Raw genomic sequence first — 57,671 nt, 5'->3', positions numbered from 1 at the left:
TTTTTCATATAATCTAGTTACCTCGACTCAATTCCCGTAAAAATAACGTTCGTATATTGTGAGGGTATCCTATGAAACTACTGACCGACCCACCTATTCTGAAAATGAAAATAAGCCCTCCCGGGCTGAAAAAGCATCTGATCCATCGGGATCGGCTGCTGCGAATGTTGACGGCAGGGCAAGGAGGACAGCTGACCACCATTATCGCCCCTGCCGGATACGGCAAATCGACGCTGCTTGCCCAGTGGGCTTATGAAGCCGGCAAACGATGCGCCTGGGTGTCCCTGGATGAACGGGATAACGACCCCGTCCGCTTTTGGCGATACGTCACCGCTGCTCTCGGCTCGGCGCTTCCCAAGCAGCTGGGAGATCGCCTTCTGGACCATACGCATCTGCTGCCGGGCTCCTCGGTCGAAAGCTTTCTGGATACGCTGATCAGTGAATTATACGAGCATCATGAACCGCTCCATCTCATTCTCGAGGACCTGCACAGCATTCACAATGCGGCCATCCATGAGGGGATTTCCTACTTGATCGACTACCTTCCAGAGCATCTCCATCTCCTCATCTCCTCCCGAACCGAGCTTCCGTTCCCTACGATCAAGGGCGTGATTAACCATGAGATCCGTCATATCGGAATAAAGCAGCTGGAGTTTACATTGGATGAGACGGAGCGTTTTTTTCATCACGCAGATGACACTGGGCAGCCTCTTCTGACTCCAATGCAGCTGGATACCGTCTGGAGCCAATCGGAAGGCTGGATTGCCGGTCTCCAGCTGGCTGCCATTTCCCTGCAGAACGGCATGGGACCGGAACCCTTTATGGATGATATGACGGGGAATCCGTCTCTGCTATCAAAATACTTGTTTCAGGAGGCCGTGAGTAAGCAATCCTCCAAGGTGTTTTCCTTTCTGCTCCAGACGGCCGTCCTTTCAGAGCTCCATCCGCAGATTTGCAATGCCGTAACGGATTTCAGGGACAGCCGCCCGATGCTGGAGGAGCTGCAGAAGCTGAACCTGTTCCTGGTACCGCTGGATGAACAGCATGCCTGGTTCCGCTACCATCATCTGTTTTCGCAATTTCTGCTGGACCTCCTGCAGCGTGAGTATGACGGTGAGCATGCGAAGCGTCACCGGCTTGCCGGGCAATATTACGCCGCCATCGGCTCCATGGATGAAGCCATCGACCATCTGTTAGCAGCGCAGGACTTCGAGGCTGCCGTGAATTTGCTGGAGCCGCATATGCAAAGCGTGCTTGAACGGGGCGAGATCGCCACGCTCCTAAAATGGTTTGACCGAATCCCCCCTCAATACCCGATGACACCCGAATTATCATTGGCGCATGCCTTTATCGTGGTTCTTACAGGGGATCTGATTCGCTCCGAGCGCATGCTGTCGCGGATTGAAGAAGCGTGCGCTGCACTCGCGCCTTCGGATCGACGAGAGAAGCTCCAGAGCAGCATATTGTTCGTGCGCTCCAATCTCGTGTTTTTGAACGGGGATTTCGCCAAATGGCTCGCCTTCAGCGAAGGCTTCCTCAATAACCTGATGCCCGACAATCCCATATACTATCAGTTCGATTACAATCGGCGGGAGCCATACGTAAGACGAACTCCGCTAGGCATGAAGGGTGCACTATCGGCCGATACGGAGAAAATTGCCCATCTGTTTACCGGCGTGCTCGAATCCCATGGCTGGGATCATTCGCTTATGAATTTATACGTGAAGCAATCTTTGTGCGAGGGGTATTATGAATGGAATCGCCTTACCGAATGCCGTGAGCTGCTGGTTCACATTCGAAACGCCCCGCCAGCCGAAGACACAATGGGTTTGCTTGTGCCGCTGCATATTACCGAAGCCAAGCTGTACGCAGCGGAGGACAAATTCCATCTTGCCCATTATGCGCTCGATGAAGCGCAGGCCGCTGTCCTCTCCGGAAGATCAAACCTATGGCTCCCTCCGTTAAAGGCCGTACGGGGCTTGCTTTATCTCCGGGAAGGGCGGATATCCGAAGCCCGGAAGGAAATTTCCGCCCTTCACGTTTCGGTCAAGGACAGGCCTGCCTATAGCCGGGAAACCGAATACCTGGCTTTCATCCGCCTGTTAGGCAAACAGGGCAGGGAAGCCGAAGCGCTTCATCTGCTGGACCTGTTAAAGCCCCAGGCGGAGCGCGAGCAGCAGCGGTCCAGCATCATCGAGATCACGAGCCTTCAAGCGCTGCTGGAGCATCAGCGTGGTCAGCGACGGAAGTCGCTTCAGCTTCTTGGGCATGCTTTGCATGTGGGAGCGCAAAACGGTTATGTCCGTACCTTCCTGGACGAAGGTGCGGATATGTACCGGCTTCTGAAGCTGTATTCCAACCAGGCTGGGCAGGAAGATAGCTTGAACTCGGAAGCCCTGCAGAACCTTGACTATGCGCGCACGCTGATGGAGCATTTTTCCTTAACGGATCCTTCTACCGCCAAGCCAGCCATGCCGGTTCTTCCGGAAGGGCTGAATCGGAACGAAATGAATCTGCTGCGCTTGATCCGGCAGGGTGCCGCCAATAAACAAATGGCCGCTGCCCTGGGCCTGTCCGAAGGAACGATCCGGGTGTATTTATCCAGGCTGTACGGCAAGCTCGGGGTGACCACCCGAACGCAGGCTTTGGTTAAAGCCCAGTCGTTAAATCTGCTGGAAGAGTGAATGTAACATATATAAAAAAAGGAACCTGTCGCGGTCTGTGGACCCGAGGTTCCTTCTACTTTTCGATTTCCTTTAGGCATCCTTCTATCGCTTATGAGCTGAAGGATCGTATCCATTTAAACCGGTTGACCTTCACGATCGCCACAAAACACTTCAAAATCTGATCCGATTTCAAGCAAATGAATACAATCAGCGGCGACAGGCCGAACGCGAAAGCGCAGAGCGCCGAGGACGGCAGCACGATGAGCCACATAAAGATGAAGTCGTTGTACAGCACGAAGCGCGTGTCTCCGCCGCTGCGGACGATCCCTGTCAGGGCCGGCATCTGATAGGCGGTGCCGACGACCGTAATCGATAGCACCGTCATGAAGTGTCCGGCCAGCGTCTTCGCCTCTTCGGAGATGGAGTAGAAGCCGAGGACGGGGCCTTTCAGCAGGAACAGGACCGCGCCGGTCGCGAGGCCAAGGAATACATACAAAATCTGCAGCGTTTTGGCGTAAGCTATGATTTTATCCATCATGCCTTCGCCGATCGTCTTCCCAATGAGCACCGCGGTCGCGCTGGCTGAAGCGTAGATGATGACCGTAACCATCTGGAAGATCGTGTTCGCAATGGAGTTGGCCGCGATCGCGGATTCCCCCATATGCCCCAGAATAGCGGTTTGTACGGCCATGGCCAGCCCCCAGATCGCATTGGACATCAGAATCGGGGAGCCGACCCTGATATATTGCTTGAACAGCTCCCGGTCGATATGCAGGAAATCCCGAAGCGCAAGCCCGATCTTGCGGTCGAATCGTTTGATATAGAAGCAGACGATGATGCATTCCAGGATGCGCGCCGTTAGCGTGGCGATCGCCGACCCTTGAACGCCCAATTCGGGAAACCCCAGGTGACCGTAAATCAAAATATAATTCAGCACAATATTAATCACCAGCGTAGATAACGACACGATAAATCCGATTTTCACCGTCTCCACGCTCCGCAGCGTGGCAAGCAGCGAGCTGGTCACGGCAAAGAAGATGTAGGAGAAGCACATGATTCTCAAATACTCGACACCGGCGGCAATCACGTTCGCGTCCTTCGTGAACAGGGACAGCACCTCTTGCGGGAAGAAGAATACCACCAGCCACATCATGACGCCGAGCGCTATCGACATCCGCATGCCGATGCTTGCCGCTTGTTTTATTGAATCGATCCGCTTTGCCCCCCAGAACCTGGAGGACATGATGACTAGCCCCTCGCAGGCTCCCATCACGAGCATATGCAGCAGGAATTGAATCTGGTTCGCAAGCGCGACGCCGGACAAAGCCGTCTCGCTGTAACCGCCAAGCATCATATTATCCGATAAATTCACTCCAACCGATATCAGGTTCTGCATCCCGATCACAAGCGTCAGCCAGAAAAATCGCCGGTAAAACCCGCTCTCGCGCACAAATAAACTCATGTCGTCTACCCTTCTTCGTCTATAAGATGTCTATTTATTTTATTTAAATATATATGAATTGCAGAAAATGAAAAGAACAATCGGAATCGAAACACACTCATGACGCAAACGATGCGATAGATTCATAGATTTGGAGCGGACATAATAACATTATAATGTTTTTGGGGCAAAAACTAGTCGTGAAGACTGAGGGGACTGCGAATGGCAGCTGCCCGTCTTCGACGGCATCCCTCCCGATTCCGCAGCATGTTCCCTGCCATACGTCATAGCAATCGCCAAGGATATGAATCTACCTATGGATGAGGCGGCGCTCCGGCTGGCTTTCGTAGTCGCAACAGACTATGTACAAACCAACATACCGTAGATATGATGGCAATGGATTCCCAATCCAAATTATGGAACGAAGGAGAATGTGTATGACCGTGTGGAAATATCCGTTATCCACCAAGATGATTCAACGCAGTATAATCGCCGTGCTGGGAACGGCGCTTCTCATCTCTCCGCTTGAAGCTTTTGCTGCCAATTCCGCGCCAAGTCCCGAAGCTTCCCCGTCCAACCAATCCGCGAAAGCCGAGCCGGTTGCTCCTTCCGGACACGAACCGGTGATAGAGGGCAGCCTGCTGAATCTTGGCGAACACCGTTTTCTAAACCGTAAGGAGCTGATGCAGGAATGGGATGGTCTGGATCCGGATTATGCACCGGAGAAGGCCGTCGCCGCTGTTCAATCATTGCTCTCGGAGGAAGACTTTGAGCAGCTGTTCCCTTATCGGCTCGGCTCGGAAGCATGGTTCGAGGTCGCCAAGGGGAAAGAATATTATAAAGCCGACCAGACGGATTATTTCTCATATGACAATCTCATTTCCGCGGTAGCGGACGTATCGAATCTGAAGATTAAAATCAGCACGAGACAAGGATCCCCTTCAGCTCAAGAGATCCAACGGCTGGACAAGGAGGCCCGGATCGAGACGCTTGTGCTGCGGTCGCCAGACTTTAACGCTCCGGAAAATCGCAGCAAGCCGATTGAAACCGTTATCATTGATGGCGGTACGTTTCTGAAAGAAGGCTTCAAGAAGGACCGCAAACGCGAGCTGGCCGCCTTCCTCGCCAACCTGTCTCATGAGACGGGCGGCGGATGGGCGACGGCGCCTGGAGGCCCGCTGCGCTGGGGACTGTTCTGGAATGAGAACATCGCGGGCCGGACGGGAGCCAATCCGGACGCCTTCGTCGATCCTGAGTCAGCCGAGCTATACCCGGGAACGCCCGGCAAGCGTTATTACGGCCGCGGACCGATCATGCTCAGCTGGAATTTCAACTACGGTTTGTTCAGCTCCATCATTTACGGGGACAAAAGCGTGCTCCTTGACCAGCCGGAGATTGTCGCAGCCGACGGCAAGATCGGTTATATGACCGCGATTCTATTCTGGATGACGCCGCAGAATCCGAAGCCTTCGGACCATGACGTCATGGTCGGCAAATGGAAGCCTTCCGCACTCGATAAATTTAGAGGCCTCGGCGACCCGGGCTTCGGCACAACGATTATCGTCTTGAACGGCCTGGAAGCAAACTTAGGTGAAACCGAAGGAAGTCCGGTCCAGCGGCGGGCAGGGCACTACCGCGATATTACCGCCCGGATAGGCGTCGATATTACGGGAGAAAAGGTAGATACGCTCGGCATGAGACCTTTCTAACCGTCGCCTCCATTGGCGGGATAACCCGACACAAGCACCGCCGGTCGGAAGATTGGTGGTGCTCCTTGCAGCTTACCATCGTGCGCAGGCTTGAATCCCATAATGCCAACCCTTGCGATCGACGGGCAGGGCTCCTGATGCAGCCTACCGTCGTAAACTGCCTTGCTGTCCGATAATCCAATCGCTGCGCGATCGACAGGCGCGACGCCTATGCAGATTACCGCTTACGTAGCCTCTCCATCCAATGACACCAGTCGCTGCGTAATCGCCAGACGCTTTGCCTTCGGCAGCGTATTCAGCACCAGGTCGTAAGAATGATCAATCATGTCTTGCAGATCGGCTTCGCTCAAGGAACCGTCGATCGTGACCGTATTCCAATGCTTCTTGTTCAGATGGTATCCAGGCTGGACGGCTTCATGCTGTTCCCGTAAGTTCGCTGCAATCACCGGATCGCATTTCAAGGAAATATGACTGACCTTCTGGTCCGCTATCGTTAACAGAGCGAACATTTTGCCGCCGACCTTCATGACGACCGGGAGCGGACCGAACGGATAATCCTCCAGGGCTCCCTTTTTTGAAAGGCAGTACGCCATAATCGGGTCTCGCAAGCGACCACTCTCCTCTTCTAAAAATAGACTCATCATAGAATCATTCGAACCGATAGATTCGGGACTACCTTACATCATAATTTTCCTTACCATCCTTGTCCATGATTTGTTCCTGCTTTCGTGTTCGATCATGTTCGGTCACTCCCGCACGGTTAGTTCCTCATTTCCGCAGGATTCCTGCTCATTGCCATGACATTAGTTATCACCTTGCGCTTATTCGATAAAAAATTATTTTCAATCTCACAGCTTGGCTCAAGGCCAACGTGGAGGCTTGCTCATCTTTCCCGGCATATGCTGATCAAAAAAGAGAGGTGAGCCTCTAAGAATATGCCCTATAAAAGCAGCACCATCAAAAGCAAATGGAAGAAAACGAAGTGGCTGTTAGAGGACGCCTATTTTCGGCGTTATGTCCCGCAAACCCTGCTCTTTAGCAAAAAAAACCTGACCTCCATGCTGAACGACTATAACACCGTCTTCTTTAAGCCGACCGACGGGTCCGGCGGCAAGAACATTATTCGGATCCGCAAAACCGATGGGGGCTATCAGAAGCAGTTCAAAACGAAAAAAACGTATTATTCCGGCATCGATCAGCTGTATCAGGAGCTGAAGCGTTTTGCCGGCAACCGTTCCTACTTGCTTCAGAAAGGCATCCGCCTCGCGAAGAGCAACGGCAAGCCGTTCGATATCCGGGTGATGGTCCAGAAGACCAAGAAGGGAAGCTGGGTCGGCACTGCCTTGTTTACAAAGGTCGGCAGTCCCGGCAAAGTCGCCACCAACTACAATCAGGGAGGCAAGATCGGCACGTTCCGGCATACGATGGAGGGCGCCGGCTTCAACCCCGCCTTCATCTCCCAGATGGAGACCGAGCTGAAACGGGTCGGCGTAGCGACTGGCCATAATTTTGACCGTCACTACAAAGGCTTTAAGGAGCTTGGACTCGACGTTGCGCTGGATTTCAGCGGGCGGCCATGGATTCTCGAGGTGAACACGAGACCGCAGGTCTACCCGCTCCTGACGCTGAAGGACAAGAGCCTGTATAACCGCGTTATTTCTTATGGCAAGCAGTACGGCAGATATAAATAGCCGGGTCCCCTTATCATGGTGGATCATACGAACAACGGCCGGGCATTATGCCCGGCCGTTTGTCCGCTTATATAGAGGTCAATATAAAGAGAAATCCGATTATGACTTGATCGCCACCACTTCAATCTCGACCAATCCATCCTTAGGTAAACGCGCTACCTGCACAGCGCTGCGTGCCGGATAAGGCTCCGCGAAGAACGAAGCATAGACTTCATTGACTGCTTGGAAATCGTTCATATCCTTTAAAAATACGGTGGTCTTGACGATATGCTCCATCCCGAAGCCGGCAGCTTCCAGAATCGCCTTCACGTTCAGCAAAGAACGTTTTGCCTGTTCTGAGGCCGTCTGTGCAAATTGTCCGTCTGCATCCATTCCCAGCTGACCGGAGGTAAACAGCATATTTCCGTATTGGACGGCTTGCGAATAAGGGCCGATGGCACCTGGAGCTTGATTTGTGGAAATGGTTGTTCTCTGTTGTTCTGTCATGTTGTCTCTCTCCTCATTAGCGTGTCTAAGCACGCATTTATATTTTTTGATGGTACTTGGTGCATTTCCTTCAGGGTAAATTCTTAATTGGCAGATGCGGTGTTTGCGTTAGGCTTGCTGAGGCTTCGCTCTTGATCGCCCCCATACTCCTTTAGCATTTCCTCCTGCTGCTCAGGCGTAAGCTTCGCGATCCCGAACCCGGTAAAGCCCCAAATCGTTGCAAAAATGATGCCGGTCCAGCACAGCACGGCCCAAGGCAGATAGGACAGCGTCGCCACGCCCAGCGTTCCTGCCATATAGGCACCGGCCGCCGTCCATGGCAGGATCGGCTCGGTAATGGCGGCAGAATCTTCAACCGTCCGCCCCAGATTTTTCGGATGCAGCCCACGCCGAATATACGCCTCGCGCAGCATCTCGCCCGGCATTAGGATCGATACCTGGCCGTTGCTGGTTACCCCGATCATCGTCAGACCCGTTGCAATGGTAGCCAGAATCAGCGATCCTGTGGAATGGACGAGTTTCAGAAGCTTATCGACAATCAGCTCCAGCGACTTGGTTAGCGAGATCGTGCCGGCAAATGTAATGGCACTGAAGCAGATAAGCAGCGTTCCCATCATGGAGCTCATGCCTCCCCGGTTAATGAGACGCGGAATGTCCGCAATGACCGCCTGAGGATCAAAGCCGCTCACGTGTACCATCGCGATATCGAATCCGCTTACCACAGAGGTTACAACGTCATGCAGTGTGAATCCGTGGAAGATCATGCCGTTCGCCATCGCGACAAAAGAGGATATCAGCATAACCGGAATTGTCGGTTTTTTGGTAATGGAGCCGTATAGCACGATCAGAACAGGCAGAATCAGCAGCAAGTTCCAGTCGTAGATCGTGGTGAGCGTATTCATGATCTCAGTGACCTTCTCCGGAACTCCGCTGCTCGATGTATGCGTGTTCAATCCTGTCACAACATATACAATCCCCGCCACGAAAAAGGACGGCAGCGTCGTGTACAGCAAGTGGCCGATGTGCTCATACAGGTTAACGCCGGTGGACAGTGCCGCGATATTGGTCGTATCCGAGAGCGGCGACAGCTTGTCCCCGAAATAAGCGCCTGCCACTACCGCACCTGCCACGGCAGCAAGATTGGCGTCCATACCGGCGCCAACGCCCATGAAGGCAACTCCGATCGTACCGGCCGATCCCCAGGATGTACCGGTACACACCGATACGACGGATGTGACCAGAAAGGCGGTAATTAACAAGAACTGCGGATCAATGATTTTGAGCCCGTAGAATATCATCATCGGAATGGTACCGCCGACCATCCATGCGCCGATCATGAATCCAACGACGATCAGAATAAGAATGGCCGGCATCGTCTTCGCTATTTTTTGCGAGATGGACTCCAATATGTCGTTATAGCTGTAACCCAGCCTGATCGCGATGATGCCTGCGACAATGGCCGATGTGATAATCAACGGCTCCGGAGGCAGCTCAAATAAAACGTAACCAAGACACAGCAGAATCACCATCGTAAATATCGGAAGCAGCGCAAGAAACATGGTAGGCTGCTTAATTACTCGTTCCTTTTTCGGCTTAGCCATATCAATTCCCCCTGGATGTAAATAAACGTTTGTTTTTTAACGGTTTAACGGATATGCCGAAGCCATCCGCGCTAAGCCTTCTTGAATAATCCCTCGCGGAGCGGCGATATTGACCCTGATGAAGCCTTCACCGCCTGAGCCGAAGGATGTGCCATAACTGACGCTTACTCGGGCCTTCTCCTGGATCCAATCCACCAGATCGCTCTCCCGTCGGCTGACGGCCCAACAGTCGATCCACAGCAAATAAGTTCCTTCCGGCTCAATAATCTTTAGTTCGGGCATATGCTCGGCGATATATTGTTTCGTAAAAGCAATATTGTCCTTAATGTATCCTTGAAGTGCCGTTAACCACTCCTCACACGAGGTATAGGCTGCTTCGAGCGCAGGTACGGAAAAAAAGGTCGGATTGTGGATGCCCGCCTGCAGCAATCCCTGCTTAAACCGCTCCCTCAGATCGCGATTCGGAATTATAATGTTGCGATTTCGAGACTGGCCAAATTAAAGGTTTTGCCGGGCGACGTACAGATGACGGACCGCTCCGCGATCTCTTCCGACAGCTTGGCGATGACCGTGTGCTCATGTCCCTGATGAATGAAATCCGCATGGATATCATCGGAGACTATCAATGCATCATACTCGATACAGAGCCTGCCGATGCGCTCCAGCTCCTCCCTTGTCCATACCCGTCCTACCGGATTATGCGGGGAAATGAGCAGAACCATTTTGACGCCTTCCCGCATGCGCTGCTCCATGTCCGCAAAATCGATCTCATACCGGCCGTTCACCAGATGCAGCGGACTCTCGGTCAGGACACGGTCATTAAGCGTAACCGCTTTCGCAACAGGCTGATAAACCGGCGAGTGGATCAGCACCCTGTCACCGACTTCCGTACATTTCTGGATCAATACCGAAACTGCTTGAATAATTCTCGGGCAATAGACGATCCAATCCCTCTCTACTTTCCATTGATAAGCTTGATCCATCCATTGACGGACAGCCTCATAATAAGTCGGGAACGGATCTGTGTATCCGTAAATACCGTGGCGGGCCATCTCGCATACCTTGTCCACAACGGCTGGCGGCGCCGGCACATCCATGTCGGCTACGGAGAGGGCGATCATGTCGCTGCCCAAGCTTTGCGCCATTCCGTCCCACTTCGCACTGTTCGTACCAAACCTGCTGACAATATGGTCGAAGTTGAATGTCATGATGTCACCTTCCTTGGTTGTTATTCTTTCATTCATGATGATTGATGGACTAAAGCCGGTTATTTCAGCTTCTGCAGATATCGGTACACGGTAGGCTCGGATATGGATAAGGCTGCGGCGACTTTGGATACTCCGCCTTTTAGCAAAAATACGCCCTGTTCATTCAATTCTTTCACGATATCGATCTTCTCTTGGGATGATAGCCGATCAGCCGGCATGCTGATTTTGCTAAGAACAGACTGGATGATGTGCTGAAGCAAATCGTCGACGTTTCCTTGCAGGTATTCCGTTGACGGCTTCTCTTCTTTCGGAGCATCGATCGATGTCGGCGGCGTCAGTGAAGCGCCTTGCAGTATACTGTTGATCCATTCGGCCGCAACATCCATATGCGTAACATCAATATTTAGACACATGAGGCCCACCAGCCCGCCGTTTCGGTCTTTAATAAAATACGTTGCCGACCTGAAAGTCTGCCCTCTCGGACCGGAGGCTTTATAGTTTGCAATGAATTGCTCTTCGCGGTATGCCTCCGCCTTCAGAATCTTCAATACGAGGTCGGTTGAAGCATCACCGACCTTGCGTCCGCTAATATGCCCGTTCTCGATAAAAATGATGGAGCGTTCCGGATCACTGATGTCGTGCACGACCACCTCGCATTTCGGCCCGATAATTGCCGCGATGAACGAAGCAATCGGAAAATAGCTTTCGAGCAGCTGCCGGGTCTCATTCATGGAACGTTCTCCTTTCTGTTGAGTGTAATTGTATAATGTCATAACTGCATAAATAATAATTATTTATCATGATAATATTATATTATACAAATGAAACGTTTACAACTTTTATTTTAAAATCAATTCTCGCTCTGGACATTAACGTTACGTCATCGTTTATCCTATTCATACATATTCATGAAAACAGTTATGGGAGGGGAACGTCATGGTTGACCATTCAACCATCATGAAGAACGGACGGTGTATGGAATGCGGGGCAATGGAGCTTGATCGGTACTCTTGTTATGAACAATTCGGCTTTCCTCTCGCTTGGGAGCATCAGGATCCGGAATTATACGCCCTTCATTTCTGGCTTGTCTCCTGTTATATGATCCAGCACCCTTCCAATTATACCGATGCAGGGTACGACCAGTTAGTCGACTTATTTCGAGATGCTTATGACAACAATTGGGATGCGGCAACGATATTACGGGAAAACCGCGAACGGATTCAAACCGTAGGCAAAATAGCGAATCCCCTCCCAAGTAATGAGAGATCCCGCAGCCAGAGAAGCTGGACGCGTACGATCAATGATGTTTACATCGGCGGGGAAGCGATGGCGATCGACAACATCAAGAAGTGGCGTGACGCCATACGAAGTGAACTCTAATCGATTGCACGAATTCCCCCTGAACGAAACGACACTCCTTTGCATCAGCCAAACGCAAAAAAAGGCCCTTTCACACCGGTCATAGCTGACCTGTTGAAAGAGCCTCGTCGGGCGCCGACTGAAAAATGCCAAGCGAGAAGCGCAGCGGTCCTCCGCTTCAACGGCCCGCATCGACTGTGCCGGTATCAAGCTTCAGAGCGTGCCTGCAGATCCCGCCACACCTTTTTATTGCTATACTGCTTCTCCATGCTGATATCCCTGCCAAACCATGCCGGCGGCACGAACGCTTCAGCGTCTTCGAGCGAAGGAAACTCCACTTCCAGCACCAGCAGCTCGATTTGGTTGTAGTCATCGATTTCAACGATGCGCTCTCCCCAACGGGCAGTGACTCTCCTCTTGGTAAGCGGGATCGCCCCGTGCGCCGTCACCACCTGTTCATACAGCCCTTCCGAAATGGAATACTCAACCTCTTCCCTGGCCAGCCCCCAACCCTTCTTAAAGGTATGGGTGAACTCCACCGCCCCGGTCCTCATGTCGATGATTTTGCGCACGCGCAGCTCTTGATCGCCGTCCAACGCCAAATACGTCTGCTCGATTTGCTGCTCCTTCTCGACGATAAGCGCCCCATTCTCGATAAGAGCTGCAGGGTATTCGCCCAGCAGGTATTTCCGTTCGATTTCAACCGCCATAACTCCTATTCGCCTCCACTCGTTAAACCCTTGCTATCGTTTCTCAATTATAAAGACGAAAGGGGCAAGCTACAAATAAAAAAACGATAGTTGGCAACTGCGGTCAGGCAGCCCTACTATCGCTCTCGGTATAACTTATTTTCGAATCAGCTTCTTATAGGCTTTAATGGTCTGGGTGTGTATCCCTTCATGAAACAAGCTGAACGAAAGAAACTCGCCAACCGTTTGAAGCGTGAGCGGTCCAATGGTGACCGGATGCGCCGAGGATTGGTCCATGCGGCCTTGGAAGGTATCCCGAATCCGCTTGATTTGGCCTTCCAGAAGCTCAATCAGTTCAGAGAGTGCAGGGGCCTTGGAGGTCCAATCGGCCGGTTTGGTCCCCGTTGCAAACCAAGCCTCGAATCCCTCCGGCAAATGCGGCTTCTCGCCTGCCGTCGCAAAGGCAAACTGTTCATGAACGGTGTAGATATGCCCCAGATTCCAGCGAATGCTGTTCGCGAATCCTTCCGGCACGATGTCGGCCTCCTGCTCCGTTACATCCTTCGCCGCTGCAAGGGTCGATGCTCTGGCAAAATCCAGTTGATTCAGCAATGCTTCATTCATCATCTGATATCTCCTTTCTAATCGTATGTAACTATCCTATCGAAATTCCATAGAGTTCGCAAGAATAGGCGTGTTCCCGTGAGGGGAGATACATTTCAGTCGGTCGATATCGAAAATAAAAAGCTTGTATCCCTTCTTTCTTGAGGGGAAATACAAGCTTTATTGCTCTACTGTAACTACGCCGCCGTTCTTGCGATGATTTGGGTGCGTTCCAAAGCGGTACGGGCTGAATCATCAGCAGGGCGGTAACCTTTTTCCAACAGCTCCTTGATATAAATCTTGTTGTAGACGAAGGAAAATACGATTCCGCTAATCCATGCCCCGAGCCCGAGCGTAAATGAACCAAAAACTGCAGAAATAATAAACATAATAACTGCCCATTTCAAATCCCCGCGGAATAAAGCCGGAAGAAACGCGAAGAAAAGGGTTGTCCAGCTAAACCCCAGCTTCACTCGTTTGGTGACCCCCGCATCATTCTTTAAATAAATCTTCACCATTTCACGTCCCATGATTCATAGTGAAAAAAGCAGCAGTCTCTCATATTCTCGTGCAGTTCTTAGGTAGGAATCCGATAGACAAAACCACTTCTTTTATCCTATGACTATATTACCATTTCATGACATGGAAGTTAATCTATATTTTTTCCTATGCCGCTAAAAAAGAATGTTTTTTGGGTAACCCCTCAGTCCCATGGCCCTCCCGATGATTTGAACCCGTTCGGCCAAACTGTTTATACTAAAGAAAAACTATACAATTTACGTACATAAAAGGAGTCGATCATGATGAACTACCGTCGTCTTGGCAGCAGCGGGCTTAAGGTGTCGGAGCTTGGCCTCGGCACCAATGCGTTCGGCAAACGAGCCGATGAGAAGACCTCGATCCGCATTATCGAACATGCTCTCGATCACGGCATTAACTTTATCGATACAGCCAACATCTACGCGGGTACCGAATCGGAGCGAATTATCGGACAAGCGCTCGCCGGGAAGCGGCAACATGTCGTGCTGGCCACCAAAGCGGGGTTGATAAAGGGGACGGGCCCGAACGAACGCGGCTCCTCCCGCTATCATCTCCAGCAGGAGCTGGACAACAGCTTAAAGCGGCTCCAGACCGATTATGTCGATCTTTATCAGATCCACACCTTCGATCCTCACACGCCGCTGGACGAAACGCTGCGCGCCCTGGACGACATGGTCTCTGCGGGCAAGGTCCGCTACATCGGCGCCTCCAATTACGCGGCATGGGAGATCATGAAGGCCCTCGGCATCAGCGAGCTCAAGGGGTATGCCCGGTATGTATCCACGCAAGTAAGCTATTCGCTGGCCGACCGCACGCCTGAACGGGAGCTTGTGCCGCTGTGCTTGGATCAAGGCGTCGGCATTATCCCGTATTTTCCGCTGGCAGGGGGGATTCTTACGGGGAAATATAATCAGGACAACCGGGTGCCGTCCGGTTCCCGGGCGGATACGGACCCGAACTTCCAGCGTTTCCTTGAGGATCACAATCTCAAGCTCGGCACTCAGGTCTCCCAGCTGGCTGCCGAGCATGGGCACTCTCCAAGCGCTTTGTCCCTGGCATGGCTGATCCATCGTCCTGCGGTTTCCACCGTCATTGTCGGCGCAACGAAGACCGAGCAGCTTGATGATAATTTGAAGAGCCTGGACATTAAGATGGACGATTCGCTTGCGCGCAGCCTGGATGAAATCAGCGAACCGTTTGTTCATGGCAATCCGTTTGCGACATATCGCCTCGATTGAGCAAAGGCTCTTAGAAGCCATGAATTCATCGTGGCTCGCTTGCGACCAAAAGCACACCCGGTGCAAAATATGCAAGAAACGTAGAACAGCGACCGTCCCCGTATCGGGAACGGCCGCTGTTTATTTATGCTGTATTGGTTTCATCTGCTGCTTGTGGCTTCAACATTTCCTGATTCCACGCTTCTTTAGCGCAGCAGGAAATCCTCAGTCGTTATTATTGCCGCGGGACTCTCCGCCCTTACGGCCGATTTCCTCATAGAATTCCTTATCATGCGATTTAGACGTGGCCTCGCCGCCCTTGCGGCCGATCTCCTGATAAAACTCCTTGTCGTGATTTCTGGCCGTTGCTTCTCCGCCTTTGCGTCCTGCTTCTTCTCTGCTCATTTTGTTATCGTTGTTAGCCATGTTTCATCACTCCTAGTCGTTTTATTGATTACTGCTATGTCTCATATTTAACCATTCCCACTGGGGTGAAACATTCGATATCCTTCGTACGATTATTTAATTCTTCACGGTTTCGTTCACGACGTATGGCCCGGTTCCGGGCGTCGAATGCTGGTGCTTGGCAGCCGGCTTCAGAACGGGCGCTTCCCCGTAAGCCGTAGGGTTGGCCACATACTCGAAGTTGCCCGTACCGTCCGGCATCGGCCCGTTCGCCCAGCGTCCCATGCTGCTCTCCTCGCCTACGGAGAAATTCATGAATTGCCGGGTTGCCTCCGTAACCGCACGCTCCCGAGGGAACGACGCCGGTGCGATCGGACCGTCAATCGCTTCGATCTCCTCGATGGCTGCCAGCCATTGATTCTGGTGCATAATATCACGCGCAATCATGAACGACAGCATATCCCGGACGCCAGGATCGGTCGTCTGTTCGTACAGTCGCACGACCTGAAGCAGCCCTTGGGATTCCGCATTCAGGTTCGCCCGGAAATCGGCCAGCAGATTGCCGCTCGCGATAATATACTTGCTGTTCCACGGATAGCCGTTGCTGTCCGTCGGCATTGCGCCAAGCCCTGACACGATCGCATGCTGCGGATTCATACCGCCGAGCGCGGCGGCAATAGCCGGATCCTTGGCCGCTTCGTCGACTTGATCCGCCGGTGCACCGTCCAGCAGCTGAGCGATCATCGTGCTCAGCATTTCGACATGCGCGATCTCCTCTGTCCCGATATCAAGCAGCATGTCCCGATATTTTTGCTCCGCACGACAGTTGAAGCCTTGGAACAGGTACTGCATCATGACGGACATCTCGCCATACTGTCCACCCAGCACTTCCTGAAGCTTCCGGGCAAATACCGGATCCGGTCTTTCCGGTTTTGCGCGGTATTGAAGTTCTTTCATGTGAATAAACATCAAGTCGTCCTCCTTCAGGGTTGGATTGATATGGATCGAACGATTATTTCTTACCCGGACCCATCGATATTAAACAATTGTGCATCATGAAGTCCGCGTAAGCTTCAATGTTCCGTTCATAATAATTAAAGCCGCGACCCGCGCGGCTAAAAGCGTAAACCAATATTTTCGTCAATTTATACGGTCCCCCTCCAACCGGACTGCTAATCCGCCAAGCATCGTCCTTCCCCAAGAATGCCTATATCGTCCGTGGACGCTCATGCAATAAATCCGACGGAGCGGTGCCCATGACACGCTTATAGGTTCGATAGAAATAGGAGAGGTCCTGATATCCTAAAAATACGGCAATCTCCTGTACCGTCAGCTGCGATTCGGTTAACAAATAGGCTGCCCGTTTCATCCGCTGAGCGTGAACGTACTGGCTGATCGTCTGCCCCGTTACGCTCTTAAAGAGCGCCGCCGCGTAATTGGGGGTTTTGCCAATGGCATCACCCAGCTCCTCTTTCGTTATTTTCTCACGGTAATGCCGCTCGATATATGACTTCATCCGTTCCGCATGCAAGTGCTTTTCGGACGGAATGGCCCCCCTGTCCAGCTCGCGGCTGATATAAATCAATACTTCTGTCAATAATGCTTCTATCATCATGGCATAATACGATGGGCGCTCCTGCCACTGCTGATGGATCCCTTTCATACGTTCCAGGAGCAATTCATAACAGCCCGGTTTATGCTTCAAAACGTCTTCCCGTCCGAGCACGGGTAAAGCCCGGGAGACGTCTTCCGTCCATTCAACGACGATTTGCGTATGCGTTACGGTCGGGATGCTTTTGGCATAAAACGGAACGCCCGCCGGAATAACCAGAAGCTCGCCCTTCTTCATGATCTGCTTATCCCCATTCAGCCAATACACGCATGTTCCATATGTCACAAGGCTTAACCGCCATGCTCTCTTCGCCGGGTCTGCTTCTTCATACCAATCGACGCCGTTAATTTGCCTTACATCTATCGGAGTGACCATAACCCACCTCTTTCACGATACTATAGTCTAATCATTGTACTATAGTTCCTATCATGATTCGACAAGACAGGCTACAATGTCATCATTAGGAAAGTTTGAATTGAACTTGTATAACGGAAACAGACTGAAGGGTACAAAATAGTACGAATACAAAGGAGGATCCAATAATCATGCTCAAAACAAAAATCATTTGTACGATGGGACCTGCGTGCGATTCCATTGAGGTGTTGAAGAATATGATTCAAGAGGGAATGACCGTTGCCCGTTTGAATATGGCCCACGGGGAGCCGGAAGATCACGTGACCCGGATCCGGAATGTTCGTCAGGCCGCGTCCGAGTTAAACAAGTATGTGCCTATCATGATGGACATTAAAGGACCGGAAGTGCGGATCGGCAAGCTGAAAGAGCCTTCCTGCCTGCTGGAGCCGGGTCAGGAGCTCATCCTGACGACGGAGGAAATTCTAGGCGACGCCCGCCGCATCTCGGTCAACTATCCAGAGCTTCATCAAGTGGTCAAGCCGGGAGACCGCATACTCATCGATGATGGCCTCGTGGACCTGAACGTTCTGCATATCGACGGGCACGACATCCATTGCAAAATCATTAGCGGCGGCGTGCTCAAACCGCGTAAAGGCGTCAATCTGCCGGGAATAAAAACGACGCTTCCCGGGGTCACCGAGCGGGACGTGAAGCATATCGGCTTCGGACTGGAGAACGGGATTGAGATCATTGCCGCCTCTTTCGTGCGCCATGGCGATAACATTCGCGAGATTCGCCGCATCCTCAAAGAACGCGGCGCGGACCATGTGCAGATCATCGCCAAGATCGAGAACGAAGAGGGCATGCAGAACCTGGATGACATCATTGAAGCATCGGACGGCATCATGGTTGCCCGGGGAGACCTTGGCGTCGAAGTGCCAGTCGAAGAAGTGCCTATGATGCAAAAAGAAATGATCGATAAATGCAACCTCGCCGGCAAACCGGTTATCGTGGCCACGCACATGCTCGAATCCATGCAGGTCAATCCCCGCCCAACCCGCTCCGAGGTAAGTGACGTGGCTAACGCGGTCATTCAAGGCGCAGACGTTGTCATGCTGTCCGGGGAATCCGCCGCGGGCAAATACCCGGTGGAATCCGTGCGCACCATGGCGGCCGTCGCCCGCCGCGCCGAGACGATGATCGATTACAAAGATCAATTCGCCTTCAAATCCAGACAACAAGTGGCTAACATTACGGAAGTCATCAGCCAGGGAGCGGTCAGCTCTTCCCTTGTCTTGAATGCGAAAGCCATTATTACGGCGACCGAGAGCGGATTTACCGCGCGGATGATTTCGAAGTACCGGCCGAAGGCGCCGATTATCGCCGTCACGCAGCATGAGGAAGTGCTGGCGAAAATCTGCCTGCTCTCCGGCGTCATTCCGGTAAAAGGCGACAAGGTTACGACAACGGACGAAATGTTTGAATCCGCAACCCGGAATGCCATTAAGACAGGCTACATTGAAAAAGGCGATATTATTGTATTATCCGCCGGCGTGCCGATCGGCCAATCCGGCAACACGAATCTGATAAAGGTACTGCAAGTTTAATATTTTTTAAGACCTCCCCATGTTTCAGCCGTGCCAATTGCTACTCAGAGCAATAACGACCTAGAGCAATAAAGCGCAAATGATATAACGCTCTATATGGGGGCAGGATAAACGTCGGATTAGGACCGATTACGATAAAAAAGGGTTAGGCAGATCGGGCTTCGAGCCCTCTGCCTAACCCTTTCATATTAAAGATGCACCGATTGTCCTAGCAGCCGCCCCCGAACAAAATGAAATCGAACCGCTGGCTGTCCGCAGACAGCTCGGGAACGAGCTAAGCTATCGTTATATAACCGCCCCGGGATCTTCTCTGCTAGACAACTACGGCCGTTCCGCTGACGGCGACCATCAGCATGCCTTCGCGAATGACCTCATAATCAATGTCGACGGCTAAAATCGCATTGGCTCACATATGATCGGCTTGCTGTTTCATTTCGGCAATGGCTGCGTCCCTTGCTTCCTGCAGCTTGTTCTCATATGCGCCCGAACGCCCTCCGACAATGTCGGTGATCGAGGCCAGAAAATCCCTCACCACATTAGCGCCCATAATCACTTCGCCTGTCACGACGCCGATATAACGTTGAACCGGGTAACCTTCAAGGGTGGATGTTGTTGAAATTAACATGGAATATTCCTTCTTTCGTATTGGTTTCCTCTTATTACGCTGGAAAAAGGGATCGGTTGCGGTGATTCCCTCTTCCGCGTCTACCTAACATCCTGGAATAAACAAACAAACGGCATTCCTGCCGCTTGTTTGTTTCGCTTTTTCGTCTATTCTGCTATCTCTGCCGCTTCGATTAGGCAAGGGCTGCGTATTGCTCCCCGGCTGCATGAAGATAATACGCAAGACCGGTCTGCTGCTCCTCCAGCATCCGGAGATGGAAGTCATCCTGCAGGAAAAACTTCGTCTGCGCCGCAAAATCCGCCGGCGTTATCGAATGGCCATGGGCGTTCAAGAATGCCAAATGCTTGCCGATCAGGCGCTGTACGCGTTCATCGTTATGCTTGACCCCGGATGTTAACGACTCGGCCATCGCCGCCATGAATGCGGAGGCCTCAGCCGCTTGCTCGTTCAGATCCGCTGCATGGATCTGCTCATCCTGAAGCAAATCAACGTCATAGGCGTCCTTCAAGTAATCATTCTGTTCCTTTAACGCTTCCTTCCAGGCTTCATCGCTATCAAAGCCTTTAAACATTTCCTCTGGTTTCATCGGTTGTCCTCCCTCCAGTTCTTTCATTGATTTTCTGAGCGTGTCCAGTATCGTGTCCAGGCGGTCCAGGCGAGCTGCAAGCAGCTCTTCCTGCTCCGACAGGATGGTCCGACGGTTCTGCGAGCCGTCCAGCAGCTCTTTGATTTTATCCAGCGGAATGTCGAGCTCCCGGTAGAATAAAATTTCCTGCAGTCGTTCCAGCTCGCGCTTCCCGTACAATCGGTAGCCAGCGTCGCTGATTTCGGCGGGCATAAGAAGGCCTATCTTATGGTAATGATGCAGTGCCTTGACGGTCACGCCCGACAATGTCGACACTTCCTTTACCGTGTACAGCATGCGGTTAACCTCCTTTCAGCTATCAGTCTAAAGCCTCCTCCAAGAGGAGAGTCAAACGTTATTTGGATTCCAGCAATATGAAACGAGACGGTTAATATGTATGATTCCTTATTAACGAACAAAGCCAAGACCTGTCTGTAACAAGTCTCGGCTATCCTCTTGCTAATAATCGCTGCGTTGCGCCCTTCACTTCCCCATGATTGTAATCCGAAGTTGACGCTGATCATCGTGCTACAGTCAGCATTACACCGCACTCCGGGAGAAGCACAGCGAAACAGAGCTGCAATTTACCATGGTTCACTGAAGCTTCCGCGATCGTCGTCGCAATAGGCAATCAGTTTATCCCGAAGCCCCTTATACCAAGGGGGCGCGTCGTCAAGAACGAGATCGCTATGCTCCAAGGCGCGGAGGATTCTGGCGAAGCTATACAGGCGTCCGAACCGCCGAAACCTCGGAAGCTCCTCTTCGGTTTCCGGCTCCAAGCTCCGGATGGAGCGATAGCCTTCAAGAAATGCCTCCCGCTGGATCCGGCACTCCGTATCCGCCAGCGTTGATGCGATATCCATCGCAAACCAATGATACATCGAGTCGTCAAAATCGATAACTTGAAACGAGCGCTGATCCGCTTGATAGAATACGTTATCCAGTTGGAAATCATAGTGGATCAAACCGAAGCTCTGTCTGGACGCAGGCATGAACTGCAGCCATAGACAGATGCGGTACAGCTCTTCCCTCGCCTCCCGTTCTTCGGGATGCCGCTTCAGCACCCCGTCGATCCACTGCAGGATCTGCTCCGGACCTCTCCGCCGGTATAGCCCCGGCTCGTATTCACAAGATAACCTGTGAAGCCGTGCAAGCGCCCTCCCCCAATCCCGGCACTGCCGCTTCGACACAGTCTCGTTGTTCAGCACGGCACCGATGGCCGCGCTAAATACGACACCGTAGTATGTGCCTTCCGAGGTCCGTACCGTTTCGACGATATTTCCGCCGGATGATGGCACAGGAAGTACGCACGGGTACCCCCGCTCGGCCAAAAACCGCATATAATCCAGCTCGGCGGTCAGCTGTTCCATGCTACGATCCTCATCCGAACTAAAACGCAGAAAATACCGGACGCCCTGACGGTCAAGCACATACACGAAATTGGTGCTTGCTCTCCAGAGCTTCATCGTCCCTTCGTCATGCTCCCATCGCTTCGCCATTTCGCGGGCCACCGTATCGCCGGCCAGACCTCGAACCATTGTCGTTAACCTCATCATCTTCTCAAGCGTTCCTCCCATGACAGCGCGAGAGGACCGAGCGTATATCCCTAAATCCCGAGCCCTCTCTCCTGTATCCGATTGTGAATGAAATGCGTATTCAACAACGTCACCCCTTTCCATGGCTCCTTCAAGGCCCGGACGTTCATACGTCCCTTCCTTGATGTCATTGTACAGGAGCGGCAGCCGCCGCGGATGGGGGAGAATGGGTATAGGCGATTTTTACTCGAAGCTTGTATCCAGACATGCAATAACCCCGCGACATCGCGGGGCTCCGTGCATGCTTATTGTTCCTTCCTCATTTTTTTTCCACTTGCAGTATCGTAATGCGCTTTGCCGCATAGGTATCCTTGATGGCGTCTTCGGAAATCACGTTCAATTTGATAAGCCCGGCAATCTTGGACGCATCCGGCTTGGAGAGCAGCCGCCATACATCCGGATCCGGCAGCGCTTCGTACAGCTTCTGCTCATCGAACTCCTTCCGGTCTTGAAGGACCAGCTTAGCCCGATACGTCCCCGCCTCCAGCTCCTGGACCCCCTGCTGCTGGCAATGCTCAATGATTTGCCCGCGCAGCTCCGATAATTCCTGCTCCAGCTCTTTTTGCTTTTGCTTGAGTTGATAGTATCTTCGCAACTTCACATCCATCGCATCTCACGCTCCTCTACACAACATATGTATGCAGATGGGCGGCACAATTAGGATAAAATCAAGCAAAAACGCGTAAATCCCACCGCTTGGCGAGACTTGTCCTGTGAGTTTTTAAATAGGCCGTTTCTAATAGAGAAGACGCCGAGCAGTAGACAAGCAGAGAAGCTTGGCCCCTCTGCCCTGCCTGGATTCATAGTTACTGGTTGCTGCTTGCGCTGGCGCCATCCTTTCATATCGGGACGGTTTGCATGGATGGATCACCGCCGGGCTTTCCGAAGTCCCTCCTCAGAATATACGACTCCCCTTCCTTCATAAGAAACGACAGACGATGGCCGCCAGAAGAGTTATCGTGGCGATCCTCCTCGTTCGTGCTCGACGCTTCCACGGGAACGGGAACAAGGGGCGTGGAGGACCACACCGTGCACCGGCCTGCTCTCGATGCATACACCTTCGCTTCGGATAACTCCCCATCCTCCCATCGTATATCCACGACCCAGCCTCCCCGGGCGCGCAGCCCTTTCACATCGCCGCTGCTCCATCCAGACGGGAGCGCCGGCAGCAGCCTCAGCTCGCCTGCATGCGACTGCAGCAGCATCTCGCCAACGCCTGCAATTCCCCCAAAATTTCCGTCGATTTGAAAAGGCGGATGGCAATCGAGCATATTCGGGAATGTCGAAGAGGCAAGCAATTGAAGCAAATGCCCGTACGCTTCCGTTCCGTTCAATAGCCGCGCATAATAATTAATGATCCAAGCCCGGCTCCAGCCGGTATGTCCTCCTCCATGCGCAAGCCGCCGCTCAAGCGTCCTCTTGGCGGCTTCGGCCAGCTCCGGCGTATGAAACGGGTCGATCTGCTCCCCCGGATATAAGGCGAACAATTGAGAGATATGGCGATGGCCCGGGTCCGCCTCTTCATAATCCTCGAGCCACTCCATGATGCCTCCGTGCCTTCCGATTTGCGGAGCCGGGATGTTACGGATCGCTGCTTCAAGCTCGTCAAGAAAGCGGGTGTCCTCCCCAAGCAGCCGCCCGGCCTCCAGACAGGCTTGCAATAAAGCATGGGCAATCTGCGAGTCCATGGATGGGCCCATGCAGAGACTGCCCACGGCACCATCCGGAAGCACGAAGCGGTTCTCCGGAGATACGGAGGGCCCGGTAATCCGCCTGCCCTCCCCGTCTATCGTCATATAGTCCAGCAGAAAGATGGCCGCTTCCTTCATGACGGGGTATGCCCGGTCGCGGAGAAAATCGGCATCTCCTCCGAAGCGGACATGCTCCCACAGGTGCAAGCACAGCCATGCGGCTCCCATCGGCCACACGGTGCAGGTCATCAAGATCCCCTCGGGTCTGGTCTCCCCCCATACATTCGTATTATGATGGGCCGCAAAGCCGCGGCAGCCGTACATCTCCCCGGCCGTCTTCCGGCCGTTCGGCAGCATTCGGTGAATCAGATCGAACAGCGGCTCATGGCACTCCGGCAATCCAAGAAGCTCCGCGGGCCAGTAGTTCATCTGGATGTTCGCGTTAATCGTGTACTTGGACTCCCACGGCGGCGTAAAGCTGTCGTTCCATATCCCTTGGAGATTGGCTGCCAGGGACCCCGGCCGGGAACTGGACAGCAGTAAATACCGGCCGTACTGCACATATAATTCAATTAGTCCAGGGTCATCATCCGGATACGCCCCAGAGTTACCCTCCGGATCTGCGCCTGAGTTTCCTTCCGGATTCGCCCCCGAGTTACTGACCCTGACCCGCTCCTTCAAAAGGTTCAGCCGCTGATCGGTAGGGAGGGAAGCATAATCCCGCGCGCCGGCGTCCACCTCCAGCTTCAGCGAAAACCTGCCGAACTTCTCCCTGTATTCCTCCACGTGGCGGCTGAACAACCGCTCATAGGGGATCGAAGACGCATGGTCCAGCTGCTGCAGGCACATCTCTTCCGGTTTCCGGCACCGGAACGTCGTCTGAGCGGATAACAGCAGCGTTACGGCATCCGCACCTTCAACGGACATGAAATCGCCGATGATGCGGATATTCCCCCCTTCAGCGGCTCCGCGCAAAGAAGCGCAGAAGGAGACGCCGTCCGCCCCGGCCTCCCCTTTCATAGTCAGGGTGTCATTCCCGATCGATCGGGTGCCGCAGTCGAAAGGACGGCGCATCAGGTTTGCGGCAAAGGTCAAACTGCCGGGGCGGTCTGCCGTCAGACGGATGACCAGCACACCGTCCGGCGCGCTTGCAAAGTACTGCCTGCGGTAAGTGATTCCCCCCGATGTGTAGGTCACGGCCGCCATGGAACGCTGCAAGTCCAATTCCCGCTCATAGTGCGTCGCCGGTGCTTCGGCGTTCAGGAATTTCAGCAGCAGATCGCCCAGCGGCTGATAGGGCTGCTCATATTTCGGCGAAGAGGTCATTGCCATCCGGGCCAGATGCTCGGCCTCCGCTTGACGGCCATCCTGAAGCAATTGCCGGATGTCGCCCAAATACGGGATAGCATTCGGGTTGCCCCCCCTTCCCGGTCCGCCGTACCATAGCGAATCCTCGTTCAATTGCACCCGCTCAAGGCCGGTTCTGCCAAACACCATCCCTCCGAGCCGTCCATTGCCGATCGGCAGCGCCTCATTCCATTCCGCCGCAGGCGAGGTATACCATAACCGCAGAGGCCGCTCAACGGCTCCTGATAATGACGCCTCGTCAGTCCCCATGATCCTTGCTTTAACCTCTGCATCGAATCGCTGCCTCCCGTCCATGTTCGAGCCCTGGTTGCCCATACGTATTCATGCCTCCCATTCCTATGGAAAAGGGGACTCCAGACATCGCTGAACATCCCCTCTTCCCCTATATCAGATCAAGGTAATTCCGGTACATCCAAAGCACCGCCTCCCACCGGCGTACGGGCGAGATGATCCACCGCTTCCTGGCCGAGACGATCCTTCAGCTGCTGGATAAACAAGCTTTGCGGCGCAACATGCCGACCCGTCGACTCCCAATAACCGTCCTCCCGCGGACGCGGGTCGTAGTCGTTCGGCACGAGCGGCCTGACGTTCAAGCCGTCCTCCGTCGGAACATGCCCGATTGCGTAATTCTGAGCAGTCGGCGGCTTCTGAGCGACGAGCCCGCCCTCGGTATTCCACATGACGTAATTGGCGCCTGCCCACCCGTGTCCGCTGCCGAGCCAAGCCCGGTCGCGAACGCTGATCCGTGCGCTGACATTGTCGTACAGACCGCCCGTCGACCAGCGGTGATGAGGCTCGCTCGTATTGTACTCCCGGGTCGCCCTGTTATCGTACATTACGTTGGGTCCCTGTACGCGGCTCTCAATGACGTAAGCATGCCGGGAGGTTTCGGTATAGTTTCGCTGGACTAGGTTTAACTGCCCCTGAATGAAGAGGCTGTAGCGTCTTCCCCCGGTGATGATGCTCACCATGTCGTACATTTCGCTGTCCTGCACCGTTACCCATTTGGCCTGCCGGCCGACCTGCACCAAGGCATAAGAGAAGTGGTATCCTTCCACCTCGCGAACCCAGGCATTCTTCACGCTGTTCATCATGATAAAGCGCTCGGCGTGGTCTTCATCCGAATAATACGGCGTATCCAGAACGTCATTATCCATCTTCGTGTCCGTCTTGCTCGGGTCAAAATCGGATACGGCCCGCATGTTCTCGATGCCGACCTGTTCGATCCGCTCCTCGTCCGTCGCTTTGAAGAGCTTGCCGCCGCCCCACTGACGCTCGATGGCGTTGGCCAGCGGTGCGTCAACCGTAATCCGGTTGCCGTCAATTGCGGTGATCACCCGGTCAAAATCAAGGTTAAAGGGCGTCCATTGCTTCGTTCCGCCGGTGAGCGGCCTCATAAAGATATGATCCATGCCGATTTCATGAATCCAGCGCTCGCTGCCGATCCGTCTGACGATAACGGAATCCCCCGCCTTATAGCCCGAAGCATCCTGAACATGAAACGTTCGGGAGCCCGCCGGAACATACAAGTCCTGGATGTCCGTCTCCGTCCCCTCCACGATCGACGGACCGGCCGTACCGCCGACCTCGATCAGGTTTCGGGCAGCTGTCCCCGTGCCGCGGATGATCGTCCCATTGTCGTCCTTGCCTTCGCCCCGGAGCACGACGCCGCTTGCCTGAATGCGCAGGGTTCCGCCGACGAAATACGTTCCGCTTCTTAGCAGCACGGCTCCCCGGAACCCGTCCGCATCCCGCGGGAGCCGGGACACTTCATCAATCGCCGCCTGCAGCATCGCCGTATCGTCCCCGCCGGTCGGCTCCACGGCAACCTCCGCCTGAACATCCGGCAGCCTTACGCCGCCCCCTTGGTATCCGACATGAGAGAAGTCGATGATCCGATTGCCTTTATAGTCGGGAACGTAAACCATCCGTCCGTTTTTGCCGACGTAGGCGATCCGGCTCTGCCCGTCAGGCACCCCGTTCTTGGGCATGACGGTATAATACAGGCTGTCGTAGTACGTCCCGCCGTCCGACATATGGAACGTCATTTGGATCTCATAGGTTCCCGGCACTTTCATACCGCCTGGAAGCTGTATGGAGGCATCCTCGCCAGCGATTAGCGTTTTCGTCCCGAGATTTCCTCTCGATTGGCCGTCCCTCAGCCATCTCGTGGAGACGCTTCCGCTTAGATTCGGTGCAATCATGACGACCGGCAAGGTCTTGGTCTCCTCCAGAATCGCCGCCTCGCCGATTCTCTGCGTCAATGCCGGATGACGAAAGGAAGTGAAGGCAACATATTTCGCATCTTCGAATTCGTGCTCATCCTTCACGACGAACCATAAATCCGGCGAACGGACCGTCTTGCCGCCCACGCTGGCTTCGGCGTAGATCCGGGTCGCGCCGACTTTGCGGCCGGTCACAGTCCCGTCTGGCGTAACCGTCGAGCTGGCTCCATCCGCTAGATACCGGATTTGGTGAGGAGGCAGCGCCGCCCACTCCCCGTTCGCCCCTCTTCCTCGGACCTCGAGAGGAGTGGTACCGCCAATCTCCAAGCTTAGCTCGTCATTGTTGCCAAATGGAGTCCCGTCCCCCTTCACGAAGGCAAGCTCCGTTACATCGACCGGAATCTCCGAGCTGCCGTCCTGCATATAAATCTCCATCTCCTTCAGCTGCACGTTCAGGTTCCGCGACAGCTGCAGCGTGATACGGACTTGAGAGGCCGTTACGGCATCAAATGAAATACGCTCCTGACCGTCCGCCCGAATGCCCTCGGTCTTTGTGAACGCGCGGCTCCATGACTCCCCTTCCAGCGAGTAATCGATTTCCACAGCCTTCAGGTTATCCCCCCGGTTCAAATCAAGTATGACCTGGTTCAACGGCTGTCCGCTTCCAAGCTCGACCTGGATATGCACGCTCATATCTTCGCGATCCGTGCTTGCCGGCTGCCAATAGGTATCCCTGCTGCCGTCAACGGCTTTTCCGGCTTCCCGCCCGCTTACGGCAGAGCTGGCCATGGCCGGCTTGTCGAGCGCAAGATTCACGGGAGCGCCGCCGGCAGTCAAGGCCGCGTCCCCTTTTACCGGCAAATTTCCCAAGGAGAGCAGCAGAACGCCCAGCAGCAGGACGGCAATCCTGCGGTTTTCCCATCCATCGCGCTTTCGTGCCTTTTTCATCATTCATCCCCCATCCTTCGTCTAATGTCGTGATTGACGATCGATCCGTGATTGACGCGCTCCTCCTTCCTCCACTTAGCGGATTATGATTCCATCGTAGGGCTGCCCGGCCCGTTACGCCATGCCGTAACTTGCGGAGACAGGGTGTTTTTTTAAGAAATATGCTCTCCTAAGAAAACACAATCGCAAACGAACGGAGCCGCATGTGCCGTTGGCGTTACATCCGTTACAATGAGGCTGCATGAGGCTGCAGGAAGCTGTGCGACCATGATTAAGCGGCTTGAAACCGAGGGAAGCCTTAAGGCAAGAGAAGTTGAGGTATGGGTGATCGCACCTGTTTTCGATTCCTAGGAGAAGCCGGCTTTAAGCAGACTGCGGACTTGGCATCATCATCTTGACGGTGGTGCCCATCCCCCCGCCTTCCGAGCTCAGCCTAAGACCATAGCGTTCACCGAACACAAGCTGGATCCTGCGGTGCACATTGAGCAGCCCGATGCCTCCAATCCCTCCGATGCCCCACGCGTCTCCGCTTGCAGCTGACGAGGATTCTGCCGTCGCAGCGTCCCACTCATGAGCATGGGAGAACCGGTCTAATATTTCACGCTGCCTCTCAGCGGACAGACCTGCGCCGTTATCCGTCACGCTGACCCAGAAGATGTCATCGCTCAGGCCTGCTGAAATCGTGATCCAGCTCGACTCGTCGATGCCGTCCGGAAACGCGTGCTGAAACGCATTTTCGATCAACGGCTGCAGCGTCAAGCGAACCATGCTGAATAGCAGCAGCTCAGGCGGCACCTCCACCCGCAGGTCAAATTCCAGTTCATGCCGATGCTTCATGATGGTCATGTAGCTCAGCACATGGTTCAGCTCATTAGCCACTGTAATCTCCTCCAGAGACGTAAGGAGGGAGTAACGCATCATATAAGCAAGAGAGGATACCATTTCCGTAATTTCGGACGAGCCTCTGACCTCTGCGTAACAGACGATCGTCTCCAGCGTGTTATACATAAAATGCGGATTGATCTGCAGCTGAAGAGCCTGGAATTCCGCACGCTGCCTGGCGATAATGATCTTCTGCTGCTGCAGCTCGCTTTCGTACACCCGCTCGATGAGCTCCGACAGACGGGTTACCATCAAATTGTAACGCTGCATCATCTCGGTCAATTCATCGTCCCGCTCGGGAAGCTCAAGCGGCGTCCAGCGGCCCTGCTCCGTCTGCCGCATCCCCCGGATGATGGTCTGGATCGGCTGGGTGATGGAACGCACGAACCGGTAAGCGAGCAAGCACGCTGCAAGCAGGCTGACAAGGCCGATGCCCCAGACGGTGGTGCGGATATTGGCGATGGGCTTGCGCCACTCTTCCAGCGGTATGGAGGTGACCAGACGCCAGCCCGAATAAGGCGACATTCTTGCCATGAATACCCGCTCCTCGCCATCCGCCGTCGTGTACCGGAAGGAATCCTCGCCCGCATCCATAATCCGGTCCCTCAGCTTCGGATCCTGTGCAGGTGATGAAGCGTCGCCCACCAGGCTCTCCGGCTGGTACACCACGTGGCCGTCGGCATCGGCGATGTAGAAGTATCCTTGCTCCCCAAGATCGATTCCTTGCCAAAGCGTCGAGAGCTCTTGAGACCGTACCTCCATGGCCAGCACGCCCTTTTCCGCGATGGAGGACAGGCCCTTGATCTGTCTTGTCATCCGAACCACGCTGCCGCCTCTTCCCGGAATGATGCTTGCGGTATCGATCATCAGCCCGCTCTCATCCTTTGTCAGCCTGCGCAGATCCGCAAGCTGTGCCGACTTCTCCTCCGCGCTGAACACCGGCTCCGCAACGTCGGAGCTGAAGCTGTAGACGGCATTGCCGTCGTTGGAGAGAATATACATGGTCAGCAAATCCGGCCCCCGATCCATCTGCGGGCGAAAGACCATTTCCTTAATCGTCGAGCTGATATGATAGTACTCGTAGTTGTCGGCGGGATTCGGCAGATCCACGAATTTTTTCAATTCCCGGTTCGTCAGCAGCGTAATCATCGTCCGGTCATACGACTTAATGTACATATCCGTATGAATCAGCGCATTCTGTACCGTTTGTGACATATGCCGGTCCAGCTGCTGGTCCAGTTCTGCCGATGAACGGGAATAAGTGACAATGCCGATTAGAAGTGAGGACAGTACGATGATGGACACGCAGTACAGAAACAGCTTGCGGTACAGCTTGCTGCTCATCCGTTAAACCCCAGCATGGACCGGTATTCCGTCGGGGTGTGCCCCGTCACTTTCTTAAACATCTTCGTAAAATGGGGGTAATCCTCATAGCCTACATTCGCGGCGACGTCGATGATCCGCATATGCGGCAGCGCCAGCAGCTCCTTTGCCCGCTCCATCCGTCTGTGGATACGGTACCGGACAAAGGTTTCGTTCGTCATCTTCTTGAACATCGCGCTAAAATACGTGGGCGTGTAGCCCGCCATTTCAGCCACTTCCTCCAAGGTGATTTCCTCGGACAGATGCGAATCGATGTAGGACTTCACCTCCTCCAGCGGATTTTTGAAGTTGCCCCAGCGCTGGGTGATCAAATCCGCGGTCATTTGCTTGACCCTTAGTTCAAACGCTTGGAGCAGCGGCTCCGGAGCCGCCCCATGACCCAGCGGCTTGATGGCCGTCAGCTCCATGTATCCCTTGGACACCAAGCGCCGGTAGATCATGCCCACCGCGTCATCCAGCAGCTGCTGCAGCTGCTGGACGCTGAGCCCGGCTGCCAGCAGCTGCTCTCTCCATTCTTTTAACAGCTGATCCAGCCGTTCCGTCTGCAGCATCCAAATTTCCTGTCCAATATTTTCGATCCAGTCGACATAGGAAGCAAGGGACACAATCCCTTTGTGACGATGCTTCATGATCGCATCGAACGCCTGATGAAGCATCGCCCCCGTCACCGGTTTCAGCAGATAATGCTTTACGCCATAAGCCAAGCACTGCTGGGCATACTGAAATTCGCCATACCCGGAGATGACGACGATCTGAATGTGCCCGTACTGCTCATGAAGCTCCCGGCACAGCTCCAGCCCGTTCATTCTGGGCATCCGAATATCGGTCAAGAGCACGTCCGGCTCGGCCTCCTTGATCCGCGACAAAGCATGCTCGCCGTTTACGGCCGTATCAATCGCGTCAAACCGCAGGCGGTAAGATTCCGCCATTTTAACCAGCCCTCTCCGAATGACGGGTTCATCATCAGCAATAAGCAACCGCATTATTATCAGCCTCCTGTATGTAGAAGAATTCGAATGATTCCGATGAACAACCTCGCCGGCGGGACGAGAAGGTACCCTCCTGGGTCAGCCGACAAGCGGCTTGACCGGCGGATACCTATTTTTTTCGCAGCCCACATCAGGTGAAACGCTTACATATCGGCTTTATTGTATAGAAAAATTCGCCTTTGCTTGATAAGTCCTGCCGGCTATTTTGCAGGGTACCGAGGCTGCGCGCCAGTAGAGTCATCTTGTGCGATCCACGACATTCTCCTTGTTCTTCCAGCGCTCCGTTGCCTCCTTAATGATCTCGTTCCCGCCTTTGGCCCGATATTCCTCCAGCACCTTCGGCCAATCGGAGATCGGCTGCTTGCCGTAGATCATTTTGACCATGCTGTCCAGAATGAATTTCGGTCCCGTATCTCCCGTCGAGGCAAGGTCCGGGAACTTGGAGAAGCTGTTCAGGTTCGCCGTAAAGGTAATGCCGCCGCGCCCTTCGTTGCTGAGCACATCGCGGAATGCGGCCACTACGTCCTGGCCGTCTTCCGTAAGGGCTGTCTGCTTCTTGTTGTAGGTCAGCTCATGCACAAACCACAATTGGTTGGCCCGGAACCCGGCTTCATCCACTTCCTCCTTCTTTACCGGCCATGTGTAGTTGACTTTACCGTTCTCAGTCGTGTAGTTCTCGCCTTCGATCCCGAACGAGAAGAACATATCCGCTTCCTCTGTCAGCATCCAGTCCAGAAACTTAATGATCTCGATCGCTTTTTCCTTGCCGACCTTGCTGTTGATGTAAAACGTCGTTGAGATCGAGCTGTATAAGCCCAGGCCGCCTTTGCCGTCCGGCCCGGTTGGAGACGGATAAATATCTACTTTCATCGAAGGGTCCACTTCCTTCAGCTTCGTGCGAAAGCCGATGAGCCCTTCGCCGTTGGAAGCCCACATGCCGGACTTGCCTGAATTGATGTTGCGCCTGTAATCAACCTGCGAGAGCGAGGCAAAGTCCTTCGGGATCAGCCCTTCGTCATACATGGTCTTGTACGTTTGAAGCGCCTTGGTCATATTCTCTACATCGAAAAACTTCGGCACCACCTCGCCGTTCAGCTCCATGAATTGAAACGGCAGCACATCGTAAGCGCCAAGGAAGGTATCCGCATATTTGAAATTCTCGCGATACTGATACGGATGCTCAACGCCCAGCTTCTTGAACGCGCGCAGCATATCCAGGTACTCCTCGACCGTCTTCGGCGCTTCCTTGATGCCGGCCTTCTCCATCAGATCCGTACGGATAAATGTAGCGCGGCGCGACAGGTTCTCCAGCCAGGAGGGAATGCCGTAAATGCTGCCGTTATACGACACCTCCTCCCATGCCTCCGGTGTCACCATTTTCATCAGATTCGGCGCATGCTCCTTGAGCAAATCATCAAGCGGCATGAATACGCCGGCTTCCACCGAGCCCGACATGGAGGCCGTCGTAGGCCCGCCTCGCATATTTCCCACAACATCCGGGATATCGTTGCCGGCAAACATCAGGCTCATCTTCTGGTCGAATTCCTTGTGCGACATCAAACGGATATCCAGATCGGTGTTCGTCATTTCCTCCAGCTTCAGCACCCATTTGTCGTTATTGATATCCGGCGAGGATTCAATATAGATATTGCCGCCCGTAGAGAATGAAATCGAGAAGGACAGTTTCTCGGATGCGGCCGCCCCATCCTTAGCTCCCGGCTGAGCTCCCGCTTGTCCGCCCTCACCCGCTTTTCCTCCGCAGCCTGCCAGCAGCGTTAGGATCAGGCAGCTCACGAGCAAAACCGAAAAGCCTCTCTTCATCAACCTCTCCCCTTTCCACGAAATCATCAACCGTTCATTTCATTTGGAGATCAAACAAGCTCCAACATGCCATCGATCCATCTCGATCCTTATGATTCATATCTGTCCATGCCTATCCGTCGCTTATCCATGCCGAGCCATGCCCAATCAGTCACCCTGCCACTCAAAGGTAAGCGCTTACGTAAAATCAATTTCATGGTAGCCTAAATCGCCTCATTTCCGTATTGGCGTTTTTTATGATCCTGTGTGTTCTTTTACGATCCGGCTTGATCGAGCCGATTATTGTGTCCATCCCCCCTATCTGGTTGGTCATGGCAATCTCCCGCAGGCGAACCTGCAGCGAAAAACAGCCTCAGGTTATTGATATAGTATAGTGCGAACGAGTACGAATTCCAATGCGCGACCGCGCAGAACAACCCTTAACGCCGACGCCCCAGTCGTGACCAAAAGCTGTGCGGATCATCAAACCCATAATACGCTTAATGGCGTTGTAGGTACGAAGCGGTTGTTATCAGTGTTATCAGATTGCACGCGGTTTTCTCTGCCATTACGTACAAGCTCTCACCAGGAACAACCGTCAAACGGAGGCGTCGTTCCATCCGATTACATCATAGAGGCTCGCTATTATCGCTATATGTGAAAAAGCGTCCAATCCCAAACCACGGTGAAGAACCGCGGATTACGGAAAAGGACGCTTAAAAAGCGATTGATATAAACATCTCTACATCAGTCTGTCGACTTTTTGCCGGCCATGCTTGAATCCCGCGAAAAATGAGAGCACGCCTGAGAGACAAGGCGCGATGCAATACCGGCTTGCTCGTTCCATCAGCCGGGATCGACGCGTAATCAGCATCGCTGGTGCATCCTTCTTGCGAGACTCGTCTGCCTAACGGCGCGTAATGCTGCCGCTATTCATCCGGATGAAGGATTTCCCGGATCGGAATCGCCATATTCCAGGTCTCCGTGCAGTCATGAAATCCGCGGCTTCCATCCGAAGTCGCCGCGAACATCCAGGCAGGGCGCCCTCCCTCCATAAGCAGAAACGGGCGCTCCAGATTGCCCATCAGCCGCTCGGTGCCGTCATCCCAGCGTACCCTGCGGGAGTACGCCGGCTCCCCGGGCGTCGTCGTCAACTGCCATCGGCCGCCGGAAGCGGACCATGCGTGGATGCCGCCATATCGCTCCCCGGACAGCGAGCCGTCCATATCCTTGGCAATCATCTCGTATCCGCGTGGTGTACGCCATATAAACGGATCCTCAACATGAACCGACGGGGGAAATAGAGGCTCATCGCCGCGAACGTAAGGACCGTGCACCGATCCTGCACAGGCCACCCCAAGCTGCATGTTTCCGTAAGAATGCCCGGCATAAGGTCGGGATTTATAGATGAGCAGCACCCGGCCGTCCGGATGGATGCATGGAGCCGGATTGGACACCAGGTAGCTGTCGAAGCGGTCCGGGCGCGGCGTCAAAACGGGTCGGTCCGGCCGGGTCCACGGCCCCCCAACGGATGGCGCCGTCGCGATGCCGATTCGTTTATTCGCTCTTGCCGCAACGGCAAGCGGATCATCCGGCCGCAGCTGCCTTCCGTCCTCCGGCAGAGGGAACGGGAACGTGGTGCCCATATAATAGAGCACATATATCCCGTCCACCTTCACGATGTGCGGATTATGCACGCTGCATCCGTCCCAATAGGCCGGGGATCTGGCGCCAAGCACCGTTTCCTCGTATCGGTACGGGCCGGCCGGATGATCCGCAGCCGCCCGGACGATCTCCGAGGCCGCAAGCCACCCGGGATGCATGGGCAGCGATTTCGGCCAGCGCGAAGCGAACATATGGTATCGGCCGTCCTCCCCCTCGATTACGCTTCCGCACCAGACCCAATAGCCCGGCATGCGGAAGCCTCCGGCTGCCGGTGCAGGATCAAACACCAGCCTCATGGCTTTTCCCTCCTTCTTCTATAGGCAGCAAGGTTATTTTTCGCAACTTCATTAAAGAGTTTCCGGCTAGTGATAAGCCCCGGATTTCAAGATGGTGGAGTCCCCGCGAGCTTACCGTAAGCGGGCCCGTCTCGAGCTCTCCCCAGCTCCCGTCGCCGCCCGTCTCCTCTATCGTTGCCTCCACCTTCTGCTCATCAAGCGACACCTCGAACCGGCCGCCCGCCTGCTCGGCATCGGCGGATAATGTGACCATAAGACGACATCGGACAGGTCTTTCTTCTTCCGAACGAAATGTCCAGTGAACAGCTGCACCGGGATCAGCCCAGCCAGTTACGCCGTCATGCCCGCGTTTGCCGTTATCGTAATGAACGCCTCCCTCAATCCGTCCATCGTATGCCCAGAACGTGTTCGGCATTCCGGCAATGAATCTGGGGGTCGGATCCGCCTTCAGCTCCCCCAGGATCTTGACCTTGATCACCGTTGCATACGGATGCTTCCGGACCGAACGAACGTCAATCTCCACGTCCCAAGGCCCAAGCTGCCGGAAGGCAAGGCTGCGGGGATGCTCATGCTCTCCGATGCCCCCTACCGGCTGCGCATACTGGACCCGGCTCGCGAGACCGGGCAGGATCAATCGCCCGTCCGAAGGCCAATCTCTTACAAACAGATATAACGCGGACTCGTCCGGCTTCCATGTACACCAGCCCCACTGCGGCACGCCGATCGGACTTTCCTCTGTCCCGTAAATCGCTTCGCCGCTGTACTCCAGGAAACGCCCTACCGTCTCCAGCAGGCGCCTTGACGTATCATCAATCGCCCCGCTTCCCATCGGCCCAATGTTCAGAACGAGATTGCCGCCCGCGCTTACGACCCGGAGCAGCTGCTCGATCAGCTCATCCGGGCTCTTCCAATTATCATCGTCATAGCGGAAGCCCCAGGAGTCGTTCAAGGTGTGGATCGACTCCCAGTCCGGCTGCACCGGACGGAATCGAAGCTGATTATCGTGCGGATTGCCGTAATCCGCAAACCGCTCGTCCCGAAGGCGCTTATTAATGAGGCAATCCGGCTGAAGCCTGCGCACCCGGTCACGGAACCATTCGGCGTGCTCATCGCTGATCTTATGGCCGCAGTCGAACCACATCACGCCGATCGGGCCGTAACCGGTCAACAGCTCCTCGACCTGGGGCAATGCCTTCTCCTGAAGATAGCGCTCGAAGCGGGTTCTTTTGCCGTCGTCATCCACCCAATCCTCCAGCAGGTCCCACGCGCCGACATTGTCCGGGTAGTCCAGCGTATTGCCTTGCGAATCCGGATGATGCCAATCCATCGCGTGGGAGTAGTAGATTCCAAGGCGAATCCCCTCTGCTTCGCAGGCCGCCGCCAGCGCTTTGAGGGGGTCGCTCGGAAAATGAGCGTGGCGAGTGATGGAATAATCGCTGACCTTGGAGTCGTACATCGCGAATCCGTCATGGTGCTTTGCCGTTACAATCATATATTTGGCACCGGCCCGCTTCGCCAGTGACACCCATTCATATGCGTCAAAGGCATCCGGCTTCATCCCTGCGGCAGCCTCGGCGTACTCGGCAACGGGAATCTTCCCGCGCAGCTGGATATGCTCTGCATAATTCGCTTCTACGCGCTTCCCCTTCCACATGCCGCCCAGCATCGAATAAGGCCCCCAGTGCACGAAAATGCCAAACCGGGCCGCTCTCCACCAGGCTATGCGCCGGTCGAATTCGGACGCAAACTCATCCCTCTTCCATCCCTGCGCCTCCATCGGCCCTGTCTTTAGTCCAGCACCGTCCATGTATTCATCCCGTTTCATGCTCGCCCTCCTTGCCCTGATTCATCAGCAGCTCTTGGTCGTTCATGGCTTCATTATAGGATGTCGGCAGGTGCCGATTGATTGTTTTTTTGCGTTGGGGTTGTGTTTTGTTTGGGGAGGCATGGTCGATATTGGTATTGATGATATTGATATTGTTATTAATATTGCTATTCATGTTGATATTCAAATGGATCTGAATCGTCCCAACGCAACGAACATCAAAACAACAGGCCGGTCACGACCGGCCTGTTGATGCTTTATCATGGATCAAGTTTTACCGTAGACGAGCGTGCCAAAATGACGGATTCATCCTTCCACGATTAACCAGAACGTTACATAGGCTCTGCCCAATAGCTGGCTTAAACGCTGACACGGTGGTCCTGCAGCAAGGCGCAATTCCGATAGAAATCATCAATCTGCCGCCGTTCGCCATCCGTCAGCTGCTTTAAGGGCTGGCGTACCTTCGGGGAGCGCAGTACCCCTTGGAGATATAAAATATACTTTTCATACGCGATAACATCGTATTGGATCATGTGCGAGATCACCGCATTGGCCTCCGTCTGCAAAGACTGTAGGAGGCTCATATCAGGCCTTTGGGCAGTGCTGATATGATCGTGCATTTGAATGAATGGTCCCGGCATCATATTGAAGGTGCTCCCGATCGCGCCATCGGCTCCGGCACAAGCCCCGCTTAAATATACCTCGTCATGCCCGTTAAAAATCATGAACCGCTCATGGCATAAGGCGCGGATTTGCTGCATCTCAAACAGGTTCAAGGACGTAAATTTCACGCCGATACATTGGGAATGACTGCTCATGTCCGTGTAAAAATCCATCGTCAGACTCACGCTGGTAGCACCCGGGTAATGATAGACCAGCATGGGCAACGGCACGGCGGACATGATCGTTTCATAATGCTCCCGGATCTCTTTCATCGTTACTTTGTAATAGAACGGGACGACGGCCGAAACGGCATCTGCGCCAAGCTCTTCCGCGTGGCGGGCAAGCTTAACCGACTCCATGGTGCTGATGCAGCCGATATGCGCGATCACGATCACCCGGCCGTTCACCGTCTTGACGACGGACTCAAGCACCTGCTTCCGTTCTTCCGTCGTCAAAATAAACGCTTCCCCGGTGCTTCCTCCAACATAGAAGCCCGTAATTCCCAGCGAGATCTGATGCTCCACCAAACGCGATAACGACTCGAAATCGATGGATCCGTCCTCGTGCATAGGGGTCAACAATGCGGTAAATATGCCTTTAAACTTGCTTCGTTCTCCAGTTACCAGGTTCAAGGGGAGTCCCCTCCTTATGGATTAGGTCTTAACAGAAAATCATCCTCATAAAAGCTGTACCCGCGAATTTGCGCTTTCGGCGCATCGTCGGCAATATATTGGACAACATAGATTTCCCCATCTTCAAATTGCACCCATCCCGAATAACCGAGATCGGCTGCCGGGCTGCGGTCATAATCGATGGGCATGATTCTCGTCCACTGCTCCCGCCGCTCGGTCGCCTTTGCCGATTCCTGATCCGTCAGTGCGACAAAGAAGTTCTGCGTCCAGGTGCCGAGCCAGCCTTTGCCGCCTTGCATGAAACGGTACGCGATCATAATGTTTCCGCTCTGCAGCATCCCTGCAACCGGACGATGACACCCGGGGATGGGGACGCGGTAGGGTCCGCTCCAAGTCTCGCCCTGGTCATAGGAAATCGATTTGTAACAATCGAGCCCCTGCCCGGAGTTCTCCCGCAGGAAGGCAACCAGGGTTCCATCCGGGAGCGGAAGTATGCTCCCCTCGCACAGCTTCAGATCCGGATGCGAGGCCACAGTAACCGGTCCGTACCAATCTTCGCCTTGGCTATCCGAGTACCATAGACGCTGCTCGCTGACGCCTGTCTCCGCATTTCGCTCATGGGCGGACAGCAGCCACCGTCCGGATGCAAGCTCGCACAGCTTATCCGGCACGATACCGGTAACCGGCGTCTCGATGGGCTCGGACCAGCGGTTCCCTTCGGCATCCCCAATCCATATATAATTCCGTCCCCCGTTCTCCTTCTTCTCCCTAATCAGATCTGCGACGATAACAAGCCGGTCATCCCGCAGTCTCGAAATCCGAGCGCAGTTCCAGTAGGGAAATCCTTTCGTCCATGAGGTAAACGGCTTCTTGTCACTCCAGGTTCTTCCTCTATCCGTACTTTCAGTCAGCATCAGGCGCGTAGCCGACCTGTCGCCGTGATGCGTGCATTGGGAAAATACGCATACCAGCTTGCCCGCTGCAGTTAGCGTTACATCGGGCCATGCTTCATACCATTCCTCGTCTCTGCTGATCGCAAACTTTTCAATCGCCATTAACGTTCATCCTCCTTAACCGTTCTCGCCACTTCCACGGTTATTGTCTTCGTCGTTGAATGCCCGGCCTTATCCCTTGCTTCATAGGTAATGATATACGCCCGCTTCTCTCCGCGCCGATGGTTTGCGGCCAACAGCTGAAAGGACGTATCCGCTGTTCCGATGTCCGCATCCCGAATTCCTTCAAGAGGGTCCGGCGTGCCTTCGGTTGTGACAGACACCAATGCAATCGAATCGATTCCGGATGATTCATCCTTGGGGTCAAGCCTTATCTCCATCGGCACCCACTTGCGGTTAGGCGGCCAGAGAACCTCAAGATTCGGAGTGACCGTGAGCTCTGGCTCCGTCTTGTCAATGGGAAGCACCAGGGTCCGGGTCTCTTCCACATTGCCGGCTCCGTCCCGGCCCCGGTACTCCATCGTGGTGATTCCTTCCGCAGAAACGGAGACTGCTCCTGAATAATTCGTCCATTCCCCGCCATTCAGCCGATATTCCGTGTAAGTCACCTTGGAGCCTTGATCCGCTGCCGTGAGCTCCACCGTCACATCGGACGTATACCATCCATTCATTCCGTCCGGCTCGTTCGGCGTAACGACAGCTTCCGTGACCGGGGCGGCTGCGTCGAACGGAAGCTGATACAGCTTCCTGATGTCGGATGGATCCAGCGCATGGCGATATATCCTTACATCGTCCAGACTGCCGCTCCAATCCCGATTGGCAACTGTGCCTTTATCAAAGCCGACCAGCGGCGGAGCGTCTTCGTTCGTCACGTTCATAGCGGCACCGTCAAATTGGGCCGATGTCGCAGCCAATTCCCCGTTAACGTACACCAGAAGATTGCCGCCCTGCCGGACACCGGCAACATGCGTCCATTCCCCGGTCTTGACCAGACCGGACGGCGTTGCTATGCCAATCTCCCTGTTCAGCGGCAGCCCGTTCAGATTCATCCGGACTGCACCGTTCTGTTCAACCGACATCCACCACTGCGGGACGCCCCGGCCGGCCGTTCCGTACCATATCAACAGATGCCGCTGCCGGGAAAGCGTCTCGGGGTTGACCCATGTCGCGAAGGTAAAATCGCCGGTTCCAAAATGAAGATCATCGGCCTTCGTGATCTCGACGTGCGAACGCTGCATGGCATCCAAATGCAGAACATGGCCCTGTCCATCGGAACGCACCGCCCCAGGCAGGATCGCCGCGCCGTTCTTCAGCAAGCCGGTATGCCCTCTGCCTGTCACATCCGTCACGCCCCCAACGCTAACCTGCTCGAAATCCCAGTGCAGCAGCAGCTCCGGACGCGGTCTGGACCTATCCAATTCAATCGTATAGGTGCGCGTGCGATGCCCAAGCCGGGCCGTAACGAGAAGCTTATCAAGTTCGCCCAGCCGGATCGTCCTTGGTATTCCTGGTGCTGCCGGCTCGCCCGCTATTTCGATTTCGACGCCAGCTTTCGATGCGATCGGCGTAACCGTCACTGCTTCGCTTCCTTCATACAATGTAAGGCGGTAATGCTCGATATCGCTCCTAAACACGGGTGACAGCGAGCCTTCCGAGAACACCAGGCCGTCCAGCTGCACATCCTCCGTTTCGAACCAAGCCAAATTGAAGGTTGCAAACATGATTTTGTCATAAGGTGTATAACCCCCGCCTTCAAACAACAGACCTATCGTTCCGTCCGGCAGCACGGTGAGCGAGGAGTAGGCGGAATGCCCGCTGTATACCGTTTTCGCTACCGGCCAGGTGGCTCCGTCGTCATGGCTTAGGCGGACCGTCATATTTTCCCTGACGTTCTCGCTGGCCGGATTGGCGAATACCAGCAGCCTGCTGCCAAGATCATTATCGGCCGGCAAATAACGCACAATGCTCGCTTGCACGACCGGATCAATCAGCTCAGGCGCATAATACACAGGTGACCAAGTCGCTCCTTGATCTCTGCTTGTCGAGATCGCCCTCCGTTTCCGTTCTTTGTTGGCGGACAAGCGGTCGTTCCGCATCAAGGTGCCGTCCGTCAATTCCACCACGGTGGCCTCGTTCGTATCCCCTTGAATATAGCCGCTCTGATACCAGGTTAAGCCATGATCGTCGCTCTGGATGTTCCGGCCAATCGCGGGAATCACCAGCCGCCCTTGGTTAGGTCCATGCCGAAGCTGAATGCCGATGGCAGGCCCTGTTGCATCCCACCTTATATCAGGCGGCTGCACCTCTTCAAACCGATTAACCGGCTCCGACCAGGAAGCGCCGTCATCGTCGCTGTATGCGCTCCAAATCGTCCGTACGCCCCTGCTCGTTCCATTGTTGATCTCCTCGATCGTGTCCTCGCCATAATTATGGTTCATAAATAACCATATGCGGCCATTGCTCTCATCTTGTACCGCTGTTGGATTGCCGCAGGTATCCGCGCCCATATCGCAGACCGTTTGGAGCGACCCCCATGTCGTGCCGCCGTCCATACTGCGCTTTAGCACAAGGTCGATGTCTCCCGTATCGGAAGCGCTGTTTTTCCGCCCCTCGGCGAACGCCAGCAGGGTTCCGTCCATGGTCGTCAACACGGTTGGAATGCGAAACGTATGATACCCTTCCGTTCCTGCCACGAACAAATCGATATTGCGAAACTGCGCTTCCCCGTCGGCCGCTGTCTCAGCTTTGGCAGCATTACTTAAGCTAACGGGGCCATGAGGGAAGCAGGCAGCCATAACAATAAACACCATCCAGCCAATAAACGCCTTGCGAAGCGGCCTCATCATAAACGAACCCTCCTAACCTTTAATGGAGCCGACCATAACCCCTTTAACGAAGTACTTCTGCAGAAACGGATACACAAACAAGATGGGAAGCGTGCTGATGATAATAACCGCTGACTTCAAAGTGGCGGCCGGCGGCGGATTCCGCACGTATTCCAGCTGTGCCTCGTTTTGCGTAATCCCCGTTAGCAAAATATTGCGCATGATGACCTGGATCGGCATCTTGTTAATGTCATTGATATAGATCGATGCCCCGAACCAATCATTCCAATGATGAACCGCATAGAACAAGCCGATCGTTGCCATAGCCGGCATGGAAAGAGGAATGACGATTTTGAACAGAATCAGCTGAGGCGTAGCCCCGTCAATGACGGCGGACTCCTCCAGCTCCTCCGGAAGACCCATGAAGAAATTCCGAAGAATAAACAAATTCCACGCGCTGACCAAGCTTGGAAAAATAAGCACCCAAAGCGTATCCTTAAGCCCCAGCGTATCCATCAGCATATAATTAGGGATCAAGCCGCCTTGAAAGATCATGGTCAGAAAGATGAACAGCACCAGCCCGTTTCGGCCCGGCAAGCTCCGGCGCGCCAAACCGTATGCCAGCATGGACGTGAACAGCAAATTGAGGAACGTGCCCACGATGACCCTGAAAAGCGTAACCTGATAAGCATTCAAAATGATCTTCCCCCGGTTAAGAAGCACGTCATAGGCCGTAAAGTCGAGCCTTTCCGGGATCAGCACGAATGCCCCCCGGCGCATGGATTCCTCTGCGCTGATGAACGACGTCGACAGCACCGCCAGAAACGGGATGACGAACATGAGGGACAAAAAGATCAGGAAAACAATGTTGGCAGCATCAAAAATACGTTCGCTTCTCGTCGGCTTTATTCCACCCACCGTATCCCTCCTTACCAGATTCCCGTTTGGTTCATTCGCTTCGCGAAATAATTCGCACCCAAGATGAGCGTCATGGCCAGAAGATTTTTGAATAAACCGACCGCCGTGGCGAATGAATAGTTAAGCGATGTCAGGCCCTCTCTATACACATACGTATCGATGATGTCAGCCACCTCGTATACCGCAGGCGAATACAGCAGCAGCACCTTTTCGAACCCCGCATTCAGCAATCCCCCGATCGACAGGATAAGCATAATGACAATGACATGCGAGATGCCTGGCAGCGTGATATGCCATGCTTGACGAAGCCGGTTGGCACCATCGATTTTTGCGGCTTCATACAGTCCCGGATCAATCCCGGCCATGGCTGCCAAGTACAAGATCGTGCCCCATCCGACGGTCTGCCACACATGGGATACAACGAGGATGGACCGGAAATATTTGGGCTCCCCTAGGAACAGAATCGGCTCTCCGCCGAAAAACACGATGATCGCATTAAGCAATCCATTGTCCGTGGACAGCATCATCATGATGAGTCCTGCAACCACGACGGTCGAGATGAAGTGCGGCAAGTACGAGACGGTTTGAACGAACCGCTTGAACAGCCCGTTCTTCAGTTCATTCATCAAGAGTGCCAATACGATTGCAGCCGGAAACCCGAACAACAGATTGTAGAAGCTGATCAGGAACGTATTGCGGAGAACATTCCAGAAATAATAGGATTGAAAGAAACGGACAAAATGATCGAAGCCTACCCATTCGCCCGTTAATATCCCGCGTACTCCTTCGAACGGCGAGATGTCTTTGAACGAAATGATGACGCCAAACATGGGCACGTAATCAAAAATAAGAAAATATAATAGACCGGGCAGGATTAAGTAATAGTAGAACCGATGCTTTTTCACTGCAGGCCATCGGCTTTTTTTCTTGGACTCCGGCGGGGAAACCGTCGCTGCTTTAAGCTCCATGATAGGCGTGCCCTCCCGCTTTTATTTTTTCAGCTCGTGGTATTGCTTCGTGTATTCATCAATCCACATCTGCAGCCCCGCCTTGTTCAATTGTTCAATGTATTGATCAAATTCACTCAAAGGTCTTACGCCGGTCACAAACTTTACGAGCTCCTCGCTCCGCAAACGATCCAGGTCCTCCAGCATGGGAACATTCTGCTTCAGCCGCTCCTTGTCGTAGACGACGGTCGCATCCAGCGGCATTTTGGCGGCGCTTACATTCGTAATTTCATGATTTAAATAATCGGCGTGCATCTTCTTCACCGGATCGCGGAAGGCGTATTTGTTCTCCGTCGCAAGGCCCAAAGAGAGCATATATTCGCCGGCATACCGAAGCTCCGGACTAAGCAGCTCGATCTCGAACTTTTGGTCATCTAAATATTTCCAATTCTTGCCGAAGGCTGCATTCAGGGTATTGGTCGGCAAGTCCTTGTATTGATAATTGATAAACTTGATTACGGCCTCCGGATTTTTGGCCTTTTTCGTGACCAGCATGCCCGTTGTGTTTCCGCGCGACGCCGTCATCAGCTTGCCGGCAGGACCCGTAAGATCTCTCGCAATCGCATAGTCCACGCCTTCCGGAAGGTTTGGCTTGATCTGCGGGAACAGCAGCGTAATTCTTGAATACCACATGGAAGACATGCCCACCCGGTTGGTCTTCAGCAGCTCGAGCGGGTCAAATTTTGCAAAAGCCTCCTTGTAGATGTAGCCCTTCTGATACCAGTCCGCCATCTTGGCCAAGAAATCCCGGTAGCCCGGCGCCAGCTCGACCGGCTTGATTTTGTTATCGGCAGGGTCGAGCCAGTTGCTGTTGCCGCCTTCAACGAAGCCGCCCATGAGCGCATTATTGATTCCATTGATATCGGTCATCATGGGAATGGTATCCGCTTTGCCGTTGCCGTCAGGATCGCCCTCCTGGAACGCCTTCATCACCGCCTCGAGCTCATCGATCGTTTTCGGCATTTCCAAGCCCAGCTTCTCCAGCCAGTCTGTGCGAATCCATACCGGATAATGAACGGAAGGCAAGCCGCGGGGAATCCCCCAGATCGTCCCGTCTTTATCCGTCATATAATCCCAGGCTTCCTGCGGCCATGCCTTCAAAATATCCTGGCCGTGCTCCTCCAGCAAATCGTTCAGCGGAATGATGGCCCCCTTCGAAGCATACTGATCCCAATCCCCCTGAAATACATCCACTTGATCCTTGGACCCGAGCAGCAGGTTCAGCTTTTCGCCCTCGGAGCCTTTCGGAGGCACAATGGCGATCGGCTCAATGCCGAGCTCTTCCATATACATCTGTTTCATTTCCTCCAACGCGTCCGGTACGCTGCCTTCCGGCTTCTGATTCAAAGCCCCGGTATTCTGGTAAATATAAATTTTGGGCATTTCCCCGGAGCCCTTGCTGGAACCTCCATCAGCTTCCTTGGATCCGTTTGGTGTTCCATTGCCCCCGCTCCCTCCGCCGCCACATGCCGCGATCGCCAGGACGAGCATGGCCGTCAGCGTGGTCTGTGCGAATTTTTTCATCATAATCCCTCCTTCTACTTTGCGGGTCCACGATTCCAACATGGCCGGGACCTTCTGTCAGGTGACACCTTATCACGGATTGTAAACGCTTTAAATGAAAAACGCCGTACATTTATAACAACATTTCTACTTATCAATTATTTGTTATGGAAGCTAAAAATCCCGGTACTCCTTTGCGGGAGTAAGGAGCCGGGATCATGGTTAAGAGTATATTTTTTTGTATTCGCCGGGGGTGAGTCCGGTTATTTCCTTAAACACTTTAATAAAATAGTGGGCGCTGCCGAATCCGACCTGTCTGCCGATCTCATTGATTTTAAGCCTGCCTTCCGCAAGCAGACGCTTGCTGTTATCGACCCGAACCTGCTTCAAATAATCAATGAAGGGCTGACCGGTGCTTTGCTTAAACAATCTGCTGATATAAGCCGGATTGAGGTTCAACCGCTCGGCTACCCACGAGAGCGAAATATCTTTATCGTACTCGTTCTCCAGGATCTCGATGATTTTGGCGATATGCTGATTGCCCCTGGCATGAATTTCTTGACGGATGCATTCAATTCCACGAGTTATAAGCGATTGAAACCAGAGGACAATGTGATCCAGCGATTCCAGATCAAGCAGCTCCCGATAGGGATCTGTTCCGTCCCCGAACAAAATCTCGATGTCCGTTCCGAACGAGCTGAAGGAATGCCGGATTGATGTAAGCAATTGAATGAAGATCGGCTGGATCTGGTTGTAATGCAGCTTATTCTTGCAGGCTTCGATCTCGGCCACAAAGGCCCCGAACGTCGAGAGTGCTTCCTCCAAGCAGGCGGTCCGGATGTAATTATTGAGCTTCTCCTCAAGCTGGCTTGGATAAATAAAGGTCTGCCCGTTGTCGGCACGGATATCGTCCATGGATATAACATAGCCTTTGCCGTACAGAATGCGATATTTCAGCGCCTCCGCCGCTTCTTCATACGCAAGCGGCAGCTCGCCGATCCCCTTGCAGATGCTTCCAACGCCGAGGGAGCATTGGGCTCCCAATCTGGCATTGACTTCATCGAGCAGCTGCTGCGCCAGGTGGAATAATGGTTGGCGTCCCTTGCCGGGAAAATGAAAAACAACAGCGACCTTGTCCTTTTCCACATTGACCACGAAAAATGCGGTCTCCTGCCCCAAAACCCTGCTGTCCCGCAGGGCATCCATGATTTTGATCTTGCACAGATCCTGAGCCAGCATATCCTCGCCATTCGAGGCCAGCTCCTCATCAATAGACAGCAAGAATACGGACAGATCATGAAGGCTGATGTCGAGCCCAAGATAATCCTTCTTCGCTTCAATCTCTTCAAGACTCATGGCATGCCGCTGCAGCAATGATTGTTTAAACCGTTCCAATTGGAAAGGCAGGCTTTCCTCCAGCCGTTCTTTATAATAATTGCGCTCATCGATGGTCGAACTGACAAAGCTGCCGATGACGCTGAGTTCATCATTCGCCCCCTTATGCGTATGATCCGAAACGTGAACGCTCCCTTTACGGTGCCTGAAATCCTGATGATCGTTACCCTTTCCACGATCCGGCCGGATATCATCCTCCCTGACTTTCGCCAGCGCATTCAAGCGGGAAATGGGCTTATACAAGCTTCTGGACGAAAAATAGGACAGCAGCAGCGAAAAGAGGATTAAGGCGCCGGCTGTATAAGTTATCGTCTGTTTGATGTCAATCGTGCCCTGGGTATATACCCCCATATCGGAGACGTTGACAAACGTCCAATCCAGCAGTTTCGAGGAGGAGTAGCTGACCAGCTTTTTGCCGCCGTCCAGCTCAATGGAGTAAGATCCCGCCCCGCCTGCATGTTGGAGCGCTTCGGATAATCCGATTCGCGGAAAGTCATCCTTACCGGAAGCTTGGCTGCGGAACACGATATTTCCGCTGGAGGACACGACATACATGTCGTCATTCGCGTTCAGTTTGCTGATAATATCCGCATAAATCATGGATGCATCGAGGTTAACGATAATCGCATTGTTGGCTTTCTTGGACTTGTAGATCACGGACAGGAGCTCTTTCTCGCCTTGAGGGTATTGCTTGGCGACTCGGGTGTCCAGGAAAACGGGGTTCATCTGCATGTTTTGCACGGCTTCATACCAGCCTTGATCATAAAAGTCCTCTCGGCGGAACTGGCGGTTCGAGCGGTCATTGTCCGAGGTAATCACCAGGTTTTTGCTGCTGTCGTAAAAATATACGGAATCCACGAATTGATCCGAAAGTTTAAATGAGTTCATCGTGAGGAAGGTGTTCTTTTTAGCCTCCAAATAAGCATACAGCGCAGGCAAATCCTCCTTCGGGATCTCCCCTTGAAGGCTCTCGTAATAAGCACCGTTAGGAAAATTCTCGAAGCTGATAAAAGAACGGTTAAGCGCAAGCAAATTCGAATTTTCCTTAATCCGGTTCAATAGAATCTCAAGCGTGTTGATCGTTTGGTTCAAATACTGCAGCTTGTTGTTTCCCGTCTCTTCCTCGACAATGTCAGATACTCTGTAATAAGCGAAGATATTGGACACCAAGCTTGGGAGCACGGTAATCAACACGGTCGTGACGATTAACTTTAAAAAGAACTTACGCCTTTTTATTCTTCCAATCGAATCGATCCAGGTTCTCAGCTGAGACATCATCCCTATCCCCCTTGTCCCGAAATATGTACATTGCATGCCGGAACCTGTAGAGAATCGTGCTGTTCAAGCCGCCGTTCCAGGGTTCTTAAATAAAGCGCTTTCAATCACTTTTAAAATGATTATACCTTATAGGCTTGTTGTTGGGGTATAGGGAGGGATCGTTTGAGGCAAGTATGGATCCTTGCCTTTTCTCAGCGATCCCGCATGTTTGGTTGCGTTAGTATTCATCATTTTCGCAGCAGGTTGAAAATCGCCTCCAGTCGGATCGTATGGCTGCATGACTCGCAGGTATACTTCCCGCGTTGGTTGTTTTCCTTAAAATTAGCGTAACCCGCGCTTCCTTCGTAAATCCGGAATTTCTTCTTGCAGCAGAAGCATTCCACCTCGTAGAACAGCATGCCCCGCCCCCTCCTCATTCGTAATCTACGTTACTTACGGCCCGCTCAAAGATGCCGATCAGCTCCTCCGTGTACTCCTTCACGCTAAGATCCGGAGTACGCATCAGCTCAAGGCTGAATCCATCAATGGCATGGCGAATGGCTAGCGCCGTGACCCGTGCCGACAACGGGGTAAATGTCCGGAAGCATCCAGCCTCCGCACCCGCATATAGAATCTCCTCAATAGGCTGATAGATGCCCTCGTCCGCATCCGCTGAGAACCGAAGCTTTCCATCCTTCGTTCGCATGCCTGCCGCGATTTCCACGACGGCAAATACCATTTCCCGGTGCTCCGCAATAAACGCCAGATTCGCCTCCATATACTTCCTAAGCCGTTCTTTCGGTGTGGCTGCGTTAGCCACAACTGGACGGATAAAAGCCTCCGCCGAGATCGCGTAAGCCGCCACCACTTCTTCCAGCAGATCATCCTTACTGGCAAAATGATAGGTAATCACCCCTTTGCTAACATTGGCGCGCTTGGCGATTTGCCCGATGGAAGCTTGGGCATAGCCGACTTCGGAAATCGTCTCGATCGCACATTGGACGATTTGAGCACGGCGGGCTTTTTCGATAAACGACAAGTCATTGGGGTCATTTGCTTTATTTTTAGTACTCATGTTTATATTTTAGTACGATCGTACTAATTAATCAATAAAGAACCGGCCCATCTTTTACCGATGGCCGGCCCTTTCATCGCTGTCTAACGACAGCCATTAATTTTTTGCTTAAACCAAGCTCCTTGGGCTGCTGCCCACCCAACCAATGGCCAGGTAAAGTCATTCTAGCGTCTTGAATTATTGCACCTGATCGAGCAATCGATAGGCCTCTTCCTTCGATGTCACCGCCAAGAGCGCTTCTCGGAAATCATCGTCCATCAGCTTACGGGACAGCATCTGCAGCACTTTCAAATGCGCATTTTGTTTACTATTGCGCGGCACGGCAATCATAAAGATCAATTTGGCTTCGCTGCCGTCGAGACTCTTCCAGTCGACACCATCCCGCTGAATACCAAAGACCACGCTTGGTTTCAGGACAGCTTCCGATTTACCGTGAGGAATCGCAATATTCATGCCGATGCCGGTGGAGCTTTCTTGTTCCCGGGCTAATATGGCCTGTTTAAAATCACCGTCAGCTCTGACCGCCCCATTCCGCTCCAATACAGCAATCATTTCGTCGATAACAGCATCCTGTGTCGTACCGGCCAGATTCAGGTTAATGAGATCCGGTGTTACGATATCCGTCAATTTCTCAACGCGGATAGGAGATGCTTCCGTCGTTGTACCGTTACTGTTCTTGGCTGAAGCCGCTTCGGTTGCGTCCGCAGCCACGGCTGCAGCTGGGGCCGCTTCGGCTCCGGCTGGCTTTGCTACTGCTTCTGCTCCTTCTCCAACAACTGCCGGAGTCACTGCCGCAACATTTTTCTTAAGCAGGCTCACCATGATCACCGATACGGCTGCGCCGACCATGACCGCTAAGAAGAACATCAGCACATGATCAACGGCACCGAGCACGGCTACAATCGGACCGCCGTGGGCTACGCTGTCACCGACATTGCCCAACATGGCAATCACCGAGCCCGTCATGGAACCGACCATGATACTCGGAATGACGCGTAGAGGATCTTGCGCCGCGAATGGAATCGCTCCTTCGGTAATACCGAACAGTCCCATCGTAAATGTTGCCTTTCCGGCTTCACGTTCCGAAGGTGTAAACTTTCTTTTGTTTATCATTGCTGCCAATCCCATTGCAATCGGAGGAACACAGATGGCAACGGCAATCTGGCCCATAATCTCATAGTTTCCTTCCCCGATCATGGCCGAGCCGAACAGGAATGCAACCTTATTCACGGGCCCCCCCATGTCAAAAGAAATCATCGCGCCCAGAATAAGCGCGAGCAGAATCGAACTTGTACCCTGCATTCCCGCGAGCCAAACGGTCAATGCCTCAAACAGATCCGCAACCGGAGCTCCGATCACAAAGACGAAGATTAACCCTACGACCAGTGAAGCCAGTACCGGGATAACGATAATGGGCATAATCGGCTGCAACGACCGAGGAACCTTGATCTTTTTAATAGCAAGTGCAACATAACCCGCCAGGAAGCCGGCTATAATCCCCCCGATGAATCCAGCCCCTGCTTCACTTCCATAAAAGCTGCCGTTCGCGGCAATGAACCCGCCGACCATACCTGGCGCAAGGCCCGGCCTGTCCGCAATACTCATGGCGATAAATCCGGCAAGGATCGGAACCATGAAGGTAAACGCAGCCGCGCCGATACTTTCAATCGTTTTCCAGATCGAATCATCCGGTATAACCAAACCACCCGGCGTCTTCACGCCGCCCATCGTCAGTGCGATTGCGATGAGCAGCCCACCGATCACGATAAACGGCACCATATAGGATACGCCGTTCATCAAGTGTCGGTAAATCGGATTTTGTTTAGGTTTCTTCTCCCCTGTCGTATCTTCAGCTGACTTGGACTGTGCCTGATAGACGGGCACATCCCCTTTCATCATCCGTTGGATCAGCTCTTCCGGACGACGGATACCGTCCTGCACCCCGACGACAAGCAGTTTTTTACCCACAAACCGGTCCTTCACCACCGTCTTATCCGCTGCAATAATAATACCGTCGGCTTCACGGATATCCTGCTCCGTGAATTGATTCTCTACGCCGATGGAGCCTTGAGTCTCGACTTTCATCTCAACGCCAAGCTTCGCGCCTGCCTTCTGCAGATTCTCGGCGGCCATATAGGTATGTGCAATTCCGTTAGGACATGAAGTAATCGCTAGTATTTTCATGTTCGTCATTCTCCTTCGCTGTCATGTTCCCGCTTACATTTATAGTGTACACGCTGAAAGCGCTGTTATCGGATGAACTTATTACCGGAACTTCCGGAAAAAACGGATTTATTTCGCAAGCAAAATATCCCTCAAAACGGGCCTATGCAACGATGCTTATCCCAAACGCTTTGCAGCATCCTGAAAAATGTAAAAAGCAGGACGTATGCCGTCCTGCTTGATCATCACCGTTTCTACCATTCATGTTACCCTTTTAACCTATTCAGCAATCGTATCGCATCCGTTTCCTTAGACAACGCACTGACCAGTGCCGGCTGCTCACTGATGCGCGACAATTCCTTGAACAGCTGCCGCATCTCTTTTCGCTCATCATGCTGGATCGCAAGCAAGAACACAAGCTCTACCTTCTCGGTCCCCCAGGTAATCGGCTGCTTCAAAGTAACGACAACGATGCAGGACTGTGTAACCCACTCCGAGCCGCCATGAGGGATGGCAATGCCTCCTCCTATCGTTGTAGCAGACAGTTTCTCACGTTCCAGCACACTTTCCGTATACCCGGCCTGGACATACCCTTTGTCCACCAGCATCTGCGCAAACTTGGAGATTAACTGTTCCGGACGCTCTAGCTCCTGCTGAGGAAAGATGAGAAAAGGTGTCGTATATTTCAAAAAAACCGATTCCTCAGCCGCCCTGCCGTCCGGCTCATCAAGCCGACGGATCGCCTGCTCCAGCTTCCGCTCGTCACTGGCCTCGAGCAGAGGGGAAACGAGGATATGCGGTATTTTTAACTTGGGAAGATCAACGGTCGTTATGACAAGATCCACCTCATGAGCTGCCAGATAATCCTCTACCTCCGCTTTGGACATCGTTGTCTCTACATGCACGGACGGGAATCTCCGCTCCACCTTCGCGAGAAGGAGTTGGGACATCCCTACCCCCATATGACACACGATAATCACCTTTTGAGGGTGACTTTCATTCTGGTGAAGCCGCTCCACGGACGCCTGAAAATGCAGCGTCAAGTACGCGGCCTCCTCTTCGGGAAAATACAGCTGGAACGCTTCCCCTACCTCTTCCAGTGCCATAATGACCCGATCGAACATATACGGGTACATCTTTTTGATCTCAGCCAGCATCGGGTTGGACACAGGCAGACCATAATGAAGACGGTTCATGGTCGTGTACAAATGCAATTTTAACCCGTTCAGCAATACGGGGTCCCTGGAGAAAGGAAGCATATTCAGCTCCGACATCCGCTGGGTCAGCTGCTCAACCAGGCGGGGCAAGAGGGGGTGGCTGTCTGCCAGATCGCTTCGTCCAACGCCCTCATTCTCCTGCGTGTATCGGATCTTCCCGCCAAGCAGGTGCAGGGTTAGATAAGCGGTTTCCTCCTTGGAGAAAGGGACGGCAAACAGTTTTTGCAGCTGCTTCAAAAAGTCCGTCGCCCATGCAAATTCCGTTTTGTTTCCCAAAAAGGCCATGTCCTGATCAGAGAGCGAAATCGGCTGACCCAGCTTGGTCCGTTTGACCATGAGCAGAATATGCAGCATCAGGCTTTCAAAGGTTTCATCGGTGAAGCGGAGCTGATGCTGCTTTTGCAGCTCCTTCAACTCATGGGACACGGCTGCAATCTCGTGCGGTTCAAACTGGTTACGCATCATCTGTCCCGTCAACTCCGGACGGTTGATCAATTGGTTCAGCCGCGCCAGCGCCATCCGTTTGTTCTTCTCCGTACCCTCAATCATGAAGCCTACGCGCTGCTTCGTCACTAAACTCAGATCAAAGCTTCGCAGCCAGTCCGCAATCTTGTCCATATCCCGTCGGATAATCGCCTTGTTCACGTAAAACGGCGAAGCCAGGCTCTGCAGGGTTACGGGCTTCGCGTTCATCAAGAGCCGATATGCCAGGTGCAGCACCCTTCCCTCATCGGATTCATCCTCGCCGGTACGCTCGTTGGAATACAAACGGTGGAACAAATCAGCCCGATCCGCTTCTCCAATCTCCAGATAGACGCCAAGTCCCGGCCTTTTCACCAGACGGCCACTGGAGTGCTTAACGATATATTCTTCAATCACCTTCAGATCGTTACGGATCGTCTTCTCCGAGCACTCGGTCTGATCCGCGAGATCCTGAACGAGCCATTGGCGGTTCGTTTCCATTAACAAGTTGCGAAAAATCTCTTTTTGCCTGTTATTCATTCCGGTCTCCTATTCAGCTTATTGGGAGAGCTCACGCTTCGTAGAGCAGGTACATCGTCCTACGTATATCATATCCGGGTCGCTATGGCAATCTGAACGGGGACGTTACACGGGAAGGGAGCTATAAAAGGGCTTGTTGACAGGAAAACGGAGCGAGCGGTAAACCAAACAAGGATGCCTCAAAAGTCGGCACCCTTGTTCTTGATCCGCTTATAATCCTCGTACAACTTAAGAAATCCCTTCGGCTCCTCGGCGTATCTTTCCCATAAAAGCCTCCACAGCCTCCTGCGCCGACGCCGCTCCCGTCACGGCGGATATCACCGCGACGCCATCCGCACCCGCTCCAATCACTTCCTCCACGCGCTCCACGGTAATCCCGCCAATGCCAACGATCGGCAATCGGATTCCAGCTTCGCGCAGCTCACGGAGAATTGCCGGGCCTTGCGCAGCCTTGGCATCATCCTTTGAGCGGGTCGGATAGATCGGTCCGATGCCAAGATAATCGGCACCATGGAGGATCGCGCGCCGGGCTTCCTCCACCGTATGCGCCGAGACGCCCAGCATCCGGTTGCCGATCCGTTCACGTACCGAAGCCGCAGATTCGTCGTCCTGGCCGATATGCACGCCGTCGGCGTCCAGCTTCAGTGCCAGCTCTACATCGTCATTGACGATGAAGGGTACGCGTGCTTGCCGGCACTGCTCCTGGATCCGGCGAGCCAGCCGGAGCATCGGCTCCCCGTTGAGTGCTCCATGTCCCTTCTCACGAAATTGGACCATGGTTGCGCCTCCAGCCAACGCCTCCTGCACGACCAAGCTAGGCTCGACGATGCAGTTCACGCTGCCGAGCACGAGGTACATCCGCAGATGCCGCCTCATCATCTCAGGTGCCACTCTGCCTGTCATTGCAGCACCTCCTGACGGCGGCGATTGTATGCCCAATGATTGGTCGGGCCCTGTCCCTGCCCCAAGTTTAATCCGTCCTCAATGGCCGCTTGAATGAATAAACGCCCGCTCTGAATCGCATCGAAGGCGCTCAAGCCCTGGGCCAGACCTGCCGTAATGGCTGCAGAGAACGTACAGCCGGTCCCATGCGTATGAACGGTGTTCACGCGCTTGGCGCTGAGTTCCGTAAAGCCGGTGCCGTCATATACCAGATCCACCACCTGATCTCCATCCTCCTCGAAGCTGCCATGACCGCCCTTGATGATGACGATCCGCGGACCGAGCCCGCCGATGCGGCGAGCCGCTTCCCGGCAGTCATGCCTCGTGCGGATTCCCATTCCCGCCAGCACCTCCGCCTCCGGAATATTAGGCGTCACCACCATCGCCAAGGGAAGCAGCTCCCGCTTTAGTGCATCAACCGCTTCAGTACGCAGCAGCTCCGCACCGCCCTTGGCGATCATCACGGGATCGACAACGACGTTCTCCCAGCCAAACGACCGGATCTTAGCGCTGACCAGGCGGATAACATCCGCATGAAACAGCATCCCGGTCTTTAAGGCGTCCACGCCGATATCGCCGCCCACCGCCTCGATCTGCTCCGCCGCCGCTTCCGGCGGGAGCGGATAGACGCCATGGACGCCCAATGTATTCTGCACCGTTACTGCAGTCAATGCCGACATGCCGAATACGCCCAGCTCCTGGAACGTCTTCAGATCCGCTTGAATACCTGCGCCGCCCCCGCTGTCGGACCCGGCAATCGTCAGCGCTCTCGGAATCCGCGCGTCTGTCATCGGGACACGCTCCCTTCCGTCAGGATGTCCGCTTCGCGGACCGACGCGTGCCCTTCGAGCGAACCGGAGTGGAGCTTTGCAAGCTCATCCAAGAAGGCGATCTGGAAGCTGCCCGGCCCGAGTCCGGCCGTTTGCTCGGCCGCGCGGGCGGCTGCTGCCCCATAGAAGGCAAGGCCAGCCGTCCCCGCCAGCAGCAAATCCGGCTCCACAGCGGCGAAGGCCCCGAGCACGGACGTGAGCAGGCAGCCCGCTCCGGTTACTTTCGTCAGCATCGCATGCCCGCCGCGTATGATTCGCGCCGAAACACCATCGCTGATCACGTCCTCCTCTCCCGTAATGGCCACCACCGTATTTAGCCGCTGTGCAGCCCGCAGCGCCAGCTCCAAGTTCCCGCCGGACGCAGAGTCGTCTGCATCGACCCCCTTGATCACCCGGACTTCGCCGATCAGATTGGCAACCTCGGCCGCATTGCCCCGCACCAGGGAAACCTTCACTTCACGCATGATCCGCAGGGCCGAATCGGTCCGAAACGGCGTGGCCCCCGCTCCTACCGGATCGAGGAGAACCGGGACGCGATGCGTATTGGCAGATTGCCCGGCAATGATCATCGCATCCACTTGTTCGCGGGACAACGTGCCGATGTTGAGCACGAGCGCTCCGGCAATTTGGGCCATATCCGCCACCTCGTCGGGGGAAAATGCCATTACCGGCGACGCGCCCAGCGCGTATAAGCCGTTGGCCGTAAAATTCGTAACCACCACATTGGTCATGTTATGGACAAGAGGCTTCTGCTGCTGCACCTTCGTTAAAAGCCCCGCAAGCTCCGAATCCCATGTATTTCCGCTCATTGCCATCATCCTTTCCCATTCTTTTCTTGGTTTTTGGCATATGACATACGACATATGAAACCCATAATCTCATCTCAACCCGAATTCTGATTCATTCTCAAAATGCATGACCTTTCGTAACCCCTGTCTGTCCCATAACTCAAATGCTCAGCGCCCATACCCCTTGGCATCGACCAACGGCTGGAACGGCACGGGCCATTCCTCCTGCTTGTAAGCCATGTCCCAGAACATATACTCCAGCTGGCAGCTCAGCATGAAATGCTCGCGCATCCGCTCGCGCTCCTTCATCGTCGCTCCTTCCGCCCACGCATCCACACGGCCAAGGAACTTCCCTGCCGCATCCTCCCCTCGATTCCCGTAAAAATGAATCCATTCATGGAACGGATGGGTGCGATCCGGCTTAACTTCATCCAGCAGTCTGCGGCCGATCTCATAATACGTCCACGGACAAGGAAGCAGGACCGCCATAATTTCGCCGAGGGTTCCCTCGTGCGCAACGGTCAGCATGTGACGGATGTAATGGTGCGCAGACGGGGCAAGAGGGTAGCCCTGGAGCTGCTCATAGTTCACTCCCGCGACCGAGCAGAAATTTTGATGCGGATGCACCTCGCTGTTGAGGATAAACGCAATCTGTTCGTTGAACGCCGCCATATCCTCCCGCCTCGTGCACTTGGATATGGCGACGCCATAAATGCGAATGTAGGCATTCAAATACTCGAAGTCCTGCTTCACATAGTGAATCAGCTGTTCGCTGTCCAGCTTCCCGGCGGCAATTCCCCGCACGAAGGGATGGTTTATGATCGCCTCGAAAATTCCGTCCGCCTGCTGGCGAAGCTCTTGAGTAAACGTCATGGTTTTCCCCACCTCCATCTTGAAATGAAGAGCAGGAAGTCCTCCTAGCGACCCGGCAATCCCGGTAATCCGGGCAATCCTGGCATTGGCAGCCAAGCATCCATTGCATGTCCCGCAAACCTACGCATACCGTGCATCCTTTTCATATCAGCAACGGTTGCATCCGGGAAACTTTGCAGATCCGGCAGCCGTTGTACCCGGCTACATGTGTATATCCGGCAACCCTTTATGTACACGGCCAACCCTTTATGCACGGCATATGGCAACCTTGCATGCTGCTAGCTCGTACTCGTGCGCTATCGTGCTGGGCAACGAAGATGCAGAAAATTTACGTTCTTCGGAGCATGACAAACAAAGCCGCCCCGAAAAACGGAGCGGCTTCAGCAATAGTCCTCTTGCCCGGAAGAAGCAGGCGCAAAAAGGACTCTATCCGTGAAGGCTCCACTTTCCTACGCTAGTACGAACTAGATCAGGTTCAAAGGGTCCAAGATACGCTCTTGTCTCAGCCGCTGACGGCTCCCCT

At 53.8% G+C, this 57,671-nt stretch carries 44 protein-coding genes, 2 pseudogenes and 1 riboswitch (1 of these 47 cut by a window edge); of the genes and pseudogenes, 7 read left to right on the top strand and 39 right to left on the bottom strand.

Annotation, left to right across the window (positions count from 1 at the left end; all coding sequences use genetic code 11):
* The first annotated feature begins 71 nt into the window (after positions 1–71).
* Positions 72–2,684 (top strand): winged helix-turn-helix domain-containing protein, encoded by a 2,613-nt coding sequence (locus J2Z18_RS22765; protein ID WP_210095397.1) that lies wholly within the window; start codon positions 72–74, stop codon positions 2,682–2,684.
* 91 nt (positions 2,685–2,775) lie between these two features.
* On the opposite strand, the gene J2Z18_RS22760 is transcribed toward J2Z18_RS22765, so the two are convergent.
* Entirely contained in the window at positions 2,776–4,128 is a 1,353-nt protein-coding gene (locus tag J2Z18_RS22760) for an MATE family efflux transporter (RefSeq protein WP_210095396.1), read from the bottom strand.
* Between the two features lie 416 nt (positions 4,129–4,544).
* On the opposite strand from J2Z18_RS22760, the gene J2Z18_RS22755 reads away from it, so the two are divergent.
* Positions 4,545–5,816: a chitinase gene (locus J2Z18_RS22755; RefSeq protein ID WP_210095395.1), complete on the top strand. Its 1,272-nt coding sequence runs from the start codon at positions 4,545–4,547 to the stop codon at positions 5,814–5,816.
* A gap of 224 nt (positions 5,817–6,040) precedes the next feature.
* Here J2Z18_RS22755 and J2Z18_RS22750 read toward each other — a convergent pair whose 3' ends face one another.
* Positions 6,041–6,424 carry an MmcQ/YjbR family DNA-binding protein gene (locus J2Z18_RS22750; protein ID WP_007131260.1) on the bottom strand — a complete coding sequence of 128 codons (384 nt, stop codon included), beginning with the start codon at positions 6,422–6,424 and terminating at the stop codon, positions 6,041–6,043.
* 327 nt (positions 6,425–6,751) lie between these two features.
* Between J2Z18_RS22750 and J2Z18_RS22745 the strand changes: the two genes are divergently transcribed.
* Positions 6,752–7,507: a YheC/YheD family protein gene (locus J2Z18_RS22745; RefSeq protein WP_210095394.1), complete on the top strand. Its 756-nt coding sequence runs from the start codon at positions 6,752–6,754 to the stop codon at positions 7,505–7,507.
* Between the two features lie 99 nt (positions 7,508–7,606).
* On the opposite strand, the gene J2Z18_RS22740 is transcribed toward J2Z18_RS22745, so the two are convergent.
* The 5 genes from J2Z18_RS22740 to J2Z18_RS22725 all read right to left on the bottom strand — a co-directional run bounded on the left by J2Z18_RS22740 (position 7,607) and on the right by J2Z18_RS22725 (position 11,533).
* Positions 7,607–7,993 (bottom strand): RidA family protein, encoded by a 387-nt coding sequence (locus J2Z18_RS22740; protein ID WP_210095393.1) that lies wholly within the window; start codon positions 7,991–7,993, stop codon positions 7,607–7,609.
* An 83-nt stretch (positions 7,994–8,076) separates the two neighbouring features.
* Entirely contained in the window at positions 8,077–9,594 is a 1,518-nt protein-coding gene (nhaC, locus tag J2Z18_RS22735) for a Na+/H+ antiporter NhaC (protein WP_210095392.1), read from the bottom strand.
* Positions 9,595–9,630: 36 nt separating this feature from the next.
* On the bottom strand, positions 9,631–10,023 hold the full coding sequence (locus tag J2Z18_RS30585) for a beta C-S lyase family protein (RefSeq protein ID WP_245256140.1): 393 nt from the start codon (positions 10,021–10,023) through the stop codon (positions 9,631–9,633).
* A 38-nt stretch (positions 10,024–10,061) separates the two neighbouring features.
* Positions 10,062–10,802 (bottom strand): MalY/PatB family protein, encoded by a 741-nt coding sequence (locus J2Z18_RS30580; RefSeq protein ID WP_245256139.1) that lies wholly within the window; start codon positions 10,800–10,802, stop codon positions 10,062–10,064.
* Between the two features lie 59 nt (positions 10,803–10,861).
* A complete protein-coding gene (locus tag J2Z18_RS22725) occupies positions 10,862–11,533 on the bottom strand; it encodes a helix-turn-helix transcriptional regulator (protein WP_144872711.1) in 672 nt (223 codons plus the stop codon).
* A 205-nt stretch (positions 11,534–11,738) separates the two neighbouring features.
* Between J2Z18_RS22725 and J2Z18_RS22720 the strand changes: the two genes are divergently transcribed.
* Complete coding sequence (locus tag J2Z18_RS22720) at positions 11,739–12,182, top strand: DUF5946 family protein (RefSeq protein ID WP_210095391.1); 444 nt, start codon at positions 11,739–11,741, stop codon at positions 12,180–12,182.
* 185 nt (positions 12,183–12,367) lie between these two features.
* Here the strand turns inward: J2Z18_RS22720 and J2Z18_RS22715 are convergent, their stop codons facing one another.
* The 3 genes from J2Z18_RS22715 to J2Z18_RS22705 form a co-directional block, all read right to left on the bottom strand.
* Positions 12,368–12,871 carry a CYTH domain-containing protein gene (locus J2Z18_RS22715; protein ID WP_210095390.1) on the bottom strand — a complete coding sequence of 168 codons (504 nt, stop codon included), beginning with the start codon at positions 12,869–12,871 and terminating at the stop codon, positions 12,368–12,370.
* A gap of 135 nt (positions 12,872–13,006) precedes the next feature.
* The gene (locus J2Z18_RS22710; protein ID WP_245256138.1) at positions 13,007–13,477 is read right to left on the bottom strand and encodes a DinB family protein; all 471 of its coding nucleotides are present in this window, start codon (positions 13,475–13,477) and stop codon (positions 13,007–13,009) included.
* 173 nt (positions 13,478–13,650) lie between these two features.
* The gene (locus tag J2Z18_RS22705; RefSeq protein ID WP_210095407.1) at positions 13,651–13,968 is read right to left on the bottom strand and encodes a DUF2628 domain-containing protein; all 318 of its coding nucleotides are present in this window, start codon (positions 13,966–13,968) and stop codon (positions 13,651–13,653) included.
* A 288-nt stretch (positions 13,969–14,256) separates the two neighbouring features.
* On the opposite strand from J2Z18_RS22705, the gene J2Z18_RS22700 reads away from it, so the two are divergent.
* Positions 14,257–15,231 carry an aldo/keto reductase gene (locus J2Z18_RS22700; RefSeq protein WP_210095406.1) on the top strand — a complete coding sequence of 325 codons (975 nt, stop codon included), beginning with the start codon at positions 14,257–14,259 and terminating at the stop codon, positions 15,229–15,231.
* Positions 15,232–15,438: 207 nt separating this feature from the next.
* Here the strand turns inward: J2Z18_RS22700 and J2Z18_RS22695 are convergent.
* The 3 genes and pseudogenes from J2Z18_RS22695 to J2Z18_RS22685 all read right to left on the bottom strand — a co-directional run.
* Positions 15,439–15,636 (bottom strand): annotated as a pseudogene (locus J2Z18_RS22695) (KGG domain-containing protein); the annotation flags it as partial.
* Between the two features lie 96 nt (positions 15,637–15,732).
* Complete coding sequence (locus J2Z18_RS22690; protein ID WP_007131248.1) at positions 15,733–16,584, bottom strand: manganese catalase; 852 nt, start codon at positions 16,582–16,584, stop codon at positions 15,733–15,735.
* A 238-nt stretch (positions 16,585–16,822) separates the two neighbouring features.
* A complete protein-coding gene (locus tag J2Z18_RS22685) occupies positions 16,823–17,602 on the bottom strand; it encodes a helix-turn-helix transcriptional regulator (RefSeq protein ID WP_210095389.1) in 780 nt (259 codons plus the stop codon).
* Between the two features lie 170 nt (positions 17,603–17,772).
* Here J2Z18_RS22685 and pyk point away from each other — a divergent pair, with 170 nt between their 5' ends.
* On the top strand, positions 17,773–19,188 hold the full coding sequence (pyk, locus tag J2Z18_RS22680; RefSeq protein ID WP_210095388.1) for a pyruvate kinase: 1,416 nt from the start codon (positions 17,773–17,775) through the stop codon (positions 19,186–19,188).
* A gap of 313 nt (positions 19,189–19,501) precedes the next feature.
* On the opposite strand, the pseudogene J2Z18_RS22675 reads toward pyk, so the two are convergent.
* The 11 genes and pseudogenes from J2Z18_RS22675 to J2Z18_RS22625 form a co-directional block, all read right to left on the bottom strand.
* Positions 19,502–19,813: pseudogene (locus J2Z18_RS22675) on the bottom strand (YbjQ family protein).
* Positions 19,814–19,985: 172 nt separating this feature from the next.
* Positions 19,986–20,735 (bottom strand): MerR family transcriptional regulator, encoded by a 750-nt coding sequence (locus J2Z18_RS22670; protein ID WP_007131244.1) that lies wholly within the window; start codon positions 20,733–20,735, stop codon positions 19,986–19,988.
* A 287-nt stretch (positions 20,736–21,022) separates the two neighbouring features.
* A complete protein-coding gene (locus J2Z18_RS22665) occupies positions 21,023–21,994 on the bottom strand; it encodes a phosphotransferase enzyme family protein (protein WP_040739224.1) in 972 nt (323 codons plus the stop codon).
* Between the two features lie 298 nt (positions 21,995–22,292).
* Entirely contained in the window at positions 22,293–22,640 is a 348-nt protein-coding gene (locus tag J2Z18_RS22660) for a hypothetical protein (RefSeq protein WP_007131242.1), read from the bottom strand.
* Between the two features lie 232 nt (positions 22,641–22,872).
* Positions 22,873–25,407 carry a glycoside hydrolase family 95 protein gene (locus J2Z18_RS22655; protein WP_007131241.1) on the bottom strand — a complete coding sequence of 845 codons (2,535 nt, stop codon included), beginning with the start codon at positions 25,405–25,407 and terminating at the stop codon, positions 22,873–22,875.
* Between the two features lie 77 nt (positions 25,408–25,484).
* Complete coding sequence (locus tag J2Z18_RS22650; protein ID WP_007131240.1) at positions 25,485–28,268, bottom strand: discoidin domain-containing protein; 2,784 nt, start codon at positions 28,266–28,268, stop codon at positions 25,485–25,487.
* Positions 28,269–28,628: 360 nt separating this feature from the next.
* Entirely contained in the window at positions 28,629–30,491 is a 1,863-nt protein-coding gene (locus tag J2Z18_RS22645; RefSeq protein WP_007131239.1) for a cache domain-containing sensor histidine kinase, read from the bottom strand.
* On the bottom strand, positions 30,488–31,513 hold the full coding sequence (locus J2Z18_RS22640) for a response regulator (protein ID WP_144878200.1): 1,026 nt from the start codon (positions 31,511–31,513) through the stop codon (positions 30,488–30,490). Before J2Z18_RS22640 ends, J2Z18_RS22645 begins: the two co-directional genes overlap by 4 nt.
* A 243-nt stretch (positions 31,514–31,756) precedes the next feature.
* Positions 31,757–33,340: an extracellular solute-binding protein gene (locus tag J2Z18_RS22635; protein WP_028405413.1), complete on the bottom strand. Its 1,584-nt coding sequence runs from the start codon at positions 33,338–33,340 to the stop codon at positions 31,757–31,759.
* A 908-nt stretch (positions 33,341–34,248) separates the two neighbouring features.
* Entirely contained in the window at positions 34,249–35,280 is a 1,032-nt protein-coding gene (locus J2Z18_RS22630; protein ID WP_007131236.1) for a glycoside hydrolase family protein, read from the bottom strand.
* Positions 35,264–37,105: an alpha-L-fucosidase gene (locus tag J2Z18_RS22625; protein ID WP_007131235.1), complete on the bottom strand. Its 1,842-nt coding sequence runs from the start codon at positions 37,103–37,105 to the stop codon at positions 35,264–35,266. The genes J2Z18_RS22630 and J2Z18_RS22625 overlap by 17 nt, the downstream gene beginning before the upstream one ends.
* 70 nt (positions 37,106–37,175) lie before the next feature.
* Between J2Z18_RS22625 and J2Z18_RS22620 the strand changes: the two genes are divergently transcribed.
* Positions 37,176–37,358 (top strand): hypothetical protein, encoded by a 183-nt coding sequence (locus J2Z18_RS22620; RefSeq protein ID WP_210095387.1) that lies wholly within the window; start codon positions 37,176–37,178, stop codon positions 37,356–37,358.
* Positions 37,359–37,464: 106 nt separating this feature from the next.
* Here J2Z18_RS22620 and J2Z18_RS22615 read toward each other — a convergent pair whose 3' ends face one another.
* The 15 genes from J2Z18_RS22615 to tenA form a co-directional block, all read right to left on the bottom strand.
* On the bottom strand, positions 37,465–38,400 hold the full coding sequence (locus J2Z18_RS22615; RefSeq protein WP_210095386.1) for an N-acetylneuraminate lyase: 936 nt from the start codon (positions 38,398–38,400) through the stop codon (positions 37,465–37,467).
* A 14-nt stretch (positions 38,401–38,414) separates the two neighbouring features.
* Positions 38,415–39,455: a sialidase family protein gene (locus J2Z18_RS22610; protein ID WP_210095385.1), complete on the bottom strand. Its 1,041-nt coding sequence runs from the start codon at positions 39,453–39,455 to the stop codon at positions 38,415–38,417.
* Positions 39,455–42,199, bottom strand: a complete 2,745-nt coding sequence (locus tag J2Z18_RS22605) for an exo-alpha-sialidase (protein WP_210095384.1) — start codon at positions 42,197–42,199, stop codon at positions 39,455–39,457. The genes J2Z18_RS22610 and J2Z18_RS22605 overlap by 1 nt, the downstream gene beginning before the upstream one ends.
* A 12-nt stretch (positions 42,200–42,211) precedes the next feature.
* Complete coding sequence (locus J2Z18_RS22600) at positions 42,212–43,096, bottom strand: carbohydrate ABC transporter permease (RefSeq protein WP_007131231.1); 885 nt, start codon at positions 43,094–43,096, stop codon at positions 42,212–42,214.
* Positions 43,097–43,107: 11 nt separating this feature from the next.
* The gene (locus J2Z18_RS22595) at positions 43,108–44,064 is read right to left on the bottom strand and encodes an ABC transporter permease (RefSeq protein WP_007131230.1); all 957 of its coding nucleotides are present in this window, start codon (positions 44,062–44,064) and stop codon (positions 43,108–43,110) included.
* Positions 44,065–44,085: 21 nt separating this feature from the next.
* Complete coding sequence (locus tag J2Z18_RS22590; protein ID WP_210095383.1) at positions 44,086–45,669, bottom strand: extracellular solute-binding protein; 1,584 nt, start codon at positions 45,667–45,669, stop codon at positions 44,086–44,088.
* Between the two features lie 159 nt (positions 45,670–45,828).
* Positions 45,829–48,279 carry a helix-turn-helix domain-containing protein gene (locus J2Z18_RS22585; RefSeq protein WP_210095382.1) on the bottom strand — a complete coding sequence of 817 codons (2,451 nt, stop codon included), beginning with the start codon at positions 48,277–48,279 and terminating at the stop codon, positions 45,829–45,831.
* Positions 48,280–48,506: 227 nt separating this feature from the next.
* Positions 48,507–48,677 carry a hypothetical protein gene (locus J2Z18_RS22580; RefSeq protein WP_007131227.1) on the bottom strand — a complete coding sequence of 57 codons (171 nt, stop codon included), beginning with the start codon at positions 48,675–48,677 and terminating at the stop codon, positions 48,507–48,509.
* A 14-nt stretch (positions 48,678–48,691) separates the two neighbouring features.
* Positions 48,692–49,333: a TetR/AcrR family transcriptional regulator gene (locus J2Z18_RS22575; protein WP_028405423.1), complete on the bottom strand. Its 642-nt coding sequence runs from the start codon at positions 49,331–49,333 to the stop codon at positions 48,692–48,694.
* Between the two features lie 177 nt (positions 49,334–49,510).
* Positions 49,511–51,517 carry a fructose-specific PTS transporter subunit EIIC gene (locus J2Z18_RS22570; protein ID WP_210095381.1) on the bottom strand — a complete coding sequence of 669 codons (2,007 nt, stop codon included), beginning with the start codon at positions 51,515–51,517 and terminating at the stop codon, positions 49,511–49,513.
* A gap of 245 nt (positions 51,518–51,762) precedes the next feature.
* Complete coding sequence (locus J2Z18_RS22565; RefSeq protein WP_210095380.1) at positions 51,763–53,715, bottom strand: BglG family transcription antiterminator; 1,953 nt, start codon at positions 53,713–53,715, stop codon at positions 51,763–51,765.
* A gap of 228 nt (positions 53,716–53,943) precedes the next feature.
* A complete protein-coding gene (gene thiE, locus J2Z18_RS22560; protein WP_007131223.1) occupies positions 53,944–54,618 on the bottom strand; it encodes a thiamine phosphate synthase in 675 nt (224 codons plus the stop codon).
* Positions 54,615–55,448 carry a bifunctional hydroxymethylpyrimidine kinase/phosphomethylpyrimidine kinase gene (gene thiD, locus J2Z18_RS22555; protein WP_210095379.1) on the bottom strand — a complete coding sequence of 278 codons (834 nt, stop codon included), beginning with the start codon at positions 55,446–55,448 and terminating at the stop codon, positions 54,615–54,617. Before thiD ends, thiE begins: the two co-directional genes overlap by 4 nt.
* Complete coding sequence (gene thiM, locus J2Z18_RS22550) at positions 55,445–56,296, bottom strand: hydroxyethylthiazole kinase (protein ID WP_210095378.1); 852 nt, start codon at positions 56,294–56,296, stop codon at positions 55,445–55,447. Before thiM ends, thiD begins: the two co-directional genes overlap by 4 nt.
* Positions 56,297–56,443: 147 nt before the next feature.
* Positions 56,444–57,148 (bottom strand): thiaminase II, encoded by a 705-nt coding sequence (tenA, locus tag J2Z18_RS22545; RefSeq protein ID WP_210095377.1) that lies wholly within the window; start codon positions 57,146–57,148, stop codon positions 56,444–56,446.
* Positions 57,149–57,577: 429 nt separating this feature from the next.
* Positions 57,578–57,671, bottom strand: a riboswitch (TPP riboswitch) (it continues 10 nt past the right edge of the window).

The sequence above is a fragment of the Paenibacillus lactis genome (assembly GCF_017873605.1).
Classification (GTDB): Bacteria; Bacillota; Bacilli; order Paenibacillales; family Paenibacillaceae; genus Paenibacillus_AQ; species Paenibacillus_AQ lactis.
This window is presented reverse-complemented; position numbering and strand designations above follow the sequence as displayed.

Excerpts from the sequence above, each read along its gene's own strand:
- J2Z18_RS22765 (WP_210095397.1), top strand. The coding sequence starts at position 72 with ATGAAACTACTGACCGACCCACCTATTCTGAAAATGAAAATAAGCCCT.
- J2Z18_RS22760 (WP_210095396.1), bottom strand. The coding sequence starts at position 4,128 with ATGAGTTTATTTGTGCGCGAGAGCGGGTTTTACCGGCGATTTTTCTGG.
- J2Z18_RS22755 (WP_210095395.1), top strand. The coding sequence starts at position 4,545 with ATGACCGTGTGGAAATATCCGTTATCCACCAAGATGATTCAACGCAGT.
- J2Z18_RS22745 (WP_210095394.1), top strand. The coding sequence starts at position 6,752 with ATGCCCTATAAAAGCAGCACCATCAAAAGCAAATGGAAGAAAACGAAG.
- J2Z18_RS22740 (WP_210095393.1), bottom strand. The coding sequence starts at position 7,993 with ATGACAGAACAACAGAGAACAACCATTTCCACAAATCAAGCTCCAGGT.
- nhaC (WP_210095392.1), bottom strand. The coding sequence starts at position 9,594 with ATGGCTAAGCCGAAAAAGGAACGAGTAATTAAGCAGCCTACCATGTTT.
- J2Z18_RS30580 (WP_245256139.1), bottom strand. The coding sequence starts at position 10,802 with ATGACATTCAACTTCGACCATATTGTCAGCAGGTTTGGTACGAACAGT.
- J2Z18_RS22725 (WP_144872711.1), bottom strand. The coding sequence starts at position 11,533 with ATGAATGAGACCCGGCAGCTGCTCGAAAGCTATTTTCCGATTGCTTCG.
- J2Z18_RS22720 (WP_210095391.1), top strand. The coding sequence starts at position 11,739 with ATGGTTGACCATTCAACCATCATGAAGAACGGACGGTGTATGGAATGC.
- J2Z18_RS22715 (WP_210095390.1), bottom strand. The coding sequence starts at position 12,871 with ATGGCGGTTGAAATCGAACGGAAATACCTGCTGGGCGAATACCCTGCA.
- J2Z18_RS22710 (WP_245256138.1), bottom strand. The coding sequence starts at position 13,477 with ATGATGAATGAAGCATTGCTGAATCAACTGGATTTTGCCAGAGCATCG.
- J2Z18_RS22700 (WP_210095406.1), top strand. The coding sequence starts at position 14,257 with ATGAACTACCGTCGTCTTGGCAGCAGCGGGCTTAAGGTGTCGGAGCTT.
- J2Z18_RS22690 (WP_007131248.1), bottom strand. The coding sequence starts at position 16,584 with ATGTTTATTCACATGAAAGAACTTCAATACCGCGCAAAACCGGAAAGA.
- J2Z18_RS22685 (WP_210095389.1), bottom strand. The coding sequence starts at position 17,602 with ATGGTCACTCCGATAGATGTAAGGCAAATTAACGGCGTCGATTGGTAT.
- pyk (WP_210095388.1), top strand. The coding sequence starts at position 17,773 with ATGCTCAAAACAAAAATCATTTGTACGATGGGACCTGCGTGCGATTCC.
- J2Z18_RS22670 (WP_007131244.1), bottom strand. The coding sequence starts at position 20,735 with ATGCTGTACACGGTAAAGGAAGTGTCGACATTGTCGGGCGTGACCGTC.
- J2Z18_RS22665 (WP_040739224.1), bottom strand. The coding sequence starts at position 21,994 with ATGATGAGGTTAACGACAATGGTTCGAGGTCTGGCCGGCGATACGGTG.
- J2Z18_RS22660 (WP_007131242.1), bottom strand. The coding sequence starts at position 22,640 with ATGGATGTGAAGTTGCGAAGATACTATCAACTCAAGCAAAAGCAAAAA.
- J2Z18_RS22655 (WP_007131241.1), bottom strand. The coding sequence starts at position 25,407 with ATGGGCAACCAGGGCTCGAACATGGACGGGAGGCAGCGATTCGATGCA.
- J2Z18_RS22650 (WP_007131240.1), bottom strand. The coding sequence starts at position 28,268 with ATGATGAAAAAGGCACGAAAGCGCGATGGATGGGAAAACCGCAGGATT.
- J2Z18_RS22645 (WP_007131239.1), bottom strand. The coding sequence starts at position 30,491 with ATGAGCAGCAAGCTGTACCGCAAGCTGTTTCTGTACTGCGTGTCCATC.
- J2Z18_RS22640 (WP_144878200.1), bottom strand. The coding sequence starts at position 31,513 with ATGCGGTTGCTTATTGCTGATGATGAACCCGTCATTCGGAGAGGGCTG.
- J2Z18_RS22635 (WP_028405413.1), bottom strand. The coding sequence starts at position 33,340 with ATGAAGAGAGGCTTTTCGGTTTTGCTCGTGAGCTGCCTGATCCTAACG.
- J2Z18_RS22630 (WP_007131236.1), bottom strand. The coding sequence starts at position 35,280 with ATGAGGCTGGTGTTTGATCCTGCACCGGCAGCCGGAGGCTTCCGCATG.
- J2Z18_RS22625 (WP_007131235.1), bottom strand. The coding sequence starts at position 37,105 with ATGAAACGGGATGAATACATGGACGGTGCTGGACTAAAGACAGGGCCG.
- J2Z18_RS22610 (WP_210095385.1), bottom strand. The coding sequence starts at position 39,455 with ATGGCGATTGAAAAGTTTGCGATCAGCAGAGACGAGGAATGGTATGAA.
- J2Z18_RS22605 (WP_210095384.1), bottom strand. The coding sequence starts at position 42,199 with ATGATGAGGCCGCTTCGCAAGGCGTTTATTGGCTGGATGGTGTTTATT.
- J2Z18_RS22595 (WP_007131230.1), bottom strand. The coding sequence starts at position 44,064 with ATGGAGCTTAAAGCAGCGACGGTTTCCCCGCCGGAGTCCAAGAAAAAA.
- J2Z18_RS22590 (WP_210095383.1), bottom strand. The coding sequence starts at position 45,669 with ATGTTGGAATCGTGGACCCGCAAAGTAGAAGGAGGGATTATGATGAAA.
- J2Z18_RS22585 (WP_210095382.1), bottom strand. The coding sequence starts at position 48,279 with ATGATGTCTCAGCTGAGAACCTGGATCGATTCGATTGGAAGAATAAAA.
- J2Z18_RS22580 (WP_007131227.1), bottom strand. The coding sequence starts at position 48,677 with ATGCTGTTCTACGAGGTGGAATGCTTCTGCTGCAAGAAGAAATTCCGG.
- J2Z18_RS22575 (WP_028405423.1), bottom strand. The coding sequence starts at position 49,333 with ATGAGTACTAAAAATAAAGCAAATGACCCCAATGACTTGTCGTTTATC.
- J2Z18_RS22570 (WP_210095381.1), bottom strand. The coding sequence starts at position 51,517 with ATGAAAATACTAGCGATTACTTCATGTCCTAACGGAATTGCACATACC.
- J2Z18_RS22565 (WP_210095380.1), bottom strand. The coding sequence starts at position 53,715 with ATGAATAACAGGCAAAAAGAGATTTTTCGCAACTTGTTAATGGAAACG.
- thiE (WP_007131223.1), bottom strand. The coding sequence starts at position 54,618 with ATGACAGGCAGAGTGGCACCTGAGATGATGAGGCGGCATCTGCGGATG.
- thiD (WP_210095379.1), bottom strand. The coding sequence starts at position 55,448 with ATGACAGACGCGCGGATTCCGAGAGCGCTGACGATTGCCGGGTCCGAC.
- thiM (WP_210095378.1), bottom strand. The coding sequence starts at position 56,296 with ATGAGCGGAAATACATGGGATTCGGAGCTTGCGGGGCTTTTAACGAAG.
- tenA (WP_210095377.1), bottom strand. The coding sequence starts at position 57,148 with ATGACGTTTACTCAAGAGCTTCGCCAGCAGGCGGACGGAATTTTCGAG.